Below are 57,671 nucleotides of genomic sequence, written 5' to 3'. Positions count from 1 at the left end.
TCATTTCGCTGGACTTTGAGCTTCACTGGGGGGTATTCGACCACCTCCGGCTGGACGGGCCGGGCAGGAAGTACTTCGACCGCACCCGGGAGCTGATTCCCATTACGCTGCGGCGGTTCGCCGACCACGGCGTAGCGGCAACCTGGGCCACGGTGGGTATGCTGTTCGCCCGGGACCGCGAGGACCTGCTGGCCGCCGTCCCTGACGTGCGGCCCGCTTACCGGAACGCCGCGTTGAATCCTTACGCGCTTCTCGATGGCGTGGGGCGCGACGAGTCGGAAGATCCGTATCACTACGCCCCGTCGCTCATCCAGGCCATCATCGATACCCCCCGCCAGGAGATGGCGAGCCACACCTTCTCCCACTTTTATTGCCTGGAGCGGGGGGCCACGGCGGAAAGCTTCGCCGCCGACCTGCGGGCCGCCCGTCAATTGGCCCTGGCCAACTTCGGGGTGGAGCTCACCTCCCTCGTGTATCCACGTAACCAAAGCCACTTCACGGAGGTGGCGGCGGCGGCTGGGTTCACCAGCTACCGGGGGAACCCCCCCGCCTGGTTCTGGCAGGCGGCAAACGGTGAAGACACCGGCTCCGCCCAGAAAGCCGTGCGCCTGCTCGATCACTACCTGCCGCTGAGCGGACCCTCGACCGGGCATCCGGAAGGGGGATCACCTGACCTCGCTAACCTCCCGGCCAGCCGGTTTCTCCGGCCCTACCTACCCAGACTGGACGGCTACGGAGGACAGCACCTGAAACTCCGCAGGATACTTTCCGAGATGACCGCCGCCGCCGAAACCGGCCGCACTTACCACCTTTGGTGGCATCCGCATAATTTAGCTACCGATCCGGTCAAAAATATGGCTGCCCTGGATGCCGTGCTCCGGCACTTTAGCCGTCTGCGGGAACGCCACGGTATGGAAAGCGTGACCATGCAAGAACTCAGTCATGCCCGACAGTAAACCGGGTGCCCGGGAGTTGCGGCTCCTGCGGATCACTACCGTACCCATCTCCCTGCGGTTGCTCATCACCGGGCAGGCGAAGTTTATGGCAAACCACGGGATGGAGGTGCTGCTGTGCAGCGCCGACGGCCCCGAAGTAGAACTAGTCCGGGACTACGAGAAATGCCCCCACGTGATCGTACCCTTTACGCGGGCGATAACGCCACTGCATGACCTGCGGTGCCTCCGGCAGCTGGTGGACCTGATGCGCCGCTTTCGCCCGGATATCGTGCATACTCACACCCCCAAGGCGGGGCTCCTGGGCATGCTGGCCGCCCGTATGGCGAGGGTGCCCGTTCGTATCCATACCGTGGCCGGCCTGCCCTATATGACGACTACCGGCAACCGGCGCCGCCTGCTTGTTGCCATGGAGCGGCTCACTTGCCTGGCCGCTACAAATGTCTGGCCCAACAGTCGGAGCATCCTGAATGAGCTGACGGAAAGAAAAATATGCTCCCCCGATAAACTGGAGATGATCGGCCAGGGCTCCACGAACGGGATCGATCTGGCCCAGTTTTCACCGGAATCGTTGTCCGATGAAACCCTTACCGCGGTAAAGCGGGAGATGGGCTACGATCCCGCCTGTCGGTACCTGGTGGTGGTGGGCCGTCTCGTGCGGGACAAGGGGATCATCGAAATGCTCGCGGCCTTCCGGGGCCTGTCCGGTGAGCTTCCCGATCTGCGCCTGGTACTGCTGGGCCCGCTGGAAGAAGAGCGGGCCGAAGAGACACTACCCGCGGAAACGGTGGAGGAGCTGACGGGGAACCCGGCCATCGTCCATATTCCCTGGACGGATGAGGTGCCGGCGTATTTGCACCTGGCCCACCTGCTGGTCCACCCCTCCCACCGGGAAGGCTTCCCCAATGTCCTGCTGCAGGCCGGCGCGATGGGTTGCCCTATCGTATGCTCCCGGATTCCGGGTAACGTGGACATCGTATCGGATGACGTGACCGGCTTGCTGTTTCCCGTCGGCGATGTAGGTGCGCTAACCGAAGAACTACGACGCGCTCTGACCCGTTACAGTGAGGTCCGTCTAATGGCGGATGAGCTGCTGCAGGAAATCAGGGAGCGGTACGACCGGGGCGTGATCCACCAGACGCTTTTGCGGCGCTACCGGGAATTGGCTGCCTCCGAAGAGCGGTAGCCGGTACTATCCTAACCAAAACAATTATTCCCGTATGGTCAATCGTTTGCCGACGGCAGAAAACGAATCTGACATCAAGTACCTGGACCACTTCCGCTCCGCCATTCTGGTGCGCAGAACGGAGGAGCGACTGCTGGACCTCTTTGGCGAGGGGAAACTCAACGGTACGGTGCATACGTGCGTCGGACAGGAGTTTTCCCCCGTCATGATCGTCCCGCACCTGGAAGCGGATGACTTCATCGTCTCGAATCACCGCGGCCACGGTCACTTCATTGCCCGTACGCAGGATGTGCGGGGGCTGATGGCCGAGGTTATGGGGCGGACGACCGGGGTAAGCCGGGGCATGGGCGGCAGCCAACACCTGACGGCACACCGCTACCTCTCTAACGGCATTCAGGGGGGCATGGTCCCCGTGGCGGCCGGCGTCGCCCTCTCGGATACGATCAAGGGAAATAAAAGCCTCAGTGTCGCCTTCACCGGTGACGGAACCCTGGGGGAGGGCATCCTGTACGAAACCCTTAACCTGGCGGGAATCTGGAACCTGCCGCTGCTGGTCGTAATCGAGAACAACGGCTATGCACAGTCGACCTCCTTCCGGCAGACCTTTGCGGGCTCGGTGGAGGAGCGGGTCCGGGGATTCGGGCTGGAGTACATCCACAGCTCGACCTTCGATCTGGACGATTTGGACCAGGCGAGCCGCCGGGCAGTAGAAACCGCGCGCGGCGGCCGGCCGGTGGTCCTGGAAATTGAGACGTACCGCCTGAATAGCCACAGCAAGAGCGACGATAACCGCCGGGAGGAGGAAGTGGCGGAATACCGCGGCAAAGACATGATCAACGCCTTCGCCGAAGCGCAACCCGAGGCGTACCGAGAGCTGGTCGCCGCGGCGGACCAGATCATCGACGAGGCCGTAGCAGCGGCCGAGGGTGATCCCGTACAGGAAGGTTGCCATCCGGCCTGGGACGACACACCGGCAGCCGGAGCTTCCGGATGGTCGCCCCTCTCCGAGCGTAGTGACACCCGCTTCAACGAGCTCATCTACCAGGCCCTGCAGGAGCAGTTTGCCGGCGACGAGCGCACGGTGCTGATCGGTGAGGATATCCAGGAGCGGACTGAGTTTACGGACAAAGCCTACGGGGGGGCCTTCAAGGTGACCCGCGACCTGAGTACCCTATTTCCCGACCGGGTAAGAAATACCCCCATCAGCGAGGCCGCCATCACCGGCGTGGGGACCGGTCTCGCCGTGGGCGGCATGTTGCCCGTCGTCGAGATCATGTTCGGGGACTTTATGACCCTCACGCTAGACCAGCTGTTGCAGCACGCGGCCAAGTTTCACGCCATGTACGGCGGTCGTGTCAACGTTCCCCTGATCGTCCGTACGCCCATGGGCGGCCGGCGGGGGTACGGACCTACCCACAGCCAGTCCATCGAACGCTTCTTTCTGGGTATTCCCGGGCTGAGCGTGGTGGCCCTGAACCACCGCATCGCGCCCGGAACGATTTACCGGGGGCTGTTCGAACGGAGCAACAGTCCGGTGGTCGTACTGGAAAACAAGATCCTCTACACCCGGAGCCTCAACCGCAAAACTCCGGACGGCTTCCTCCTGGAAAGCAGCGGAGGCGACCTGCCGGTGCTCCGGATGCGGCCCGAAGGCGTGGCGGCGGAGGTAACGATTCTCTGCTACGGCGGAATGCTGGAAGAGGCGGAGCGGGCCGCGGAACGCGCCTTTGACGAGCATGAAATTCTCTGTGAAGTGATTTGTCCGACGCTCCTGCACCCCTTCGATCCTGCCTCGCTGCTGGAGAGTACAGCAGTCACCGGTAAGCTGGTCGTGGCGGAAGAGGGTACTTCCTTTGCGGCCTTTGGCGCGGAGGCGATCGCCTCGGTGGTCGCGGCCGGGCCCCGCGAACTGGCCGTGAAGCGGCTCGGATTCGACGGCGTGATCCCCTGCTCGCTTCCCGGGGAGATCAAGCTGCTGCCCGGTACCGAAGCCATCGTTAATGCCGTAAAAGAACTCGCCCATGGCCGCTGATCAGTCCGTCAATGTCGTCGTCCCCAAGGAAACCGTTAGTGATGACTTCTACCGGGTCACCGAGCTGAACTTCGCCTCGGGAGACCGGGTAGCGGAAGGGGATACCATCGGAGCCCTGGAAACCTCAAAGGCCGATTTCGAGCTGGACGCGCCCGCCGACGGCTACATCCACTATATGGTCGCCGAAGGCGAGGACATTGCGGCGGGCGAGGTGTTCGCACGTATCACGCCGCAGAAGGAGATGAGCGCGCCGGACCAGCCGGCGCCCGACTCCCCGACAGGCACCGCCAACGCAGCCCCCAGGGGCAACGTACGCGTATCGGCCGCCGCCCGGGAGATGATGAAGGAGCGTGGCCTGGAAGCAAGCGACTTTCCTGGACTTTCGCTGATCACTACGCGGGACATACTGGGAAACGGGACACCAGCGGGCAGACCCCGGACCGACGTGCCCCGGGTGATGGCTTCGCCCCAGAACGCTACCTACGATGCCCAATCGGTGATCATCATCGGAGAGAAGGGGCACGCAGGGGCCTGTCTGGATCTGCTGCAGCATCAGCCCGGCCTCAGGTGCGTTGGGTTCATCGGTACGGAAGACTCCCCGTCGGAGGCGTACGGGCTGCCCATTCTCGGTACGAACGATGACCTTCCGGACCTCTTTACGAAGCACGGTATCCGGCAGGCGGTCATCGGTATCGGGGCCCTGGCCAATCCGCGGGCGCGGAGCCGGATCTACGAGATGCTGACCGGATTAGGGTTTACGGTACCGAACCTGATCCACCCCCGGGCAACCATAGAGCGGTCGGTCAGCATGGGGCAGGGCAACCAGGTTTTTGCGGGTGCGATAGTTGGCAGTAACGTCACGGTAGGTAACAACTGCATTATCAATTCCGGTGCCATCGTAAGCCACGATTGCGTACTCGACGATAATGCCCACCTGACGCCCGGCAGTACCCTGGCGGGTATGGTAAGCATCGGGAAGAACTCGGTAGTCGGCATGAACAGCAACGTATACCTGGGAGTCTCGATCGGGGCGGGGCAGCTTGTCAACAACGGAGAAAACGTCTTCAAGGACCTTGCGGACAAGTAAGCCGCCCCGCAAGCGCTATGGAGAAAGCTGATCGCGTGGCCCTGTTGGGGTACTCCGGCCACGCTTGGGTGGTCTGTGAGGCCTTGCTGGCAATCGGCCGAACGCCGGCCGGGTACTACGATCTCGAACCCAAGGAAAGCAACCCTTTTCATCTGGCTTACCTCGGCACGGACCACGATATTGAGGGCGGCGGTGGCCCGGACGTCAGCTTTTTCCCCGCAACGGGCGACAATACCCTGCGCCGTAAACTCACCCAACGCATACTTGGGCGGGGTTTATCCCTGACCGAAGCCGTAATCCATCCCGCCGCCACCGTTGTGCCTAGCGCCCGCATCGCAGCCGCCGCCCTGATAGCCGTGCGGGCCACGGTCGGAACCTTCGCGACCGTCGGGGTGAGTGCGATCATCAACACCGGTGCGCAGGTCGATCACGAGTGTTTTGTGGGTGCCTATGCCCACATAGCGCCCGGGGCGATACTGACCGGCAATGTACACGTGGGAACGGGGGCCCTGGTAGGCGCCGGTGCGGTCGTGCTGCCGGGAATTCACATCGGCGATCACGCCACCATCGGCGCCGGAGCCGTAGTTTTGCGCGACGTACCCGCGGGTGCCACCGTGTACGGCAATCCCGCAAAATCCAGAACATGATCCCCCTTTCCATCCCCCACCTGGCCGGCAACGAATGGACCTACGTCAAGGAATGCCTGGACACCGGCTGGGTATCCACGGCGGGGGCCTACGTCGGTAAATTCGAAACGGCCATCGCGGACTACACCGACAGTCGCTTCGCCATTTCCTGCATGAACGGAACGGCGGGGCTGCATACCGCCATGAACCTGCTGGGCATCGGGGCCGGGGATTACGTGCTGGCGCCGAACCTAACCTTCGTAGCCACCCTCAACGCCATTGCCTACACCAAGGCCGACCCGCTGCTGCTAGATATCGACGTTGACAGCTGGCAGCTCGATCTCGACCTGCTGGAATCTTTTCTCGCCGAGCGCACCGAAAAGCGCGACGGGGCCTGCCACCTCAGCGCGGACGGTCGCCGTATCGGAGCCATCATGCCCGTCCACGTGCTCGGCAACATGTGCGATATGGACCGGCTGCTGGCCGTGTGCGGGGAGCATAACCTCCCGATTATCGAGGACAGCACCGAGGCCCTCGGCTCGACCTGGAAGGGGCGCCACGCCGGTACTTTCGGCGTATTCGGAACCAGCAGCTTCAACGGCAACAAGATCATCACCACCGGCGGGGGCGGCATGATCTTCACTCAGGACGAAACCCTGGCCACCCGGGCCAAGCACCTGACCACTACCGCAAAGACCGATCCCCTGGATTACTTCCACGACGAAGTCGGATACAACTACCGGCTGGTGAACGTACTCGCCGCCATCGGCCTGGCCCAGATGGAGCAGCTGCCCGGCCTGATCGAGCGAAAGAAAAAAATGGATGCCTTTTACCGAGAGCAACTCAAGGGGGTAGGGGACATCACCTTTCAGCGGGTGACCGATGGCGTTGATCCCAATTGCTGGTTGTTCACCTTCCGAACCGACCGCATGCGGGAGTTGCTCACTTACCTCAATGACTGCGGCGTACAGTCGAGACCCTTCTGGACGCCGATGAACCAGCTACCGATGTACGCGGGGCTGACCTACGTCACCGAGAACCACCAGGCCAAAAAGGTGCACGAAACCGCCATCAGCATCCCCAGCTCCAGCGGGCTGACGGATCAGCAACTGCAGGAAGTGGTGGATACGATCAACGAGTTTTACAACGGGTAGAACCCAGCAAAATATAAGGGCCTGTACCAACAGGCTTCAACACCTTACCACAGGTCTTCACGGATTCCCACGGATGTGCAGCTCAGCCCTCAGGAGCAATGTTACCTTGGAAATCAGTGGATAACCGGTCTATCAGGGCCGTGTAATCTGTGGTAAAAACCGGCAAGCCCGGTAGAAACAAAACCCCATGAAACACTTCAGCCTAAACAGCTTCATCAATACCTACGTAACCGAGCGCGAGGAAAGCCTATTTACCGCTGACCTGGCCACCTACCATGACCAACTCGCGCGTGAGATCGACGGTAAGTCGGCACTCGTCATCGGCGGGGCCGGCACCATCGGGTCGAGCTTCATCCGGGCCCTGCTGCGGTTCCGGCCCGCGCGGCTGTACGTGATCGATATCAACGAGAACGGCCTTACCGAATTAACCCGGGACCTGCGCTCCGCCGCCGACCTCAACGTCCCCGATGATTACAAGCCCTACCCGATCAACTTTGGCGACCCGGTATTTGCCAAGATCATGCAAAACGAAGGCCCCTTCGACATCGTGGCCAACTTCGCGGCGCACAAGCACGTGCGCAGCGAGAAGGACCACTACTCCATCGAGGCCATGATCGACAACAACGTACTCAAGGCCAAGCAGCTGCTGGAACTGCTGCTGGCGCAGCCACCGAAGCACTTCTTCTGCGTATCCACCGACAAGGCCGCCAACCCCGTCAACGTGATGGGGGCCAGCAAGAAGCTTATGGAGGAGGTTATCCTGGCCTACTCCGACCGGCTCAAGATCAGCACCGCCCGCTTCGCGAATGTCGCCTTCTCCAACGGGAGCCTGCTGTTTGGCTTTCTGGAGCGGATGATGAAGCAGCAGCCGCTGAGCTCCCCCAATGACGTGAAGCGCTACTTCGTGAGCCCGGAGGAATCCGGCCAGCTTTGCCTCCTCGCCTGTATCCTGGGCCGCAGCGGAGAGATCTTTTTTCCCAACCTGCGCGAGGAGCAGATGCGCACGTTCTCCAGCATTGCCGAGGACTTCCTGCGGGAGTACGGCGACTACACCCCCCGGTACTGTAGTACCGAGCAGGAGGCCCGGGAAGCGGCCGCCAACCTCTCCCGGGAGGACGAAGCGTACCCGGTCTACTTCTTCGGCAGCAATACTTCCGGAGAGAAGCCCTACGAGGAGTTCTTTACCGAGGGGGAGGACATCGACCGCGACCGGTTCGCCCAGCTCGGAGTGATCCGCAACGCCGGCCGCAAGAGCGTGGAGGACATAGACGTGATGTTTGCGCGCCTGAACGCCCAATTTCGGGACACTACCATCGATAAGGCCGCTATCGTACAGTTGATGGTCGATTTCATCCCTAACTTTGTGCACCTAGAGACCGGTCGTTCCCTCGACCAGAAAATGTAGAGATGTACCCAGTTGTAAAGCGTTTTTTTGACGTTTGCTTTGCCTTTTTCGCCTTGCTGATTCTTTCCCCGCTGCTCATCCCGATCGTCATCGGCCTGAAGCTTACGGGGGAGGGGTACGTCTTTTACTTGCAGGAGCGCATCGGTTACCGCAACCGGCCCTTCAACATCTACAAGTTTGCCACGATGCTCAAGGACAGCCCTAACATGAAGGGCGGCATCATCACGACCGCCCGCGATCCCCGGATCACGCCGATGGGGGGCTTTTTACGGAGTTCGAAGATCAACGAGCTGCCGCAGTTGCTGAACGTCCTTTTCGGGACCATGAGCTTCGTGGGGCCACGGCCGGTGATGCGTAAGAGCTTCGAGCAGTACCCGACCGGGGTACAGGAGGTGATCTACAACGTCAGGCCCGGGATCACCGGCATCGGAAGCATTGTCTTCCGCGACGAGGAGCGGCTCATCACCCGCGTGCGCGACCGCGGCGACGATACCTGGGAATACTACCGGACGGTCATTTACCCGCACAAGGGCCGCGTCGAGCAGTGGTACCAGGCACACCAGTCGTTTATGGTGGACCTGAAAATTTTGTTTCTTACTGCATGGGTGATCATCCAGCCCGGTTCCGATCTCGTATATCGGGTGTTCCCGGAGGTGCCGGTATTTTCCGAGGCGGGCGTCGTACAGTGACCGCCACCCGGGAGTAGGAACTCACGTACACCATTAATCACGCACCTTGGCGGCGGGTAACATCCTCTTCATTACCAATTACTTCCCACCGCGGCCGGCGGTAGCGGGACGGCGCCTGGGGCAACTGGCCGAGTGGGCCAGGCACCGCTACGGGGCGATCTACGTCATCCGGGCCGACCGGGGGTTCAAAGGGGCCGATCCGCCCGGCCTGCACGTCACCGCCCTGCCGGCCCGGGATCTCCGCACCGTAGCCGGTGGCAGCGGCCCGGCGCAGACCCTCCCTTACGACAGCCTCCGCCGGCGCCTGTCCGGCCCCCTGCTCGATCTCCGGCAGTCCTTCCCCTTCCTCTACCTCACCGACGACGGTGGCCCGGTCTACCGCCGCGAGGCCTACCGCGAAGCGGTGCGGCTGGTACGCGAGAAACGCATTACCACCATCTTGTCCTCCTTTCGCCCCTGGAGCGATCATCTCGTAGCCCGCCGGCTCAAACGCGAATTTCCGCGGCTGCACTGGATTGCCGATTTCCGCGACATTCACGCCGATCCCATCCGCCACGACGTATGGTGGCCCGCCCTGCAACGGTGGTGGGGGCGGCGCGTGCTACGGGAGGCCGATGAGGTGTGGGGCGTATCGCGGGGACAGGTAGAGCAGCTGCGCAAGCTCTTTCCCGGCGCGACGGTGCGGCGCAACAGCATCAACGAGCTTCCGCCGGCGACAACCGCTCCCCGGACCGACCGCTTCACCATTGTTTATACGGGCAGCCTGTACGAACGACTGCACACCCTGGCCCCCCTTGTCGACAGCCTCAACGCGCTGGTCGCCGCCGGTGAGGTGGAGCCCGGAGAGGTCGAGCTGGTATACCGGGGCAAGGATGATGCCCTGTGGAAAGAGCTTACCAAGGACCTAAACCAGTACGTCCACTGCAATACGCGCGGGTACATTTCTCCCGCGGCCGCGCAAAAGCTGCAGCGGGATGCCCAGGTGCTGCTACTGCTCAGCTGGACGGGCCCCGATTACTACGGGGTACTCACCGCCAAGCTGTACGATTACCTCTCTACCGGCCGGCCGATCATGGCCATCATCAAGGGACCGGCCGATCCCGAGATCGAGGAGATACTGACGGCTACCCATACGGGCGCCAGCTTCCATGCCGGCAAGTCTCCCCGTGGCTGGCTACTGGAGTGTTACCTGGCCTGGCGGGAAGGAAACGGGAAGTTGCCGTGGTTTCCCAACCTCGACGCACTGAATCAGCTCGTGGCGGGTGAATTGACGATTGGCGAGGAAGGCCCCCGCACCGAGGCTCCATAAAAACCGGGAAGCGCCTGCTGCCAGGGGTGGGCCTTGTGGTCTACCTGCAATCTCTTTCCTGCACGTTCATTGGGCCGTACCGGCGCGTCTTGGGCGAAACGCTCAAGTGGTGCCCTCTTTATAGGTCGGCACGCCAGACTTTTCCGTTTTCAAAGATGACGATTACGCTGAAGGCGGGCAGCGAGATAGCCCTTCCAGGTCGGACTGATCCATGAAATTCTACCGCCTCAGCAGGAGAGAACCGCTGCTTTCAAACGGAAGATTACGGCAGGTGTAACGCAAACTGTACGTATATACTCCGGTAGCGGATGGCTTACCGCCCACCGTCCCGTTCCACCAACCCGTTAGTTCTTGCTCGCTGAATTGGGCGCTTTCGTGAACGAGCCCACCCCAACGATCATATATCCGCAATTCCTCGACGCGGAGGTCTCCGTAGGTGCTATAAAGTCTGAATAGGTCGTTGCTGCCATTCCCGTCGGGAGAAAATGCGTTTGGGATGTAGGTAGTTACTACGGAGAGGTCTAGGGTCCTCACCAGCGGGCAACTGGTATCCGAAACTAAGGTATCCACGTACTGGCCGGGCTGGGTATACCCGAATACCTGGTCTCCTCCGCAGATCGTATCGCTCACCGCTACCTGTTCCATTTCCCATAACGCCAACTGAAGCGTGCGAATGCTGTCGCAGCCGTCTACGGCTTGCAGGGTATCTACATACAGTCCCGGCAGCGAGTAGCCGGCATACTGTTGGCCCTGGCAGATTGTGGTATCGATCTGGGTGAAGACTGCCGGAGACTGGAGAAGAACCAGCGTGCGAACCGTATCGCAGCCCGTGTTGCTTTTTAATGTGTCCAGGTACGTGCCGGGCTGAACGTATCCTTCAAATGAATTGCCCGCACAAATACGCACCGTATCAAAGCGCTGCTGCAGGGCAGGGGGGGCCAGGCGAAGTTCCCGGATACTATCGCAGCCGATGGAAGTATGTAAGGTATCTATATATGTCCCGGGGCCGGGATACATGCGCGAGTAAACGGGGTCACAGAAACTAGCCTCCACTACGGAGTAGACGGCGGGCACCACTATCAGTTCTGTGATTCGGATGGTATCGCAGCCATCCGATATTAGGGTATCCCGGTACGTTCCGGATTCAGTGTGTCCCAGGTAATCCTCCCCTGCACAGCGCACCACGGTTTCCGTCTGGGTCGTAAAGTCTTCCACCCGCAAGGTGAGTTCTATTATGCTGTCGCAACCATACTGGTTCGAAAGTACCTTTTGGTACTGTCCGGCTTCGGTATAGCCCATATAGCTGTCACCGGAGCAAATGACTTGTTCGATAGCGGTAACATTACTTGGTTGCTCCGTTTTGCCGCTCGCAAAAAGGTATCTGATTTCTCCGTCGGTAAGCGCAGCGTTGAAGATGCACACGTCATCCAGTGTTCCCTGAAAGAATTCGGTGTTGCCAGGGCTGTCCCGCGCGATCTCAAGGGGGCCGTCCGTTTTTAGTAGTTCGGTGAAATCGAACGTATACGTGGTTACCAGTTCGTCGTTTAGGAAGATGTCAAGCTGGCCTTCCTTGAAGCGCCAGACAAAAAAGCTCCACTGATTCAGAGGCAAGCTACCCGGGGCGTTGAAGACATCCACCCGCGTCCATATTGGACTGTTCGGGCCGGTATACCGTAAATACGGAATCACGTTTTGCTCCCTATAGATTACCGAAAAGGGCGTCTTGTCCTGGCCGGGCAATGTCTTTGCTAGAATGGTCATCCAGGTATTGTTATACAGCCCGGATGGGCGGGCCCATCCACAGATGGTCACCTCACGCTCGATGGTCGCATACTGTGGCGCGTCTTCCACAATGATGTAATCGTCTTCCCCATCGAAGAAGAGTGCATTTCCGTTTACTCCCGTTGTGCAAACAGGGTTACCGAAAATGGTGCCGTGGTTGCCGTAATCGCTATTGTCCAGCGCGCTGCCTTCAAAAGGGTAATAAGCGACCAGAGAGGTGTCCAATCTGCCCTGGGCCCGTAGTGGAGAAAATAGGCCAAGACTTAAGGTGGACAGGGCCAACGTAATGTAAAGTGAGTAGGGCATATAGCTAGGCCAAAGTGGGAAACGTCGTGAAATACTTGGTGTATAACTGTGAGCTATGTATGTATGGTTTTAATAGACATTCATTTCACATTTGAATTCCTGTCGTAGCGGCTGGTGCTCTAACGACCGCTCCACGTCGTTGGTAGAAACTGTTGGAGCGTTGTTCGGCGGGCTCAGGGGCGGGGAATGCGTACGTTGTTTCTCACCATATTCGACTGTTCGTTGTTAGCACCCTTTTCAATAAAAATCATATTGTGATAAAAGTGCATAGCCACGATGTTGCGGTCGTAGTAGGTGGGGACGTAACCCGGGCGCATGAGTTCCTGATGATTGAGGGAATCGGTCAGTTGCTTGAAGTAATTCATGATGGTACCCGGTTGCTGTAAATCGTTGCTGTCGCCGCCGTAATCCGGCCAGTACGAAGTCTGCACGTCCTCAATGGCGTAGATGCCGCCCCCTTTGAGGTAAGGAAAGAGAAATTCGAAGGTAGTGATGACGTGATCGTTTAGGTGGCTGCCATCGTCGACAATTAGGTCGAGCGGACCGGTTTCCTGCACTACTTCTTCCAGAAAGTCGGTATCCACTTGGCTGCCCTGAAAAATCCGGATGCGCTTCTCCTCGAGTAACGACTTATCGTAGATATCCAGCGCGTAAATCTGGCCGCGCCAGAAGTATTCCTTCCACATCCGGAGCGAATGGCCTCCCTGATCGGGTTCGGCGTAGCCCCCGACGCCAATCTCCAACATCCGTACGGGGCGGTTGCGCAGGTGCCCGAAGTGGCGCTGGTAGTGTTGGGTATAGAAGTGGACGCCGGTCTTGTCGGTCCCGTAAATTTCGCCGATGCGGGTAAGGTTCTTACGGTTTGGTACCGAGCGCAGCTTCTGGTAGGTTCTTTTCGTACGCTGAAAGGCGTCCGGAGAAAGGCGGCGCTCCAGGATTCCCTCGATCTTGCTCTTTAACTTCATGGAGTAGTGGTACGTTCCGTGTCCCGGTACGGGGCCGGCGCGCTAAGCTAGGGCTTTTTGCCGCAGGTCGGTAAACCTCGTCCGTACCTTACCTTCGCCCCGATGAAGATTCTCTCCCTGCTTAAATCGCTGGTCCCCCGGCCGCTGAAGACCTTGCTGCGTAAGCGGCGCGAACAGCGGGAATTGCAGGCATGGAAGCAAGCCGGCGAACCGGTGCCCCCGCCGCACATCGTCAAGCAGCATACGATCACGCGCTACCGCGAGCGGTTCGGCTACACTACCCTGGTGGAAACCGGCACCTACCTAGGCGATATGGTCGAAGCGCAGCGGGAAGCGTTTGTGCGCATCTTTTCCATCGAGCTGAGTGAGGAACTGTACTTCCGGGCAGCTAAGCGCTTTCAGCGCGACGATCATGTCACTATCATCCAGGGCGATAGCAGCCGGGCCATCGGCAACCTAGTAGCCGACCTGAACCGGCCCGCCATTTTCTGGCTGGACGGCCACTACTCTGGCGGTATCACGGCCCTCGGCGATGAAGTTTCTCCCATCATGCATGAGATCGACGCTATCCTCCACTACCCGCAAGCAGGGCACGTACTTCTGATTGATGACGCACGCCTTTTCGTGGAGGGTACCGGATACCCCACCGTTGGAGCGGTGCAAGCACGGGTGGCCGCCCTGGCTCCGCACTACCAGCTGGAAATATCCGACGACTGTTTGCAGTTCTATCCGGCGTAGTGCCGCGCCGCGGTGCGTGCCTTTCCCCGATGAGCCGATTCAATTCTACACCCCGGAATCTACAGGTCCTGCATGAGTTTCCAGCGCGAGATTGTCAGTAACTTCCTCAAGGTCGGTTTGCTGAAGTATTCCAGTTTGCTGGTCACTTTCGTGGGCAGTGCCCTGGTTTCTCGGCAGCTTGATCCGGAGGAGTATGGTATCCAGGCCATCGGGGCAATCTACTACGGCGTGGTGGCGCTCTTCCTCGATGCGGGCTTCTCCCTGGCCGTCATCCGCGAGATCGACGCGCCCTCCTTTCAGCGCAGCGTCCGGCTCTTTGCTATGTGTGGCGGCGCGCTACTCGGCCTGTTACTCTTGGGGGCCGCCTTCCCGATCAGCGAGTGGTACGGCCGACCGGAACTCTTGCCGGTGCTGACACTGTACGCCGCCTGCGCGTTCCTTACGTCCATACCGATCGTTGACGAGGCCATCCTGAGCCGCCGCGAACAGTTCGGCCTCATTGCCCGCGTTTCGCTGCTAGCGACGACCCTGCAGGTGGCCCTGACCTACGGGCTAGCAATATCGGGCTTTTCATATTACGCTCTCATTTTGCCGCTCCTTACCGTGCCGCTGGTCAAGTACGCCTGCTACGCCGGGCGGGTGAAACTAGGGTGGCGGGTTGACCGGCTCCGTGTGCTGCCGCTGCGCGCGTCGTTCCGGCGCATCCGTAGCCTGATGGTAAATCTTTCCATCTTCCAGGTACTGGTGTATGTCTCCTCTAACATCGACAACCTCTACCTGAGCAAGCTGCACTCCACGGCCAATCTTGGATTGTACAACCGGGCCTACAGCTTTAACCGGCTGCCGCTCAGTATCGTAGCGGGCGTAATCTCCACCATCCAGCTGCCGATGTTTGAGCGAATTCGCGTGGAGGGCCGTAACGTCAAGGAAGAGTTCACGCAATACGTCCACGTACTCGGAGGCATTGCCTTCCCTGCCGTCGTAGTGTTCCACCTCTTCTCCTATGACCTAAGCGAACTCATCTGGGGCAGCGACTGGCGGGAGGTGGGCCGTTACCTGCACCCGCTGTCCATCCTGCTACCGATTAGTCTGATGATCAGTGCCTGCGGCAATCTTTTCATCGTATTCCGGGGGGAGCGATTGCTGGTGTACAACACTGTGGTCAGTTCCTTGGCTCAAATTATCGGCGCGTCGGTTGGCGTGCTTTACTCGATCGAGGGAATGATCGTTGGTATCATCCTCGGGTTCCTGCTTGGTACTATTCCGATCACAATGTATCTGGGGTTCTACCGCCTCTTCGGCTACACCTGGCCAGAGATCTTCCGGGTCTGGGCGTTCAATTATGCGGCTACCGTCGCCCTGCTGGTATGCTACATTGTCGGTAACCCCACCGCCACTTACGGGGTACTGCTGGTGTATAGCCTCGTGTCGGCGTACTCTATTGGCGGCTACATCAAAAGCAACTACTTTGGGTCGGACGCTTAGCATCATCGTTACCTACCAGGCCGAGGCTTGGCTGTCCACCTGCCTGGAATCCATCCGGGCACTGGGGGAGCTAATTGACACCGTGGTAGTCGACAACGCTTCGACCGATGGGACCCGTTCACTGCTGAGCGGCCAATACCGCGACCTGATTGATTATTACCACCCCCTGCGCCGTAACGTAGGTTTCGGAAGGGCTCACAACTTCGTATTTGCCCAGCCCTATGCCCGGAACTACGATCATTTCCTGCTTCTCAACCAGGATGCTGCCCTTCCCCGACCCGCCTTCGAACGGCTGCTGCAGCAGGCGGACGCGGAACCCGGTTTCGGCATTCTTAGCCCCGTACACTACCGCTCCGCAACCGAGCGGGATAGCCGCTTTGCCAGCTACTTACGGCCGGGCGATCCGGTAGTAAACGGCATCCGCGAGGTCCCCTTCGTCAATGCGGCCATCTGGCTGCTCCGGCGGGAAGTGATCGACCGCATTGGTGGCTTTAATCCGGTTTTTCCCCATTACGGAGAAGACGAAAACTTCGCGACGCGGTTAGGGCTGGCGGGCTACCGGCTCGGCGTGGTGGAAGACAGCACCGGCTACCATTACCGGCCGGCGGGGCCGGTAGTACAGCGGACCCAGCTATCACCTTACGCTTTTTGGATAGTAGGGCTGCTGCGCACCGTCAATCCCAAAAACCACCTGCTGCGGGCAGTAGTGACCACGGGATGGGATTATCTTACCCTGATCGCTCGCCTCACCACCAGCGGGAGGGTAGGGGAAGCTAAGCGGCACCTGCCGTTCTTGCTGCGCTATATCCGGGAATTGCCCCGCTACGTCAGGTACCACCAACTCATCATCCGGGAAACCGGTCTTGAAGCAGCCGATGAACCTTGAACTCGCATCCATTCTGGTGCCGGTCTACAACGCCGAAGCATACTTGCCGGCGCTCATCCAATCCGTCCGGGTCCAGAGTTATCAGCACTGGGAGCTGGTCTTCGTCGACGACCAATCGACCGACGGCGGCTTCGATTACATACGGGCTGCGGCTGCGGAGGACGACCGTATTCGGCTCTGGCAAAACGATGAAAACCGCGGACCTTCGGCCACCCTGAACCGCGCCGCGGACCTGGCGCGTGGCGACCTGCTGTTCCGCCTGGACGCCGACGACCTGATGTTGCCGGAGCGGCTGGAGCGGCAGGTACGCTTCATGGCCGACCACCCGAATGTGGGCCTACTCGGCAGCGCCTACCGAAACATAGACGATGCGGGCCAGCGGGGAAACCGGGTCGGATCGCGCATCACCTCCTCCGATGGGGTGAAGGCGAAGTTTCTTTTCGCCAACGCTATGGGACACAGTACCGTGGTGTACCGGCGGCGGGCCTTTACGGCGGTCGGGGGCTATAACCAGCGTCTGCGCGCGTCGCTGGACTACGACCTGCTGGCGCGCCTGAGCCTGGAGACGGACTGCCACCTGCTCCGCGAGGAGCTCGTGCTGTACCGGACGCACAACAGCAACATTACCAGCCAACAGCGACAGCTACAGATCCAGAACGCGGGGTCGGTGCAGGAGGCGTTGCTGCGACACTACGGCTTCAGCTTCACGGCGGAGCAGCTGGACATCCACCTGCAGATGGCGCACGGTCCGCGGGCTACCAACCGGGTGGCGTATCGCGCCTTTCTGCGACGGGCTCGAACCTGGCTGTCGCACCTGGAGGCGGAGAACAGCAGGTTAGGCGCTTTCGACCGGCGGGCCTTTGCCGAAGTAATCGCCGAGGTGCATACCCGGCTATACGCACGGGCGGCCTCACCACTGCGCCTGCGCGACTATATCACTATGTTTACTCCGAACTTCGCCTCTCTGCGCCCGCACTATCTGGTGCAGCAGGTAGCGCATACCCTCAAAAACGGCCTCTGACCAGTACGGGTCGCCGGGCTCCAACTGCTACGTATTGCTGTGGATCATAGACACCCCGGGCCAGCTCTGTAACCGGATGTGGGCCTACGCCGCCTTTGTGGGTTATGCGCTGGAGCACGGCCGGCCGCTGCGGGTGCTGTACTTCGGGGCGTACTACGACCTCTTTGCCGATCCGAATGTGCTGCCAGGCGTACACTTCCACCGCCGCCTGGAGGCGACCCACTATGCGGTGGACCGCCTCTACTACGCGGTTCGCAAATTGCCCGCCGCCTGGCACCACCGCCTTGGGGTGACCACGCTCGATGCGGGTGCCACCAACCTGTCGGCTTTGGAAGCATCCGGGGCGCCCCCCCTCGCCCTGGTGCGGTCCTGGCTGGCCCCGGTGCCCGCCTCCTACCTGCAGCTTCACCACGCGGAGATCCGGCGAGTGTTTCGGCCCCGGCAAGATATACAGGATCGCGTCGCGAACTTCATTGCCGAACTCCGGGCTTCCGCCGACGTACTGATCGGCGTCCACATGCGGCGGGGGGATTACCGCGAGTACCTGGGGGGACGCTTTTACTATGACGATACGGAGTACCTTCGGTTTATGCGGCAGGCCCGGGAACTCTTTCCGGATCAGCGTGCGACCTTTATTGTCTGCTCCAACGAGCCCGTAAATCCAGAAGCATTTCCCGGTGTGGAATGGGCTTCCCTGCCAAAAGCAAACGGGATGGAGGACCTGCACGTGTTGGCTGCGTGTGACTACCTGATCGGTCCGCCAAGTACTTATTCCATGTGGGCCTCCTACTACGGACGTAAACCGCTATGCTTTCTGACCGCCCGCACCGCCAGCCTGGGGCGGAATGACTTCGACGTTATCGTCAGTCAGGATACTTTTGCCAGTGGGAAGCGGTTAACCGTGTAACCCCCGGCTTCGCCACTTCCGCCCCTCATTGCACCTGCGCTCCGCCGCCCTATGTCCGATCCGCTATTTACCATCATCGTCTGCACTTACAACCGCGCCGATCTGCTGGGATACTGCCTGGCGTCGCTGGCTGAACAAGTGTCCTCGGATACCGCCTGGGAGCTACTAGTAATCGACAACAACAGCACGGACAACACCCGGCAAGTAACCGAGCGTTTCCTGGCCACGCAGCCCGCCATCCGCGGCCGCTGCATCACCGAAACAGAGCAGGGCCTCAGCCACGCCCGCAACCGCGGCTACCGCGAAGCGGCGGCCGACTGGGTCCTCTACCTCGACGACGACGCCAAGGCCGATGCCCACCTGCTGGCCCGTACGGCCGGACTGATCGCCACCGGGGAGTACCGGATCGTCGGCGGCGCATACTACCCCTGGTACCACTACGGCCGCCCGAAGTGGTACCAGGACCGCTACGCCAGCAACGCCCTGCCGCAGTACCGGGAGTTGAGCGTGCCCCCGGCAAATTACGTGGCTACCGGCGGGGTGATGCTGTGGGAAAAGCAACTGCTGCACGAGCTGGGGGGCTTCGACCCGCGCGTGGGGATGGTTGGCAAGCGGATCGCCTACGGGGAAGAAACCTATTTGCAGGCCAAGGCCAGAGCGCGCGGCATCACGGTGGCCTACGACCCGAAGCTGATCATTTACCACGTCGTGATGCCGCAGAAGCTGTCGGTAGACTGGTTCTTCCGGTCCTACTTCGCCGCGGGGCGCGACGCGGTGCTCGGCGGACAGGTGGGGCGGGGCTTCTTTTCGCTGACCGGGCAACTCCTGGTGGGCGGGGCAGTTATGATCAAGGATTTCCTACTGTACACCCCCCGGCTCCTGGGCCGGGAGTATTACCTTGAAAACTGGCTGATCGACGTGTTCCGCAAAACCGCCAAGCGGGTCGGGACCGTCTACACCGCCCTGCTGCATGATCGAGCTACTGACGACTAGTCCCCTTCTCCTCCTCTTTGCCGTCATGGCGATCGGCTACGGCCTGGGGGAGATCCGCATTCGCGGCTTTAAGCTGGGCGTGGCCGCGGTGCTCTTCGTAGGGCTGGGGTTCGGGGCGCTCGATCCCGGGCTCGAGGTGCCGCAGTTCATCACCTTTCTGGGACTGGCCATTTTCGTGTATACGGTGGGCCTGAGCTCCGCGCCGGCCTTCTTCGCCAGCTTCCAGCGCAACGGTTTTCGCGACATCTACTTCGCCACGGGTACGGTGGTGCTGTCGGCCCTGCTGGCCTACGGTATCGGCGAGTGGCTCGACTTCGGCGCCGCCACCACCGGCGGCCTGTACGCGGGCGCCAGTACCAACACCCCGGCCCTGGCCGGCCTGCTCGACGCCATCCAGAAAAGTGCTCCCCTGGAGCTCCAGGATGCCCTCAGCCAGGAGGCGGTGGTGGGCTATTCCCTGGCCTACCCCCTCGGCGTGCTGGGGGTGATGGTGGGCATCACGATCCTGCAGCGCGTGTACCGCATCGACTATCCGCAGGAGTTCCGCGAGCTGCAGAAGGATTACCCCATGGGGGAGAAGCTGACCAGCCGCACCTACCGCGTGGAGTCGCCCGCCCTGATCGGCAAGACGCTGCGCGACTTTCACCACGAGCACCGGTTGGGCGTCGTCTTCGGGCGCATGCTGCACGAGGGCGATACCACCCTGACCACCTGGGACAGCCGTCCGCAGGCCGGTGACCACATCGTGCTGGTAGGCCCTCCGGAAGCTATCGAGGAGGCCGCACCGCTGGTGGGCACCGCCGCCGAGGGGCAGCTCAACCACGACCGCTCGGTGTATGACGTACGGCGCATCTTCGTCTCCAACGAGGAGATCGCCGGCAAGACCATCGCTTCCCTCAACCTCTCGGAGCGTTTCAACATCCTCATCACCCGCGTACAGCGGGGCGACATGGACCTGCTGGCCGGCGGCGATACCGTGCTGGAGCTGGGCGACCGGATCCTGCTGGTGGCCCACCGCGATGACCTTCCGGAGGTATTCCGGGTATTCGGCAACAGCTACGAGGCGCTCTCGCGGGTAAATTTGCTCTCCTTCGGGCTGGGCATCACGCTGGGCTTGCTGCTGGGCATGGTCACCTTCGCCCTGCCCGGCGGGTACTCCTTCAGCCTGGGCTTTGCCGGTGGCCCCCTGATCGTGGCCCTGCTGCTGGGGCAGCTGCGCCGCACCGGGCCGATCGTATGGACGCTGCCCTACGGGGCCAACCTGACCCTGCGTCAGCTCGGCCTCATCTTCCTGCTCGCTGGCATCGGTATCCGCTCCGGGCAGACCTTCTACCAAACGCTGCAGACCGACCTGGGCCTGGCGCTGTTCCTGGCCGGTGGCCTGATCGCCCTCACCACCACCGCGGCTACCCTCGTCGTCGGGTACCGGATGCTCGGCATCCCCTTCAGTTTCCTGGGCGGCATGGTCGGCAGCCAGCCCGCCGTGCTGGAATTCGCCATCGAGCAGGCCGGCAACAAGTATCCCACGATCGGCTACACCCGCATGCTGCCGGTGGTGCTGATTGGGAAGATCCTGGCCGTACAGCTGCTCTATAACCTGCTGGGTTAACCTACCGTTGCCCTGGGTGGAGGATCAAGGGACGGGGGGACAGGGGACAGAGAGACGGGAGACGGAGGGACAAGGGACGGAGAGACGTGAGAAACCCGTAACCCGCACCCCGCCTAAAAACTCACATACTCCCCCGGATCCACTGCCCGCCCCTCGTGCCACAGTTCAAAGTGCAGGTGGGGGCCCGTACTCTGGGTACCGGTATTGCCGATAATGGCGATGGCCTCGCCGGCCTGCACGCGGTCGCCCACCTGCTTGAGCAGGGTGGAGTTGTGCTTGTAAAAGCTGATGAGGTTGTTGTCGTGCTGGATGCCGATCACGTTGCCGTTGGCGTTGCTGAATTCGGACATGAACACGATACCCGCCCGCGTCGCCTTGATGGCCGTGTGCTGGGGCGCCAAGATGTCCACGCCCGTGTGGTCGGTCGGGAGACTGAAGGCTGCGCTGATCTCCCCGTGGACGGGGGCCACCAGGTATACCTGGGCCAGCGGAACCGCGCTGCTGCCCGAGACGGGAGTCACCACCTGCTCGGTGTCGCGGCGGGCGCCCGAGCGCTGCTGCTCCATTTCGCGGCGGAGCTGGATTTCCTCTTCGGAGGGCGGCAGGGGGACCACGTCGCCGGCAACCACGATCTCCTCGCGGTCCTCGATGCTGTCGGTGGTGACCACTTGCCCGAGCATGGTGCGCTTCAGGTTGTCGATGTACAGGTTCTGGGCTTCGACTACCTGGCTCAGCTCCGCCATGTTGGCCTCGATCTCCGCCATCTCCCGGCGCTGCACCACGTCACCGTAGCCCGGCACGTAGCGCCGCAGCGGAGTCACCGCGATCAGGGCGAAGGTGATGACCGCGGCCACGAGGAATACCGTCGAGAGGGCGATATATACGTTAAGGGGGGTAAGGTTGTAAGTCGCTACTTCGTTGTAGTTGTGGGTGTCGCGGACCACGAGCTGGTATCCGTCCTGGACCTTGCTCTTGATACGGGCCCACCGGCCCTGGGGCATGCTTGATTCCTCCATGTTTCGCGTTTAGGCATTTGGCGGGCGGGGCCGCGGGTGCGGGGGAGAATCCCACGGAGCGGGGGGGAAGGGTACCGGCTCCCACACTTTACGGTACCTTGCGCGCGTTTGCTTCGGGTAGTGCCGGCAAAGATAGGGGAGGATCCGGCGACAAACACTAAAGCATAAGATTTGAGACTAACGCAGCTCTTCCTGATTCTATTGGCTCTGCAGGTCCTGCTTTCCGCCTGCTCGTCCACGAAGCGGCGGGAGGACCAGGGCATCGTAGCCAAGGCCTGGCACAATACAAACGCCCACTTCAACGGCTACTTCAACGCCCGCGAGATTATGGACGAGAGCCTGCTGGCCCTCGACGCGCAGTTCGTTGATAACTATAATCAGCGCCTGGAGATGTTTCCTTTCCTGGCCGTCGACAACCCCGGCAGCGTGGCCGGTGAGCTCGACCGCGCGATCGAGAAGGTAGCCATCGTGGTAAAGAAGCATCCCTTCAGCAACTGGACCGACGACAGCTACCTGCTGGTGGGACAGGCCCAGCTGCTCAAGCAGGATTACGAAAGCGCCGAGCGAACCCTGGATTTCGCCGTCACCGAGTTCCGGCCCCGCCCCAAGCGCGGCAAGTCCGGCAACGAATCCGAGGCCGGCGAGGAAGAATTCGAAAGCCGCCGCGAAGTGGCGACCAGCGAGACACAATCCCGCCGCGACCGCCTCAAGGCCCGCCGCGACGCCCAGCGCGAGCGGCAGCGCACCATCCGCCAACGCGAAAAGGAACGCAAGGCCGCACAGAAGCAGCGCGAGCGCGAACGCAAGGCCAAGATCCGCGCCCGCAAGAAGGGAATCCGCCTGCCCACCGGTACGCCCGGCCAGGACACCTCCGCCCTCGCCGGGCTGGAGAACGAGCCCGAGCCGGTGGCTGCCGATTCCCTGCAACTCGAGGAAGGGCCCATCGGCATGATCTCCATCTTCAGCAACCGCGGCGCCGGCGATACCGGTAGCGGCGAGTACGGATCCCGCCCGGGCAGCTACCTGATCAAGCACCGCCCCGCCCACCAGGAAATTCGGCTGTGGCTGGCCTGGACGCTCATCAAGCGCGACAACTTCGACCGCGCCCAGATCATTCTGGACGACCTGCGTAACGACCGCGGCACCTTCGCTGACGTACGCCGGAAAGCCATCGCCGTACAGGCCTACCTCTACCTGGAGCAGGACCGCCTCGAAGAGGCCATCCCCTTCCTGGAGGCCGCCGCCGAGGTCGCCGAGGAGCGCAACGAGCAAGCCCGCTACTACTACATCGCCGGCCAGCTCTACAAAGAGCTCAACCAGCCGGGCTCCGCCGCCGACGCTTTTCGGGCCGTAGTGGCCGCCAAGCCCGCCTACGAACTCGAGCTTGGCGCGCGCATCAACATGGCACAGTCCGCCTACCGCGGCGGCAGTGGCAGCCCGGCCGATGCCCTGAGCCAGCTGGAGCGAATGGTCAAGGAAGAGAAGAACCTGGAGTACGAAAGCCAGATCCTCTACGCCATGGCGGGCATTGCCCTCAGCAGCGGCGACCAGGAAGCCGGTTCAGGCTACTTACGCCGTGCCCTGGACAGCCCTTACGGCGGCAGCAATACCCGGGTAGAAGCCTACCAATTGCTTGGCGACCTGGCCTACGACGGGGAAGACTACCTCACCGCCAGCCGGTACTACGATTCCACCCTGCAGGTGATGAACCAGACCGACCTGCGCTATCCCGGTATTGCCGACCGCCGCGGACGGCTGACCGGGGTGGCCACCAACCTGGAAGCCATCACCGTCAAGGACAGCCTGCTTCGTATCGGCCTGTTGCCCGAGGAGGAGCGGCGCAGCTGGGCCGAGGAAGTGTTCGAGCTGCAGCGCGCCACCAACTCGGCCGCCAACTTCAGTACGCCCGTCACCCGGGGCAGCTTGCCGGTATCCAACGCCGCCACGGGAATCACCGTGGCCGGTACCGGCGGGGGCACCGCCTTTTGGGGCTACGACAACCAGTCCATCCGCCGCGGCCGCCGCGATTTCTCCCGCCGCTGGGGCGACCGCCCCCTCGAAGACAACTGGCGCCGCAGCAACCGCACCGATGCAAACCTCTTTACCGACGCCGGTGATGCCGGCGTAGCCGATCCCGCGGCGGCCGACCGCACGCTCATCACCGAGGACGAGATCGGCCGTATCCTGGCCGACGTGCCTACCGACGAGGAAGCACAGACCGCCACCCGTAACGAACTCGCCCAGGCCTACTTCACCCTCGGCCGCGAACTCCGCGATCGCGTCGGTAACGGACCCCGTGCCATCGAGGCCTTCGAAACGCTGGACGAGCGATTCCCCGGAAGCCCCTACGAATCCGAAAGCTGGTACTACCTCTACCTGCTGCATACCGAGGCGGGCAACGCCCAGCGCGCGCGCACTTATGCCACCCGCCTGGCCGATACATACGCTGATACGAAGTACGCCCGCCTGGCCAACGACCCCAACTACGTCAATCAGTTGGCCAGTGAACAGTCCACCCGCGACCGCGCCTACGAATCTGCGTACGCCGCCTTCGAACGGCGCGACTACCCCGGAAGCCGCGCCCAGATATCCAATGCCCTCGGCAGCCTGCCCGGCGACCACCCCCTGCGGGCCCGCTACGATCTTCTCAACGCCATGGTCGCCGGTAAGCTGGAAGGGCGCGCCGCCTACGTGAGCGGGCTGCAACAGGTCATCAATAAGTACGATAATACCCCCGAGCAGACCCGCGCCCGCGAAATCTTGCGGTTGCTTGGCGAAACCGGGGCCCGCATACCCGGGCAGCCGGGCACGGCCGATGCCGCCGGCACCGCTTTTCAGGCCACGCCGGACGAAATCCACTACGTCCTGATCGTTTTTGAAAACACCGACGTACGGCTGAACGACCTGAAGGTGGAGCTCGAGGATTTCAATCAGAAATTCAATAAACTCGATCGCCTGCGGTCCACGCCCATTTATATCGGCCGCGACAACGAAACGCCCATGCTCGTCATGCGGCGGTTCCGCAACGGCAAGGAAGCCATGGACTACTACAAGAATACCCAGCAGAACAGCCAGGAATTTCTGGCCCGCAGCGGCGAAGGGTTTCAGGTATTGCCGGTCTCGCAGACCAATTACCGAGAAATTCTCAAGGCCCGTTCCGTTGCTGGCTATCCGGAGTGGTTCCGCAACAACTACAACTGACCCTCGCCGCTAGCGGGTGATGGTCCAGCTGCGGTGCAGGTTCTTCTTGCGAAAGTCAGGGGGCAGGGTCTGTCGGGTTGTTTCGGTGGCTTGTCCGGCGATCTCCTCCGTCGCCAGGTTGAATTTTCGGTAGTTGGTGCTGAACAGCAGCTTCCCCCCCGGCGTCAATCGCTCCAGGCTCTGATTGATGAGGCCGACGTGGTCGCGCTGGGTGTCCAGCACGTCCGTCATCATTTTGGAATTGGAAAAGGTAGGCGGGTCGAGGACGATCAGGTCGTACCGCTCCCCGACCGGCTCCCGTAGCCACTGCAGGGCATCGGCCCGGATGAATCCGTAGCGGTCCGGATCCAGGCCATTGGCCGCGAAGTTGCGCCGGCCCCAGTCCAGGTAGGTGTTGCTGAGGTCGAGATTATCCACCCGGGAGGCCCCGCCGGTGGCGGCGTACACCCCGAAGGAACAGGTATAGGCGAAGAGATTGAGGACTCGCTTCTCCGCCGCGGCCTCTCCGACCTGCCGCCGCGCCTCCCGGTGGTCGAGGAACAGTCCGGTATCCAGGTAGTCGGTCAGATTCACCAGTAGCCTGCGGCCGTACTCCTCCACCGCAAATTCCTGCTGTTGTTCGGCCAGCTTCTCGTACTGCTTCTTTCCCGCCTGCCGTTGCCGCAGTTTGAAGTGTACCCGTTCGCGTGCTACTTCGAGGGTGTCCGCGATGACGTCCCGGTATTCCTCCACCCGTGTATCCGCGGCGTCGCGGGCGTAGACGGCCACGTAGAGGCGGTCTGCGTAGCGGTCGACGGTCAGGGGCACCTCGTCGAGGTCGGCGTCGTAGATCCGGTAGGCTTCCAGGCCCTGCCGGCGGGCCCACTTACCGTAGTGGCGCGCCATTTTGCGCAGGCGGTTACGGAAGGCTTCGTAGGTGGGGGACATAAAGCGGGGCGTTTACCAGTCGATGCCCTTTCGCAGCAGGCTAAGGGTGTCGGCTTCCCGGGAGCCGGGCTCCGCGCGGTAGTCGTAGGTCCAGCCGGCCACCGGCGGCAGGCTCATCAGGATGCTTTCGGTGCGGCCGTTGGTGGTAAGTCCGAACTTGGTGCCACGGTCCCAGACCAGGTTGAACTCCACGTAACGCCCCCGGCGGAGCTCCTGCCAGCGGCGTTCCTCCTCGGTAAAGGGCGCATCCCGGTTGAGGGAGAGCAGGTGCAGGTAGGTAGGCGCGAAGGTTTCCCCGACGCCGGCGGTAAAGGCAAAGAGATCCGCCTTGTCCTTGCCCTCTGTGGCGGGCTCCAGGCGGTCGAAGAAGATGCCGCCGACCCCGCGGGTCTCCTCCCGGTGCGGCAGGTAGAAGTACTCGTCGGCCCACTGCTTGAAGCGGGGGTAATAGGCTGGATCAAAGCGGTCGCAGGTGTCGCGCAGTTGCTGGTGAAACCATGCAGCCTGTTCCCGGTCGATGTAGTGGGGCGTGAGGTCGATGCCCCCGCCGAACCAGAACCGCCCGCCGTCGAGTTCGAAGTAGCGCACGTTCATGTGGATGATCGGTACGTGCACGTTTCGCGGGTGCAGGACGATACTCACCCCCGTGGCGTAGAAGCCCGTTTCGCCGGCATCGACGTGCAGGCTGGCCGCCGCCGCGGGAGAGAGCTCACCGTGTACGGCGCTGAAGTTGACGCCCCCCTTCTCGATGGCCCGCCCCTCCAGGACACGGGCGAACCCACCACCGCCGCCGGGGCGTTCCCATTCGTCCTCCACGAAGGCCGCGCCATCCGCATCCGCGAGTTGCTGACAAATGTCGGCCTGCAGGCCGCGGAAGTAATCGGTAATTTCGTTGCGTTCGGCCATCAGGAGTGGAGGTCGGCGCGGGCGGCGGCCACGGTGGCCTTGGCGCTGCCGGCGTATACGGCGCTGTCCGTCAGCACGACGGGTCGCTTGAGAAAGGTATATTCTTCCAGGATGAGCCGCCGGTAGTCGTCTTCCGTCAGCTCGCGCTCGGCCAGGCCGGCGGATTGGTATTTGCGGGCGCGGCGGTTGAAGAGGGGGGCGTAACCACCCGCGAGGGCAGCCATACGGTCCAGGTCTTCGGGCGTGACGTGGGTTTTCTTGATGTCGATCTGCTCGACGTGTGGCGGGGGATCCAGTTCGCCGAGGAGGCGCCGGCAGGTAGAGCAGGTACCGAGGTGAAATAGCTTGGCCATGCCGCAAAGCTACGCAACGCCCCGCCATTCCGTCGTGAAGCGCCCGAAAGCGTCCCGGGCGGAGGCGGTGGCCCGCTCGATCTCCTCCTCGGTAAAGGTGGCCTGGCGCAGGTAGGCCAGAAAGGACCGCCATTGCTGGAGGCCCCAGTCCGCCTGGTCGCGGTAAAAGGAGAACGGAGCGGCCGATGCAAGGGCCGGATTATCCTGCAGTTTGCGGTAGATCAGGCTTCCGCCGAGACTGGAGCCCTCCAGGACGTAAATAATACCGATGACAGTTGCCCGGTCGACCTTTTCGGGGGGTGGCGCGCCCGCAGGTGCGGGGAATCGCCGGCGGTACGCATACTCACCGGCCGCGAAGTCGGCAACGGACGGTTCCAGCAGCGCGTGGCTGCGGCGTTGCCACTCGAGGATCCGCCGGTATTCGGGTAGGGAAAGCGACCCGTCCATGATCCGGTCGCCCAGCGTGGCGCTCTCCAGCCGTTGGTGGTCCTCCGCGGTGGCTGCGCGCAGGGCATCGAGTATCGGAAGGGCGGACTTCATACGGGAACGTGGTTGTACCAGACCCAGAACGAGACGATGGATTCCACCAGGGCACTCAGGTCCTGGTACCGGTCGGGCTTGACCAGGTAAGCGTTGACGTGGTTCAGGTAAGCCCGCTGCTTATCCCGTTCCTCCGCCGAAGCGCTGAGGATGATGACGGGCAGTTGCGTCAGCTCGGGCGTACTGCGAATGTATTCCAGCAGGTCTAGGCCCGAAAGTCCTGGCATCTTGATGTCGAGGATCACCAGGTTCGGCAAGGCCCAGTTGTTCTCTACGCAATCCATCAGATATTCCCGCGCCAGCATCCCGTTCTCACGGTGTTCCAGCCGCAGGTTGGGATCTACTTTTTTTAGGCTGCGGACGAAAAAGATAACGTCGGATGGGTTGTCCTCGGCATACAGCAGGTAGTCGCCTTCCTGAACATCGCCGGGCGACCGCTGCGCAACGGACTCGTGTGATCGGGGTGGGGTGCTTGTAGCCATTATTGCGGCGTATCGGGGCTTAGGTAGAAGTTGAACGTAATCCCCAGCCGGTCATCGGTCACGTACACGCTGCCATTGTGCCGTTGTACGATTCGGTCGACGATGGCAAGGCCTACCCCCGTTCCCTCAGTGTCCGTGCGGGTAGACAGACGGCTGAACATCTCGAATATGGTCTGGGTGTATTCCTCCGGTATCGCCGGTCCGGTATTGCTCACGTAGTACACCACGGGCTTAGTATCCGTGGCGGGGCGTGCACCTACCTCCAGCTTGATGATCCCTTCGGCATTCGGCTCCGCGTATTTGAAGGCATTGGAGATCAGATTGAGGTACAATTGCCGCAGCAATCGCCGATCGGCCCGGATGGTAGGGATATCCGGCTGGATCTTCAGGTCCAGACCTTCCGTATCGGGATAGACGGCCCGCATTTCGGAGATGATCTCGCCCGCCAGCGGAGAAACTTCCACCTCTTCGATCTTCAATCCTCCGCTACCTACGCGGCTCAGTTCCAGAATGTCGGTAATGAAGCTATTCATCTGCTCCACCCCCCGGTGGATCCGCTGAATGATGACCTGAGCGTCTTCGTCGAGTTTCGACCCATAGTCTTCGGCCAGAATTTCGGTGTACCCGTTGATGGCGCGCAGGGGCGCCCGCAGATCGTGGGAAACCGTGTAGCTAAAGGTTTCCAGGTCCTCCAGCGCTTTTTTCAGTTGCTCGTTGGCCTGTTTTACCTCCGAGTAGCGCTGCATCATGCTGTTGATGATGGTCGTACGGAGGGACATGGCAAGGTCGATCTCTTCCTTCGTCCAGGGGGCACTGCATCCCTCTACCGTCTCCACATAGCGGGCGAAGCTGGTGCGGGGGCCAAGCCGGCGCGTGCCGTCTTCCGCGACGACAACTTGTTTTTCCGGCTTGCCGCCCCACGTGATCGTTTGCGACAGGCCGGGGCGGAACCAGGCCACGTAGTCGGTAAGTTCCGGGTTCAGGAAGATGATGAGGACACCGGCGGCATCGTCACAATGATCCATGAAGGGATCAAAATCGTTGCCCACATTGTCGTGGTGGAAAACCAGTCCGCTTTCGGGATCCTTGCGATCCGCTATCTGTCCGATGAGTTCCTTGATATCCTTTTGGGGCGGTGCGTACCGGTACTCCTCAAACCGGTCCTCAAACTTGATGGCAGCTCCACTGACGCCCTCGAAAAGGTTTAGGATATTATGGCTTCCGTGGGTGAGCCCTTCGAATATATCCCGGGTCTTCGTGATCATCTCGCCGACGGCCAGGCGGGCAAGGTTACGGGTCAGGTTTTCCTGGCGGTACCGGTTGGCCGACTGCAGACTGAGGTGACCGCTGAATATCTGCCCGACGAAGAGAAGCATGTTGCGGATACTCGCGTCGACAAACCGCGGCGAGTAGTGGTGCATGGCGAACAGCCCCCACAGTTTACCTTCCATCACGATGGCCACACTCAGTGAGTTGTTCACGCCCATGTACCCCAGGTACTCCAGGTGAACCGGCGAAACGCCGCGGCAACCCGCCGGAGATAAGTCCAGCGGATCCTCCCCGACCTCCCCGCTGGCGCGCAACCGGGCCGGCGGAGCGGAGACATTGCTAATCAGGCGGATCCGGTTCTTCAGGTATAGCTCACGTGCCTGGGGCGGGATATCGGTATGGGGGTACCGTAGGCCCTCGTAAGGTTCCAGCCCTTCGCCGTGGGCTTCGGCGATGACCTCGCCGTTGAACTGTTTGTCGAAGCGGTAGATCATGACCCGGTCGTACCCCGTCACCTGCCGTAGCACCGCCGCGGTTTCCGCGAAGAGGTTATCGTACTCCCGCAGCCGTTGGATTTTGTTGATCGCCCGGGAAAGCATCTGCTGATACCGCGACGCGTGGAGGAACTGGGATGCACCTTCCACCTCAATGAGGAGGTTGTTTTCAGAACGATTGATGATCACGTTCTTGAGCACCCGGTCCGATCCGACACTGAAGAAGGCCTGAATGGGATTGAGGGTTTCAAAACCGTCTTCTCGGTTAAGTCCGACCGGGATCTGAGCGGTGACTTCAAAGCTGAAAACCTCCTGTACCGGCCGGTCGAGTATGTCTTTCCACCGCTTGCCGATTACCTCCACCGTATTCTCGCTGGCGTACCGGACCTTCATCGTTTCCAACTCGACTACCACGAGGCACGCGTAGGCTTGGACCATCTGAATGAAGCGCAACGGTTCTTTGTCGCAGTTCTCCAGGTCAACGGTCATGGGATAGCTGTCCCGTATGTTCCTAGCTACGGGATCTTGTTTTACATGCATACGCTGGGTTATATAGCGTGGCTTCGCCGCGTTCAAGTAAAACGGAAAACAGCAGGGATGTTTCTCACCTTCCGTCAAAAAGACGTCAGGGAGGTGACCCGCTCCGTTGTCAAGAGGTAGGGAAGTAACCGCGCCGGCTAGCTGGAAATGGGGCGGAGGCGATTAGTTTTGATCCAGAAATAGTTGATGCTACCGACCAGTTCCCGAAGGTCCTGAAAGCGACTGGGCTTGACCAGGTAGCCGTTCGCTCCGCAGTCGTAGGCCCGGGCGATGTCCTGGGGCTCGTCGCTGCTGGACATCATAATGATGGGCATATCCTTGGTCCGGGGATCACTCTTCAGCTTTTCCAACAGCTCCAGGCCGTTCATTCCCGGCATCTTGATGTCCAGGATAGCCAGGCGGGGCATACACGAAGCCTTTGAGCAATCTTCCAGCCCCTTCAGAGCTTCCGCGCCGTTTTTGCACCACACCAGTTCAGGGGGAGAGTCCAGGCGACTCAGTGCACGCTGGAAAAATTCAGCGTCGGTCGTATCGTCTTCGGCAAGTAGGATTTGATTGATGTACATGGTGTGAGGAGTGGAAAACCGGGGAAGTACCGCGCCGTGAGAGTCGGACGCCTTTTTTTATAACGTAGTGTAAACACAGAATTTAACCATTGGTTTGCAAGCTGGCTGCTCAATGCGGTCGGGTGTAGAACAATACGGTGGTTCCGCTACCCGGTTCGCTTTCGATCCGTACCTCACCGCCGTGGCGGGTAATTATCCGGCGCACGATAGCCAGACCGACGCCGTTGCCCGCGTACTCATCCTGTCTGACGAGCCGGTTGAACATACCGAACACCCGCTCCCGGTGCGCGGCGGCGATGCCGATACCGTTGTCGGAGATGAAAAATTCGCCCGGCTCGTTACCGTGTCCCGCCCGGAAGCCCACGCGAATGTGCTGTGTCTCCCGGCCGACGCTGTATTTGATTGCGTTCGAGAGCAGCTGATGAAATACGGTCGTGAGCTGGGCAAAGTCACCCTTGATCGGTGGAAGGTCCTCGGCTACCTCTAACTTCACATTGGACCCGGGTGGTTCGGGCAAGTTGCGCAATCCGCTGGCTACCAATTGCCGCACGCTGCAGGATCCGATCGATAGCGTGGCGCGGCCTACACGGCTCAGCTCAAGAATATCCGCGATATACTGATTCATCCGCACCGCATTTTGCTGGATGGTATGGATCAGCGCCTTGCCCTGCTTGTCGATCCTGGTCCCATAGTCCTCAATGAAAATCTCGGCGAAACCATCGATGCCGCGGAGCGGAGCGCGGAGGTCGTGACTGACGGTGTAGCTGAACGACTGCATCTCATCGTAGGCTAGCTGGAGCTGATGATTGACCCGGCTCAGCTGACTATACTTGTCCATCACTACGTCACGCACGTAGGATTGCAGGTCACGGGCGGCATCCACGTCGGAGTCCATCCAGGGGCGCGCGCAGCCGTAGCGCGTCTCCACCGTCGGGGTAAAGCGGGCACCTTTGGGGTCGGGTTGCTGCATGTGCCGGCTACCGTACGTCACTTCCTGAACTATCTCGGGTCGAAACCATACGATCCACTCGGTGCGGTTGGCATTTAGAGGGGCAAGCAGTACGCCGGCGGCCGTATCACGTAACTCGCTTCCTTCGGAATACACGGATTCCAGGCAGTGCTGGTGGTAGATTTCCCGCCCCTTAATTTTTTTCTCGGCCCACTCGAGCAACCGGCTCACCGCAGACGCAGGGGGGGTGGAGCCGATCCTGACCAACTGGCCCTCCAACAGGATAGCCGCACCGGCGGTATTCGGAATCACGTCCAGCAGGGAGGGATCGGAATAGTGCAACCCGTCCAGCAGGCTATTTGCCGCGGCGATGTTCTCGCGGAGGCGGGCGTGGATATAATCTGCGGCCACCAGCTTTCGGTGCGCCTGGTTGAACGCCCGGTAGGTGAGCGCCTGACTGGTCAGGTTGCCAACCAGGTGGACAAAGGTGCGCAACTGGTAGTCCAGGAAGAGGGGACGTCGTGCGTGCGCGAACACTATTCCCCAAAGTTTATCCTGGTTGTACAGGGCGAGGCTCAGGGTAGTGGTAATCGACAATTCGCGCATGAAACGGCGCAGGGCAGGGTAGGGCAGCCGGCACCCGAGCCGTCGGGCGATAGTGTACTCGAAGCCTTCCACGTCGCCCATCATCTCGCTGACCGGCGGATCTACCCGGATGGCTTGGAGTACGGCCTCATTTTCGTAGGCGCGGCGCGCCTCGTCGGCGAAATCCTCCTGCCGGTAGTGGAGGCCACGCATGCCGGGAAAGGTGCCGTTGTTGAATTCCGCGCTCACGACGCCCGTACCTTCGGGATGCAGCTCGTAGGCTATCACGCGGTCGAACATCAGCAGGTGCCCCAGCTTCTCACAGACCACCTGCAGCAACTGGGGCGTATCGACGGAAGTACGGATGGCGTCGTTCACATCGCGTAAGCCTACCTCGGTAACCAGTTGCTGCTCGGGTGGGGAGCGCGCCTCGATTTCCAGCACGATCCCGCCAGTCTGGAAGTAGGGAATGCACTGCCGCTCGCCCCAGTCTACGGGTCCTTCGGAGCCCAGCGGGAAAGGCATCGGTGTGCGGCGGGGGTCGGAAAGCCGGATGCGCTCCAGGGCCCACGCCGAGAAAAGTTGATCGGCGGCCCGACCGGGCAACGCACCTGCGTCCCCGCCGGTAATGTCTGCCACGTTTGCACTCGCCGCCCGCACGCGGAGGGCGGTGTCGAGTACAACAACGTAGCTGCCGGGTTGTATACGGGGGTCGAGGGGCATGGGGCAATTCGAAGCCGGATCGCCTGGCAGGACATATCTGGCTTGCTACTAAAGCGTATACGTCTGGGGACTTGTTTATGGCCGCAGACAAAATGGGAGTGAATCTAAACCAGATCCGGAATCTGAACCTATACTACGTATGCAACCCAACGAGCGTCTGCTGCGGCACCCCGGCCTGACCCCCCTCTGGAAAAGCGCGGAACGGGAACACCGGGCCCAGCAGCTTACCGCCGTAGGCCTGGTCACGGTTGGCCTGCTGGTAGCCGTCCTGGCCCTGCGCTATAGCATATGGCTGCCCTTCGCCGGCGCGCTGGCCGCTACCCTGGGGGCCTTCTGGCTGCTGCGCCTGCTCGGTCGCCAACCCGCCGCCGCGCTGCAGCGCGACCTGCGGGATCACCCCGAGCGGATCGTGTGGGTTTATGGCATGGTCACCGAGCGTATGCCTTTCGGACTGAACCTTATGCGCAGTGGGGTGCTCTACCTTTACGAAGACGATGGGACCGTGCACGACTTTAGTCTGCGGGCAGAGCACCTGCTGCTGGTGACCAAAACCCTTAACCGCCTGCTGCCCCGGGCTGAATTCGGCTACAGCGAAGACCGCGAACGCAAGTACCGTGGCGAGCTGACGCCCCAACACCGTAACCGATGGCCACTTTCTGGGAAAAAATAACCGCGCTCTTCGACAGCGCCGAGAACAGCAGCCCGACGGAGCCGGCCGTGCACGAACTGATCGAGCGTGACGCCGAGGAACTGGAGCAGTACGACCGCTGGAAGCGAACCCTGGCGCGCCGTCGCCTATTCGACTGGCTGAACGACCAGTATGCCCTGTTTCGTTCCGATCGCGCTACCGATCACGCCATCAGCTTCCTTGACACGCCCAGTAGCAAGGGGTTCGTTATCCACTTCAATGAGACGCAGTACTCGCGGGAGGAGATCACCCACTTCTTTCACTACCTGAAGGAGCGGATGTTGCAACTCAACTACCGCACCCAGATCAGCGACCGGCGCGTATTCAGCCGCGACAGCTGGGTGGAAACCCAGGAGCGCCACTACCTGAAACCCCGGACCCGGCACCAGCGGCAGGCCGGCCCCCCGGGGCGTGGAGAGCTGGACCAGAAGTTCGGAAACATCACCGTGGAACTGGAATTACGCAACGACGAGCCGTGGAACCTGCGTCTGCGCGCTACTACTTACCAGGACGCCCTATACAACGAGCCGGAGACCTTTCGCGCCCTCATGGTAGCCATCGCCGGAACACCGGATTAGGGAGTCACGTTGTTTAAGGTATGAAACCTTTACTCCCCCTGTTGCTCCTGCTCGCGCTGCCCGTCGCGACGGCGGCTCAGAGCCTAAACGAGTTCCGCTGGAAATCGCGGCTCGTCATTCTCTTTACGCCCGCCGTCGATGATCCGCTATTTCTGCAGCAGCGGGCCCTGCTCGGCGAGGCCAACGATGCGCTGCGGGAGCGCCGGGTGACCATCCTTATGGTCACGCCCGAGGGAGATCACTCGAATTCCACCTTGTTCCTGGGGGAAAGTGCGTCGGAATACTTCTATGAGCAATTCAGCGCCCAGCCCTACCAATTCGAGCTTTCGCTGGTCGGGCTCGACGGGGAAGAAAAGTACCGGGCCAAAAACGAAGTGACTCCGGTGTCGGTACTGACGGAAATGATCGACGCAATGCCCATGCGCCAGCGGCGATTGAAGCAGGGCCTGGGTAATAAATCCAGCATCAATGCAAAGGAACCGGCACCAGGAGTTCCGGATGGCCGTAACAACCGCCGGTAAGCGTACCGCAAGTCAGGGCAGGAAGGTTTTGATCTCCGCGACTTTGGGGCGCCAGTAGGACGAAGCGAGTATGTTTTCCCGGATCACGCCCCGGCTGCTGGTCGGATGGATGACCCAGAGTTCCCCCGGGGCCGCGGACACGATCATGGATACATGAAAGACCGGCTGGTTCGGCCCCCGCCGAAAGAATACGAGGTCTCCGGGGCGGGCCTGCCGCGCATCGATCTCCTTTCCCTGGCGGGCCTGATCACGCGACACCCGGTGAATGCTGATCCCCTGGTCGTCGTACAGGTACTTGACGAAGCCGGAACAGTCGAAGCCTTCCCGCGGGGTATTGCCCCCGTATTTATAGCGCAACCCCAGGTATTTCTCCGCGTGGGACACCAAGGTGTTGCGAATGACGCCGGCCGACCCCGCGGCGGGCGGGGGGACTCGCTCCCCGGTGGATTCGCGCCGCGGCGGGCGGGCCGCTGTCGGACGCGTGCGGGTCCGCGGCGTGTTGTTGGCGGTAGACGTGCGCGACGGATTCCGTACGTCCGTCACCGGGCGGAACGAATTGCAGCTACTGAGCGCGAGTGCAAAGAAGAAAACGAAGAGAGTAGGCAGTTTCAAGCGATAGTGTTCTGCTGGGGAAACGTCGGGTGCGGGGATTTTAGTTTAGCTTTCCGCCCGTGACGTCCCGATTACGTGCCCTGCGCGACCACCTCCTGTCCTTTTACCTCGGCGACCGCTTTTTCGGTGGTCTGGCCGTGATCGCTACGGCGTCCGCCCTCGGTTTCTGGTTTCCGCCCCTGTTCCCCGTGGCGGTCGCGTGCCTCTGTTTTCTAGTAGGGGCCGCGGGCTACGACGGGTGGCAACTGGCCACGGTAGCCGACCTCCTCACGGTCCACCGGAAAGCCCCTCCCGTCTTTTCCCTCGGGGATGCCCTCGATGCCCGGATCCTGGTGCGCAACTCCAGCGCCGCCGTCCTTCACCTGACCATCTTCGACGAGCTGCCGGTCCAACTGCAGGAGCGCAACCACCGCCTGCAGGGGCCGGCCGCGCCCCGCAGCGAGGTCACCTTCCGCTACCCCCTGCGGCCCACGAGCCGCGGGGTGTATGCCTTCGGCGATGTCAACGTGTTCGTCCGGACACGGTGGCGACTGCTCGAGCGGCGGCTGCGGGTACCGCAGGCCGAAGAGGTCGCCGTACACCCCAGCCTGCGTAATTTAAGTCAGGCCACCCGCCTCGGTCCCAGTCAGGCCGCGGTGGGGGGGCAGCGGCGGCCCAGACCGGTGACCCGTAGCTACGAATTCGATCAGATAAAGGAATACGTGCGCGGCGACGACTTGCGTACCGTGAACTGGAAGGCGACCGCCCGCCGGGGGGAAGTGATGGTGAACACCTACGAGGTCGAACGGGCCCAGCGCATCTACAGCCTTATCGATAAGGGGCGTACCATGCTCATGCCGTTTGGGGGGCTCAGCCTGCTCGACCACGCCATAAACGCCACCCTGGCCCTGACGCGGGTAACCTTGCAAAAGGGCGACCGCGCCGGCCTGCTCACCTTTTCGGACAAGCTCGGTGACCTGTTACCCGCGGACAACAAGCCCGATCAGTTCCGCCGGATGCTGCAAACCCTCTACCGCCAGCGCGAGCGGGAGGGGGAAAGCGACTACGATCTGCTGTACTACGCAACGCGACGGTTCCTGCCCGCACGCAGCCTTCTCCTGCTGTTCACCAACTTCGAAAGTACCTACGCCCTCGACCGCGTGATGCCCGTACTCCGGCGGGTGGGGCGGCACCACGCCCTGGTGGTGGTCCTCTTCGAAAATACCGAGATCGCGGATCTGCTGGAGGGGGATACTCCGGACCTCGCCAGCGTCTACCGCAAGAGTATGGCCCGCCGCTACCTGCAGGAGCGGCAGCTGATGGCCCTGCAGCTGCGCCGCAACGGCATCAAGGTGATCCTGGTACGTCCGGAGGAGCTGACCGGTGCCGTGATCGACAAGTACCTCGAACTGAAGGGACACGGGTTCTAGTAGAGGCCGGGGAAGAACACGTCCTCGTAGTGATCCAGCGTGAAGTCTGCCGCAGATCGGTAATGGATCGCGATCAGGTCAAAGCGTATTTCCCAGTCGTGGCCGACCTCCGCCGTGTAGGCCGCCGCCGCGCGGCTGATGCGCCGGCGCTGATCGGGACGATAGAAGATGCTCGGATGGCCGAAAGCGACCGAGGTCCGAGTCTTGACCTCCACGAAGACCAAAATCGCTCCCTGGCGGGCGATGATGTCGATCTCCGTGCGGCGGTAGCGGTAATTCGTCGCCTCGACCAGGTAGCCACGGTCGGTAAGGTGCTGACGGGCGAGGGCTTCGCCCCGGTTTCCGGTCTTCTTCCGGTCGGTCATGTGCCAAAGCTAGGACTTGTCGGACGATGCGGGCGCGGATTGGCGGCGCGCGCCGTTATCTTTAGGCCGCCAAACCCCGTGCCCCATGCGTTATGCCTTCCTGCTACTTTTTGCCCTGTTCCTGTCTACCAGCCTGCTCCGTGCCCAGACGCGTGAGGACGATGCGCGGGACGACCTCAACTACGGCAATGCAAAGCGCGCCGTGGAGGGCACGGGCGGCGACATCTGGTACGGAGCCGGTGCCACGATCGGATTCTCGGCCAGCAACTACAGCAGCAACTTTCGCATCGGCGTTTCGCCCATGGTCGGCTATAAGTTCAACAACATCTTTAGTGCGGGACCCCGGGTGAGCCTCATCTACAACCGCTTCACTCTGGAGCCGGACCTCAAGGACAACTCCTTCACCTGGTCGGCCGGGGTTTTTACGCGGGCAAAGATTTACCGCGGCTTTTTCGCCCACGCTGAGTACAGCCTGGTCAGCGAGAAAACCTTTGGCTACCTCACCAACTCTCAGGGCAATGTCAGCCTGGAAGTCCTGCGGCGGACGCGGCCCATTCTTTTTCTCGGCGGCGGCATCAGTCAGGGCGGCGGCCCCGGGGCGGGCGGCTTCGAATTCCTCGTCCTCTTCCGGATGATCTCCGAGAAGTACCTGAACGACGCGCCCTACGAAATCCGCTCCGGCTTCAACTATAACTTCTAGCACGAAAAAAGCCCCGTCACGTAGCACGTGACGGGGCTTTTTTAATCGATGAGTAGCGGACTACTTTTTGTTGCTGCTCAGGAGGTAGCCGAAGTTGTTGCGGAAACCGGCCACCTTGGTGGGGTTCCACTTACCCTGTTGTACCTGGGAGATCACGTGATTAACGATCTCGCTGACGCTTACGTCCGCGGGGTTCTCGCCGCTGGCGAGCCGGGCCTGGTAGATCTTACCGATCTCGGCGGTCATGAAACCGCTGAGGGCTGCCTGGGTGGCACCGCCGATAAGGAACTTCAGGGGGCTGAAGGCGCGGGCCAGGCTGGTGGCCACTCCGGTGATGAGGCGGCTACCCAGGGAGGTAATACCGGTGGTGATGGTCATACGGATCATCTGGTCGTCGACGTCATAATCGTACAGATCGGCCAAATCCTTGATCATTTTTACCTGGATCGCCGTCATGGCAATGACGTCAAGTCCGAAACTCGGGATCAGACCCGCGGCCGTTCCATAGAGCGCGTACCGGCGGATGATGCTGTCGGCCTGGTCGGCTTTGCCATCGGGGCCGTTCTTGGCGGGAAGATTCTGGCCAGATGCCTGCACGGAGGTTTGGGTGGCGGGAGTGGGGGTAGTAGATTCGGTGGTTGCCATGATAGCGGTATGTTTTGTTGTTTTTCGGTATCTATACAACCCGGCCCAACGCGGTAGATGTTCGTTATTCCACCCATTTTAGGGTCTTACTCCCCGTACTGGTCCAGCAGGAGCGAAGCGAGCTCCTCGCTGTTGATGGTTATGGTACCGGCAGCTTCGTCCACGTGCACCTGACCGTTCCGGAAGTGATCCTTCGTGCAGCTCAGGCTGATGCCGCCAACACCGGCGCGCAGGTAGAAGCGATTACGCAGGGCTTTATTGTCGACGCGGAAGCCCTCTTCCAGGTCACTTCCATTCTCGTTCAGCATATCCTGCAGCGGCTTTTCGTTGCCGTAGAAGTGCTCGTCGAAATCCTGCACCCGTATCGTATGCTGGGGGGCCTTCGCCGCGTACTTGACCAGCGCCTTCTCGAAGTCGCCCTCATTCATCGCGAAGCCGGTTTCCCGGTCCTTGGGTACGGGCAGTTCCTCCACCAGTTCGAGGAAGCTCTGCGTCAGTTCCCCGCTGGTTTCCGGCCGGTCGATACCTACCCAGTCCGTAAAGTACTGACTGATGCTGCTCTGCGTACGGGCGTGGCGGATCATCTGCACGTTGCGACCGTTGCCGGCCAGCAGCCGCGCCGCCATGGCCATGTTCTGGACGTCAAGGTAGGCGGTAGACTGCAGCCGGAGACGGTCGTGCTCCTCGTCGTCGACAAAGACCAGCCCCTCCGTATTGCGTACCATATATATACCCAGCATCCGCTGCTCGTCCATGGTGTAGTCGGCGAACAGCAGGTAGCCACCCTTGGCGCCGGTCACCCCCTGCAGACTGTCCTTCAGGACGGCCATCGCGTTCTGGCTGAAGGCCAGGAAGGGATTGCGGGTACGCCCCTCGTCGAGCCAGTTCTGGTAATAGGCGGGAAACAGGCCCTCATCGGGCGCCAGCAGGTAGCCCTGCAGGATATCGGATTTGCGCTCGAAGAGCATATCCAGCCGCCCGATCAGGTCGACGGCCTGCTCGGTGATCGGCAGGGCTTCCTGACTGAGCAACAGGTCGGCTTCGGCCATTTCCGGCTGCTTCTTTAGTTCGTGTACGACGGCGTGGTGAACGATTAACTGATCCATGCGGGCAAGGTAGTGCAGTATTTTAGTTCGGTCGCCGTATTGCGGCACCTTCGGGGCCTCCCTGCCAACGCAACCGGAAAGCGACTGGGGTGTTATTCTTTCTGTATTAAATGTACCTACAACTATAACGCCATGAAAACCGTCTATCACCCCGCCGCTTCCCGCGGTCACGCCAACCACGGCTGGCTGAATACCCACCATACCTTCAGTTTCGCGAGTTATTATGATCCCCAGCGGATGCAGTTCGGAGCTCTTCGCGTACTCAACGACGACGAGGTGGTCGCCGGGCGCGGCTTCGGCAGTCACCCGCACGATAATATGGAGATCATCTCCCTGCCACTAGAGGGCGACCTCGAGCACCGCGACAGCATGGGCAACACCACCGTCATCCGGGAGGGCGACATCCAGGTGATGAGCGCCGGTACCGGTGTGGTACATTCCGAAAAGAACAAGAACCTGGATCGCGCGGTCAAATTCCTCCAGATCTGGGTATTCCCGAAAGAGCGCGGCGTCGAGCCCCGCTACGACCAAATTCATCTCGACGCCGGGGCGGAGCGGGGCCGCTGGCAGGTGGTGGCCGCCCCCGAGCCCCGCGACGGGGCCGTATGGTTGCACCAGGATGCCTACTTCAGCATTACGCGAGCGGAGCGCGGACAGGCACTGGACTACCCCCTGCACCAATCCGGCCACGGCGTCTACCTCTTCGTGCTGGAAGGTAGCGCGGAGGTCGACGGGCATTCCCTGGGCCGCCGGGACGGACTGGGCATCACCGAAACGGAAACGTTCCGGCTGGTGGCCGGGGCGGAGGGGGCGCGCGTCCTGGCTATGGAGGTGCCGATGACCGTCGGCTGATTTAGCGGCTGGGGGAAGTGGCATCACCCGCGAAGGTGACGATACGCACGTCGGTGGCCCCGGCCGGTAACCATACCGTACGGCTGCGCTGACTCAGGTAGCCACTGCCGTAATACACCTCGGTGAGCGTTGGCCGGCCGTCGAGGGTGTACGTCACCCGTTGCGCGTCGGCGGGTACCCGGACCGCCCGGGGCGCTTCTCCCGTAAGGACGAAAGCCCGGGTGCTGCCCTGGTTTTCGGCGGCCACGAGGGTCGGGAGCCCCCCGACGTTGACGACGGTGAGGCTGCGTCCGTTGCCGGGAACGAAAAAGTCGTGTTCGGCGGCCTCGGTGAAGGTGTGGCGCTCCGGATCGAAGGTGAGGACGAGTCCGTTAAGGCCGTCCAGCATCCCCATACCCGTCTCCGTGCCGAAGTCGTTACCAATGGCCACGAGGTCGGGATAGCCATCGGCATTGACGTCGATGGGCTGCATCCCGAAGATCGGGGCCACCTGTGCCGACCTCGGAAGCGAATGAGCGGTAAAATTGCCGTCTCCGCGATTCTCCAGCCAGGCCGACCGCAGGTAGTTGGCGCGCAGGGCGGTTACTTCGGCGGCGGGGAAGTTGGCGAGGATCTCCTCCATCGTAGCCCTTCCGAAGGCCTCGTGCCGTGGGTAGATACGCTTCAGGGCGATGATCTGCTTTTCGGAGTCGTTACGCTGATTGTGCGGGAATTCCTGGTACGTGCCGTCCTCGGCAAGGGCGTAGTCGGCCACCAGGAGGTCGTACCCGCCGTTGCCGTCGAAATCCCCCCCGTACAGGCCCACGTAGTCGCTTCCGCTGCCCCCATACAGGTTATTCTGACCGAAGTTTCCGCAGACGTAATCCAGGTCGCCGTCGCCATCGAAGTCCGCGGCCACCACGCTGTTCCACCACCCCACGTAACTGCCGAAGGCCTCCGGCGTGGCGTCGTGCAGCTCGCCGTCCCGGTTCTCGTAGAGGCGGGGCGACATGCCCTGGCCAACCACGATCAGGTCCACCCAGCCGTCGTTGTTGTAGTCGGTCCAGAGGGCGTCGGTGACCAGGCCGAAGGCGGAGAACTCGGGCGCGGACGTAGGTGCGAAGTGTCCCCGTCCGTCATTGTAGAGCAGGTAGCTGTCCACGGGTGCGGGAAACCGGCCGGGATGCAGGCGCCCCCCGACGAAGAGGTCCAGGTCGCCGTCGCGGTCGACGTCCGCCGCACGTACGCAGGAGCCGCTCGACCGTAGGTTCGGCAGCGCGTCCGGGGCCGGGCTGAAGGTGCCACGGCCGTCGTTGAGCAGGAGTCGGTCGATCAGTTCCGGGCGGTCGATCGAGTACTCGCTGCCACCACTCACCAGGTAAAGGTCATCGTCTCCATCACCGTCGGCGTCAAAGAAAAGAGCCCCGAGCTCCTCGGCGTCCGCCCGGTCTTCCGGGAAGGGTACCCGTTCGAAGGCGGGTTGCCCGTCGGCGCCGGTCGTTTGCAGCAGTAGTTCGCCGGAGAAGAAATGGGAACCGCTGCGGTAGAGATCGTCGCGGCCGTCGCCGTCGACGTCTCCGACGGCCAGTCCGGGCCCGTACTCCGAGAGCTTGTGGGGGAGCAGCGGCTGCACGTTGAAGTCAATGAACAGGCTGTCCCGGTGGCGGGGTAGGGCCGTGAGAAGGTCCGGCGCGGCCCGCAGGCCTGGGCTGGCGGACCGTGCGACCTCCGTGGCGGGCACCGGCTGCCCGTCCGTCTTGCCCAGCGTGATCCGCTGGTCCAGGCTGATGTTCTTATACAGGTAGCGCGAGCCGTCGGGCCAGTCGATCCGCACGTCCAGTACCGAATCCGAGGCCGAAAATCCGAAGTGCAGTACATCGGCTACGCTGGACAGGAAGCCGCGTACGGGCTGCTGGTAAGCGGTCTGCTCCCCGCGGCGGGAACGAACGGTTACGCGTGCCCCGATGGCCTGGGTGTTGAGCCCCTCGCCGGTGAGGCGGACCTGCAACCAGCGGGTGGAATCGGCCCCCCGCCCGGTGGAGATCAGGTCGTTGCGAAAGAGGAAGCAGCTGTCGTTGATGTTATTCACGACGTAGTCGAGGTCGCCGTCGTTGTCGAGGTCGGCATAGGCGGCACCGTTGCTGAAGGAGGGGTAGTCAAAACCCCACTCCGCGATGCGTTTGGTGAAGCGGGGGATGGGGGCCCCGTCGTTTTCGTAGGCGTAGTTGGGTATCTTGACCGAGGGGATTTGCGCCAGACGGGTCTCGCGGCTGGCCAGCCGCGAGACCTGCACGTTGTAGTCCATAAAGTCGCGGTCGGTAACGTCGCGCGGGAAGCCGTTGGTGATGAGCAGGTCGCGGTCGCCGTCGTTATCCACGTCGGCCGCCAGGGGACTCCAGCTCCAGTCGGTAGCGGACACTCCGGCCAGCATGCCGATCTCGGTAAGTACGAATCCACCGTCGGCGCGCGCGCGGTTGAGTTGCAGCGCGTTACGGGAAAACTGCGGCAGGTAGCCGAAGCGGTCGTTGTTCAGGTAGGCGTTGTAGTTGTTGGGGGCCATCATGGCCTTGCGCCGGAGGTTATTTTCGGGAAACATATCGACGGTGAACACGTCGTCCCGGCCATCGCCATTGAGGTCGGCCACGTCGTTGCCCATGGCCGAGTAGCTGCTGTGCTTGAGTACCTCGCCGGCGCGGTCGGTGAAGGTGCCATCCTGGTTATTGATCCAGAGCAGGTCGTTGCTGACGTAGTCGTTGGTCACGTAGATGTCCGGCCAGCCGTCGGCGTTGATGTCACAGACCGTGACGCCGAGGCCGTAACCTTCCTTCAGGATGCCGGCCTCTCGGGTCACGTCGGTGAAGCGCGGCAACCCTTCGGCGGCGAGGCCGTCGTTGCGGTAAAGCCGGTCGTTTTTGCGGCCCGTGCCGTCGGTGATCTTGGGCAGGTAGCGGTTGGGGAGCGCGCGGTCGTCCATTTCATTGACCAGCACGTAGAGGTCGAGGTCGCCGTCGCGGTCGTAGTCGAAGAATACGGACTGGGTACTGTGGGTGGTGTCGGCGATGCCGCAGATCGCGGCGACCTCCCGGAAGCGCGGTACGGCGGGGCCGCCGCCGGCCGCCGGAGAGGAGCCTTCGTTGAGGTAGAGTAGGTTGGCCCGGCGCTGCCCGGGCGTGTAGACCGTCGCGTTGACGTAGATATCGGGCCGGCCATCCCCGTTGACATCCGCTACCGTCACCCCACTGCACCAGCGTCCGCGCCCGCTCACGCCGGCGGTTTCCGTCACGTCGGTGAAGCGGAGATCGCCGAGGTTGAGGAAGAGCCGGTTCTCGGCCGTATTGCCGGAGAAGTAAAGATCGGTAAGCCCGTCGTCGTTGAAATCGGCGGCCCCGACGCCGCCGCCGTTGTAGACGTATTCGAAGTCTAGAATGTTAAACGTGTCGTTTTCAGTGATCCGATTTGCGAAAGTGAGGCCGCTTTTTTGGGTCGGAATACGTTCGAACAGCGTGGGTGCTTCGGCGTCTCCACAGGACAAAACAAGAACCAGTGCGCCAGAAATAAGCGTTAGAGGAAATTTCATATCTGTAATTAAACCGGGCGCAAGATAACGTTGCGTAGTGCGGCAGGTGCAAGACAATGCCGTACATCGTCGGGCAAACGTGGAATTTTCCCCTCTCCTTATCTTCTAATTATTCGGTATGTTAGCGGCGTGTTAGAAATATCTGGTTAATGTTAACTAGCACTCGATCAACAAAAATTGCCTCACTTACTTAATCTCGATCATGAAACAATTATTGAGCCTGTTGATGGCGCTGCTGTGCTCAGCCGCCATCTACGGGCAAACCACGGTGACCGGAACCATTACAGATCCGGACGGATTTCCGCTGGTGGGAGCTACCGTTCTAGCCAAGGGTACCTCGGCCGGTACCGTCGCGGACCTGGACGGTAACTACAGCCTCACGGTTCCGGAAAACGTAGTAGACCTCATCTATTCCTTTACGGGCTACGAAACCCAGACCATCACCCTGAGCGGGCAGACGGTCGTGGACGTGGTCATGACGGAGGGTGTAGCCCTGGACGAAATCGTCGTTACCGGTTACGCCGTAACCAGCAAGCGGCAGACCACCGGTGCCATCTCCACGGTCAGCACGGAGGAGCTTACCGCTATCCCCTCGGGTAACGTCGAGCAGCAGCTGCAGGGCCGCGCGGCCGGTGTAACGGTCATCACCAACGGCCAGCCGGGAACCCAGTCCATCATTCGCGTCCGCGGCTTCGGTTCGTTCGGCGGCAACAACCCGCTCTACGTGGTGGACGGTGTACCGCAGACCAATATCGACTTCCTGTCCCCGGACGACATCCAGAACACCAGTATCCTAAAGGATGCTGCATCCGCCTCGATCTACGGAGCGCGTGCTGCCAACGGGGTGGTTGTCATCCAGACCAAGCGGGGCAGCGCCGAGCCCTCTCCGCTGCGGGTAAGCTATAACGGCCTGGTCGGCTTTACCGATCCCGGTAGCGGCAACCCCATCCTCAGCCCCGAGCAGGACGCCCTGAAAACCTGGGAGGCCATCCGCAACACCGCTGCCGCCAACGGTACCGATCCGGTGTTCGACCACCCGCAGTACGGCAAGGGCAATTCGCCCGTGGTACCCGACTACATTCTGGTCGGCGGTATCGGCGGCGTCTCCGGCGAAATCGACCTCGAAGAACAGCGGAACCAGTACAACATCGACCCGAATGCGGGTCCGCTGTACCAGGTCGTTCGCGCGAACCGGGAGGGAACCGACTGGTACGACGAGATTACCCGCCGGGCCATGGTCAACCGCCATACGGTCGGCTTTACCGGTTCGACGGAATCCGCTCGTTACTACGTCAGCCTGGGCGCCCAGATCCAGGAAGGTATTCTGCTCAACAACTCCTACGAGCGGTACACCGCGCGGATGAATACCGAGTTCGACCTCGGCAGCCGCCTGCGCTTCGGGCAAAACCTGCAATTTACCCACCGCAAGACCCTGGGCCTTACCGGCGGCGGGGGAGGTGCCGGCAGCGCGAACGAGGAAAACCAGATCCTCTCCGCCTTCCGCCTCAACCCGCTGATCCCCGTCCGTGACGTCTTCGGCGGCTACGCCGGTACCCGGGCGCCCGGCTTCGGTAACCCCCGCAACCCCGTCGCCGAACGGGAAGGACTGGCCAACAATCAGAACTTCGACAACATCGCCTTCGGCAACCTGTACCTGGAGTTCGATCCTATTGAATCCCTCACCCTCCGCAGCAGCTTCGGCGGCCGCTACACGGGCTACAACGGTCGCGCTTACGGCCGCTCCACCTACGAGAACGCCGAAAACATCGGTAGCTTCTCCTACAACGAATTCCAGGGGTACAGCACCGACTGGATTTGGACCAACACGGCTACCTACGCCACCGAGTTCTCCGGCGGACATAATCTCAATGTTCTGTTGGGTGTAGAGGCTCTCGAGATCGGCAAGAACCGCAACAGCAACGGCTCGGGCATCAACCCCTTCAGTGAGAGCCCCGACTTCGTGTCGCTCAATAACGTCAGCAGCCGCGTGGTCACTTCGGACTTCAGCAACGGCAGCCGCTTTTACTCGGTCTTTGGCCAGCTGAATTACAACTGGAACGACCGCTACTACCTCACCGGTGTACTGCGGCGCGACGGTTCGAGCCGCTTCGGTGCCGACAGCCGCTACGGAACCTTCCCCGCCATCTCCGCCGCCTGGCGCGTGACCGCCGAGCCCTTCATGCAGAACCAGACGCTCTTTACCGACCTGAAGATCCGCGGTGGATGGGGGCAGATGGGTAACTCGAACAACGTCTCCGGTGACAACCGCTTCTCGCTCTACGGCACGTCGCTGGGTGCTTCGAGCTACGACATCGGCGGCACCAACTCGTCGGCCATCGCCGGCTTCTACCGCAGCCGTATCGGAACGGAGGCCGCCCGCTGGGAAACCTCCGTTACTTCCAACGTAGGTTTTGACGCTACCCTGGCCGGTGGCAACTTCGACATCATCGTCGACCTGTGGCGCAAGCAGACCAACGACCTGCTGGTACAGCTGGCCGTGCCCAACGTACTCGGCCCATCCGCCACGCCGCCGTCGGTCAACATCGGCAGCATGCTGAATGAGGGCATCGACGCCCAGTTCATCTACCGGACCAAGATCGGTTCCGACTTCAGTATCGAGGCTACCATCAACGGTGCCCTGCTGCACAACGAGATCACCAAGTTTACCGACGACGTAGACTTCTTTGATACCAACGTAGCCAGCCCCCGGATCAACGGTACCATCGTGCGCAACCAGGTTGGCCAGCCGCTGTCCAGCTTCTTCGGTTACAAGGTTACCGGACTCTTCCAGAGCGCCGCGGAAGTGGCGAACGCTCCCACCCAGGAAGGTGCCGCTCCCGGCCGCTTCCGCTACGAGGATAACAACAGCCGCAACGATGCCGGAGAACTCACGGGTGTACCCGACGGGATCATCGACGAGGCCGACCGTACATTCCTCGGTAGCGCCGTACCGGACTTTACCGGTGGCTTCAACCTGCGCCTCAACTACAAAGGCGTCGACCTGACGACCTTCTTCTACACCGCACTCGGCGGCGAAGTCTACAACTACTCTAAGTGGTTCACGGATTTCTACGGCACCTTCGTAGGCGCCGCGGTTTCGACGCGCGTGCTGGACAGCTGGACGCCCCAGAACCCCAACACCGACGTACCGATCTACGAGAACGTCTCCAACTTCAGCACCTCTACGCAGTCGAACAGCTACTACGTGGAGAGTGCCGACTACCTGCGTCTGCAGAACATCGCGCTGGGCTACACCTTCCCCGACGAGCTGTTCAACGGCGCGCTGACCAACTTCCGCGTTTCCCTGGCCGCGAACAACCTGTTCACCATCTCCGGATACGATGGCCTGGACCCCGCCGTAGGCGGTGCCGCCGATACCCTGTTCGGCGTCGACCTGGGTAACTACCCGGTCACGCGGGGCTACAACTTCAGCGTAAGCCTCGGATTTTAATTAGTGAGTATCGGGCACCCATCGACCAAGATGCGGTGGGTGCCCGGTGCGTCACGAACACATTACAACAACAACATCATGCAGACCAAACAACGTCTCACGTATCTATTTGTCGCCCTTTCGGCGTTCGGGTTGGCTTTTCACAGCTGTTCCGACAATTTTCTAGAAGTGGCCCCGACGGGCTCCCTGAACGAGTCGGTCCTGAGCAGCCGCGCCGGTATCGACGGGCTCCTGCTGGGCGCCTACTCCCAGTTGGGCGGCCGGGGCAACTACTTTTCCGGTGCTTCCAACTGGACCAACGGCTCTATCCAGGGCGGTGATGCCAACAAGGGTACGGAAACCGGTGACTTTACCGATATTAATCAGGTCGTCGAGTACCAGCTTACCCCCACCTCCCGGGTCCCTTCCGACCGCTGGAACGGTCTCTTTGAGGGCGTTGCACGCTCCAACGCGGCGATCTCCATCGCTCAGGGCTCCGAAGATCCCAACGTTAGCGAGGAATTCCGCACCGGCGCGATCGCCGAAGGCCGGTTCCTGCGGGGACTGTACTACTTCCAGTTGAAAATTTCCTTCGACAAGGCGCCCTTCATCACGGAGAACATGACCTCCGAAGAGGCCGTCACCACCCCGTCGTCCGGTCTCTGGCCGGAAATCGAGGCTGACTTCAAATTTGCCTACGACAACCTGCCGGCTATTCAGGACCAGGCCGGACGCGCTAATAAGACCGCCGCCGCCGCCCTCCTCGGCAAGACGTACCTTTTCCAGAAGAAGTACCCCGAGGCCAAGAACCTGTTTGACTGGGTGGTCGAAAACGGACAGACCGCCAACGGACAGGCCGTCGGTCTGATGGAAAACTACCCTGACCTGTTCAATGCCGCCTTCGACAACAACAAGGAGTCGATCTTCGCGATCCAGGCAGCCGCGAACACGGGTACGGTCAACAACGCGAACCCTGACTTTGTACTCAACTTTCCCAACAACACCGGCTCCAGCGGACCTGGCGGTTGCTGTGGATTCTTCCAGCCCAGTTTCGACCTGGTCAACTCCTTCCGCACCGAAGACGGTAAGCCCATCTTCGACGAGGGGTACCGCAGCGCCGATAACGAGATCGTTTCCGACTTCGGCCTTGCCTCCGCCGATCCCTACTCGATCGACGACAAGCCGGTGGATCCCCGCCTCGACCACTCGGTAGGCCGTCGGGGTATTCCCTACCTGGACTGGGGCCCCTTCCCCGGCCGCAACTGGATCCGCGACCAGGGCCACGGTGGTCCTTACGCTCCCAAGAAGTTCATCTACTACGCATCGCAGGAGAACACTTTCTCCGATGGTACGAGCTGGACCCGTGGTTACCCGGCCGTGAACTACATCGTCGTCCGCTACGCCGACGTGCTGCTTATGCTGGCCGAAACCGAGATCGAACTGGGTGACCTCGACCGGGCCAAGGACCTGATCAACATGGTCCGCGAACGTGCCGCTAATTCCGTACTGGAAGATTCTCCCGCCAACTACGAAATCTCTACCTACGACGACCTGGGCAGCCAGGATAACGCCCGTAAGATCGTGCAATTCGAAAGAAAGCTGGAACTCTCCGGTGAGGGCCACCGCTTCTTCGATCTGCGTCGCTGGGGCCGTTTGGAAAGCTTCATCCCCGGTTACATCAACTACGAGAAGCAGTACCTCCCCGTCCAGTTCGGCGGCGCGGTCTTTACCTCCCCCCAGGATCTCTACTACCCGATCCCCCAGGGACAGATCGACCTGCAGGGACTTGATGTACTCGGACAGAACCCCGGCTACTAGTAGTCTACGGGTTAACCGCTACCGCGAGTGGCCAGGATTCTACGGAGTCCTGGCCACTTTCATTGTATGTGGTCGGGTAGGAGCCGTTTTCCAGGTGCACACGTACCGACGGCTGGCCTGAGGGGGCAGGCTTACGGTGCGCCCGGCGACTCCGCCAGGAACCTGGTCGCCGGGAAGAACCCACTCGGCGTCTACCGCAGGATCACCAGCTTCTCGAGGTCCCCATTGATGACGTTGGTTCCGTCGCCGATCAGCCGTACCTGGTAGAGGTAGACCCCCCGCGCCAGCGGATCGCCGTAGTCATCGAGACCGTCCCAGCGAATGCAGTCGTCCTGCCGCACCGAGCCATCACTGACGGCGAAGGGGGCCTCAAGGGTCTTCACGAGCCGCCCGTTCACGGTATAGATCTGGATGAGGGCGTCCACTTCCTGACCCACCAGCGTATGGTCGAACTGGAAGCAAGTAGAGGTGGTAAAAGGGTTGGGGTAGTTCAGAACGTGGGTCAGTGCGTTACCCGAGCTGTTGGCCACGATAAAGTCGGTGGTGGAAACGGCGCTGTTGTTGGCAACGTCCCAGGCCCGTACCGTAAGGGTATGGCGGCCGGGCTCGAGGTCGAACAGGGGGTAGCGGACCTTGCCGCTGCGGAAGTTATCCACGTCCGCTTCGTAGTAGTCGTTGAGTACGATCGGGTTTCGGGAGTCTTCGTCCAGTACGGCTTCAAGATCGTGGCCGATGCTGTTGCCCGTAACGTTGATGCCCAGGTCATCAGAGAGGTGCAGCAACAGGACGGGGTCCGGATCGACCTGTGACCCCGGCACGAAGTCGGTATCGTCGAGGAAGATGTCCACTACCGGCCCCTCGTCGTTGCCGTTGCTCGCATCGCCCGTACCGCCGATGATCAGGCGGTCGTAGTAGCCGGCTGCGTCGGTGCGGGCCGACCGGTCGGCCGCGTAGTAGCTGATCTTGGCCTGGCCGAAATCGTAGTCGATGTCACTGGGAACCACGAATTCGAAGCTGAACTTCCCGTTGGTGACGGTTGCCCGGCCCCGAAAAACGATGTTGCGCTGCACATCGATCTCCAGCAGGGGGCTGTCGCTGTCCTGCTGAAGGGTAGGCACCGTTTGCTCCTTATCGAAGATGGTGGGATAGACCTCGCCATTGAAGGTGCTCAGCAGGTTGCCACTGACGTCGACGATCTCACCGCTGACGCGCATTTGCTGCAGTGCCCGCACCGTATCGGAGCGGGTAAGGTCCACGGGTAAACTGTCGATGCCGGTGGTGCGTACCGCGTGCTGCGGGAAGGCGATTACCGTAGCCGGATCGCCCAGCAGGGTGTACTTCCTGGCGTTCTCGGTGTCGCCCGACAGGAAAGATCCCCGGTCGATCGGCGTGGTTTCGTTCTTGGCGATGCGGATGATGTCGCCCAGGCTACGCCACTCGCCGCCGGGGCGGTCGAGCATGGCCTGAACGGTATTGTTGGTGAGCTCGTAATTCCGGGTGGCGAACACCGGGCGCGTCGTGGTCATGAGCGCGATCACGCCCCCGCGTGGGGTAAGCAGGGCCTCCTCTCCGGCGCTGACGAAGCTGGCGTCGTCGTAGTTACTGAAGGTACAGGTGGCGGTAATGAAGACCGGCGGCTGAATGGGGTCCGGCGAACCGGCGGGGCGGGTCCAGTTACGGATCTGGGGAATGGTCAGCACCCGCTCCTGGGCCCAGCCGCGCGGTCCCCCGTGGCCGAGGTACGTGACGGCCAGGGCGCCGCGGAAGACGGCACGGTCCAGTCCCTCGGTGATATCGGGGAAGCGGTCGCCGGCCGAGAGGCTTTGCTGGGGAAACAGGTCAAAGTAGAGCTTGTCAAAATTCAGGTCGGGTTTACGGCTCTGTACGGCGTCCGCTACCCGGTTGACGTCGATGGTGTGCTTGCCGCCGTCCTCATCGTCGCCGACGAACACCATGCGCGTACGCCAGTCGCCGAAGGCGGAGGGGTCGGTATCGTAGCGGACAAGCTTGTCCACCACGGGGCCGGCCTCGTCGGCGGATTTGATGGGCAGTCGGCCTACGGCGATGCTCAAGTCCGGGGCCAGCGGCTGGTTGTCCACGGCGGGCGTCATGATGCCGAAGAAGTCGTCGGCGGGGAAGCTTTTGACCTGGGTGAAGGCCCCGTCGTGTTGGAAGGTGGGGATGAAGTTGGTGCCGAGCCCGTAAATGTCGCGGTGGTCGAAGCTCCCGTCGCCGAACAGCAGGAGGTACCGCAGGTCGGCGTCCCGCTCGTAGACCATGCGAACGAAGTTGCGGATGGCACCGACGTCGTCGCGGCCTCCGCTGAATTCGTTGTAGACTTCCTGGGTGGATGCTACCCGCACCGTGTAGCCATTGTGTGCCCGACGATGCTCGGCGAGGACCTCGGCCTGGGCGCGAAAATCCGGGTGGGTCACGATGATCATGTCTGCCGCGTCGATCGCGTGAAGGTTCTGGTTGGCCACCGGACCTACGGCCCGCGGCGTCAGCAGTTCGCTATTGGACCGAAACGCGACGTACTCGTATAGCGAGCCGGCGGCCGGGGCGGTAAACGTACCTGCGTTCAGGGAAGCCGCGCGAACGTCCTGGCCGTCGATGCGCCACACGCGGGCGTCGGCGGGGGGGCTGGCCAACCGGAAGGTCACGGCCGCCGCTTCGTCGGTTTCGGTATCGCGGAAGGTAAACTGGTTCTGCCCCCCGAAGGACAGGCGGCGGCGGCCACGGATCTCGATCCAGTCGAGCCACGCCTCGCTCTGGTTAGCGCCGGCGGGGATAGGGTAGGAGACCCGTACGTTCACCCGGTCGCCGCTGGCCGGAGCGGTGCCCACCAGCTCGGTGGGGATGGCGGCCGAGCGCTGCTCTTCCGCGCCGAAGATCACCGCCGGGGCGGGCGTGCTCCTGATTTCGTTGTTATTTACTTCTACGGAAAAGGTGCTCCGGGCCTCCGAGCGGAGCGCCATCCGGGCGCGGACCCGGAGCGGCCGGTCGGTCAGCAGGTCGGGGAAGGTGACCAGGTTGGGGTAATTGCGCTCGCGGGAAATCTTGAAAAACTCGCCGAACCACGACTGGCCGGAGCCGTGGCTGTTGCCCCCCAGTTCGTGGAGGATATTGTAGCGGTCCTCTTCGAAGCGGAAGAGGACGTCGTAGCTGTTCGTCTCCGTGCCCGCACTGGCGGTAGGCAGATCGGAAACGCGGCGGCCACGGCCGGGGGTCCCCACCTGGAGGTAGTAGTAGTTTTCGGTGGCGTAGATGTTCTTTGTATACCGGAAGCGGTCACCCGTGGCGTCATACCTCCGGCTGTCGGGCCCGTCTCCGTACAGCAGGATGTAATCGCCCCCGTCGAAGCTGCCGTCTCCTTCCCCCTCGATCTGGATCGCCTGCTCGTAGAGGTCGTCGGGGGGCATGTCGTTCACGGTTTCCGGCAGCATGCCGCCTGGCTGGCCGAACACCTTTATGTCGCGGGGGTCAACGCCGGTCAGATCCACCTTGAGCTGGTCGGTCAGGTACGAGCGGGTAAGTTTGTACATGCCGGAGGTAGGTACCGCAAAACGGTATACCGAGCCGCTGGCCAGGACGGAAGTACCGGCGAAATCGGAGCGTCCCCGGCCCGCGACGAGGGCCGCGGCGTCGGGGACCAGTCGGAAGGTAAGGGCGGTAAGGCGGCGCAAACCGGAAGCGTCGCGGATAAGCGCGGGACCGCTGACCTTGCCCAGCCATCCGTCCGGTTGTCGGCTGGCGGCGTAAGCGAAGGAGAATTCTTCCGCGGGTGCCGCGTCGAAGGCGGCAGGTGCCGTGAAGGGCTCGCTCTCCAGCCCGAGGACCTCCACGCGCATGGCGGTGCCGGAGGGTACCGAAAAGGCATGCACGAACGCCGGGAGTTCACCGGACTTCTCCGCACCTGCGGGCCCCGCCGCTTCCCCCGCCAGCCGGTACGACAGCACCACGCGCCGCTCGCCCTCCCACTCGATCAGCGTCGGTTCCCCCCATTCGACCAGTAGCCGGTACGTTGCCTGAGCCGAAAGTGAGGTGTAAAATAAGAGGCAAAGCAGGGGGAGCAGGGGCTTCAGCATAGAACGGCATTAGGGCCTGAAATTAAGATACAGTACCGGTCGGGAAACGTTGTCTGGCGCGGGCAGATTGCCGTTGTGCGGGGGGCGGCTGTCGGAAAGGCGACCGCCCGGCGTACCGATTTGGAAAGCGACACCGCAGCGATTAGCTTTAGGCATGCCCCGATCCTTCGTCCTGCCGCTACTGCTTTTGCTGCTCTGTTGCTGCCCCGGGGCCGGCGGCGCGCAGGATGCGGTGTTTAGCCAGTTCTACGCCTCGCCCCTCCAGCTGAATCCCGCCTTCACGGGGGTAAGCGCGGCCCCGCGAATCACCCTGAATTACCGCAGCCAGCATACGAGCTATCCGAGTGCGTACACCACCTTTGCCGCTAGCTTCGAGCAGCCGGTGAATAATTCACCCTCCAGCTTTGGCTTCCGGATGCTGACCGATAGTCAACTAGAAGGCTTATATAAGAACAGTCAGTTCGCCATCGTCTACGCCTACGATGTACGGGTCAGCAAGGAGTTGCACGCCCGCATCGGGCTCAGCGGGGGACTGCTCAGCAGCAGCATTGATTTCGGCGGACTGGTATTCGGCGACATTATAGATCCCCTTACCGGGGCCGGCGGCGTAACGGAGGAACAGTTGGCGGGAATTTCCAAGACGTCGGCGGACCTGGGTGCCGGCGTGCTCTTTTACGCCAAGAACCTTTACGGGGGGTTCAGCATCGAGCACCTCAACCGGCCCGATGAGGGGTTGCTCGCCCTCGACAATAACCTTTATGCCGGGCGGCCCCAGCGCTTCAGTCTGCATACCGGCGCCCAGTTCGACCTCAAGCGGTATAGCAACCCGCGGCGGCCGGCCTACGTAACTCCTAATCTGCTCTTCACCAGCCAGGCCAGCTTTCAGCAGCTGAACCTCGGGGCCTACTTCGGCTACGGACTGTTTTCTGTCGGGGGGTGGTACCGCCACGCTTTCGGGAACCCGGACGGCTTTATCGCCGCGGTAACGTTCCGGGAGGATATCCTCCGGATCGGCCTGAGCTACGACAGCGTTATATCGGGTTTGCGCAACGTTCCCGGTGGCCTGGGCGCCACCTTCGAACTGAGCTTTGCCATTGACTTCGGCAACAGCGCGGAGCTGCAGCGGCGGCGGCACGCCGATCGCTACAACGACTGCCTAGGCATGTTTCGGTAGCAACCTTTAAAACAAATTGGGAGAAATGGCATGCGCGCCTTACATTTGGGGCCATCGCTGACCGCTTGGCGTATGCGCAATAAAAAAGCGCCAACCGAAATGCGGTTGGCGCTGTCGTTATAATTTCGCTTAAACCGGTTAGCTGACACGAGGCTAGTTATGTCAACCACTCCTTTGATGAAATTAGAACCCCACATTCAGGGTTGCGAATTATAACTAAAGAGACACTATGAACAAACACAATTTCATAAAACTCAAGAATTAGATCTTCGTAGAAAGTTAGTTTTAGGTGTTTTCCCGTTTTCGATAGTACAAATATACAGGGGCAACTGAAGGAAAAACAAGCAAAAACGCCTGTTTTGCAGCACTAAAAAGCCCCTTCTGTTTTAGCTTAGTTTTTTCAATGTGTTGATTTACTGTATATTAGAGGCACCGAAATAGTTCCAAAACCCTTAATTTCGGAATGTCCTCATGGAAGATATAAGAGAGCTTTTAGAGGTAGCCCCCACGAAAAAAGTGGGCAAGCTGCTCAAAATCAGCCAAGCGAAGGGCAAACAGTCCATGATTGCCGAGCTACATGCCCTTGTACGCAAGGGAGATCTCACCGAAGAAGAGATCGTAACCAAACTATACGGTGAGGAAGCGACCAGCAGCCATCCCGCCTACCGGGCGCTGAAGAGCCGCCTGCGGGATCTCATCACTACGGCCATCATGGACGATGATGTGTACTCCGCCAACTACCGTACCTACGATAATGCCCAGGTAAACGGTTACCGCCAGCTTAATCTCATCAGCCTGCTGCTGACGCGACGGGCCTGGCAGAGTGTGAAGTACCTGGCCCATCTTACTCTCCGCCGGGTACAGGACTACGAGATCCTGCCCATCAATAGTAGGCTGACTTCGATCCTGGCGGGCCTGTATCTGGGGGTTGGCTTCGATGAGAAGCAATTTCTGAAGTACCAGGCCCTCGCCGATCACTACGCCGAGGCCGAGCGGGTACTTAATAAGGTTTCCAGCTACTACCGGGAAATGCGGCGCATGATCTATGCGCACAAGTTGCTACCGAACGAAATTGGCGAGGAGGTATCCGGGTACGTAGCGGAATGCGAGCCACTGGTGAAGCAGTACCCCACCGTGTCGGCTATGCAGGCCACCTTCTTCATCATGAAGGTGCACAGCCTGACCCTGCTGGGCGATTACCCGGAGGCCATTCAGACGGCCAACGAGGCGGAAACCGTACTGCGTAACTGTAAGGGAGCCGGTAACCAGTCCCTGAGCCTAATGGCGCTTACCCGCGTGGAGTGCTCGGTCAAGCTGCGGGATTTCAAGGAAGGGTACCTGCAGGTGAAGCGGGCCAAGGCGATGATTGCCGAAGGCTCCATCAACCACCTGAAGCTTTCCGAATACGCGATAACGCTGGGACTGCAGACCGGCAACTTCGACTACGCCTACGAGCAACTTGCGGTGGTCGACCGTCGTGCGCTCAAGCGGCTGCTGAAGCAACAGCACGTCGAATACTGGCTTATCCTGGAGGCTTACATTAATATTCTGATCCTGGCCGGAAGAATTGATCCGGACCAAATGAAGGGTAAGCTTCCGGATTTCAAACTGTTCAAGTTCGTGAATAACGTCCCCTCGTACTCGAAGGACAAGCAGGGCATGAATATCCAGATCCTGATATTACAGGTTCTCTACTTGCTGATCAACGATCAGTACGGGCGCATCATTGACCGGACGGACGCGCTCATACGCTACGGCAGCCGGTACCTGATGAATAACGAGAACCTAAGGAACAACTGCTTCTTTAAGCTGTTGCTTACCGCCGAAAAGTCAAACTTCCACCGGGCGGCAACGTTGCGGAAGTCGCAAAAAACGTACCAGAAGATGGTCAGCCCGCAGGCGAAGCTTCTGGGTCGGGCCAACAGCACCGAAATAGTTCGGTATGAAACCCTGTGGGAGATCGTCCTGGAAAACCTGGAGACCAGTAGCCCCGACGGAAGAAAGCTGCGGGTGAGGGGCAAATAGGGGCAGCTGCGGCGGGGAAAGGATCGGCCCTCGGGCGATTAGAAAATGATATCCTCTACCATAGTGAAATCGGGTTGCGGGCCGGCAAGGGTCCTAGGTGAATAATGAAGGTGATCTCGATAAGGCGTAAGTGCCGGGCGTGGTGAGTTCTAAAAGGGGTGCGGGGAGGCTAAAATTGTGCCTACTGCCTATTTTACAGAACGTTACACGTATCGGATTATGTTGTGGGTGGGGCGGAATTAAGCACTTCTCGCCCGGTACAGGTAATTCCTGACGTTCGCTGCGGACTAGGCGCGGGTGATGATGTCCTCGACGACGATGTTGTTGGAGGCTACCTCGGCGCTGCGGGTGATGATGTCCTCGACGACGATGTTGTTGGAGGCTACCTCGGCGCTGCGGGTGATGATGTCCTCGACGACG

General features: G+C 61.3%; 44 protein-coding genes (1 of these 44 running past the window's edge). 27 read left to right on the top strand and 17 right to left on the bottom strand.

Annotation, left to right across the window (positions count from 1 at the left end):
* The 9 genes from DQG19_RS18705 to DQG19_RS18665 all read left to right on the top strand — a co-directional run.
* On the top strand, nucleotides 1-956 hold the 3' portion of the coding sequence (locus DQG19_RS18705; protein WP_116127829.1) for a polysaccharide deacetylase family protein. It extends 34 nt beyond the left edge of the window; only the last 956 of its 990 coding nucleotides appear in the window; its start codon lies off the left edge, out of view; the stop codon is at nucleotides 954-956.
* Nucleotides 943-2,139 carry a glycosyltransferase family 4 protein gene (locus DQG19_RS18700; protein ID WP_116127828.1) on the top strand — a complete coding sequence of 399 codons (1,197 nt, stop codon included), beginning with the start codon at nucleotides 943-945 and terminating at the stop codon, nucleotides 2,137-2,139. The genes DQG19_RS18705 and DQG19_RS18700 overlap by 14 nt, the downstream gene beginning before the upstream one ends.
* A gap of 34 nt (nucleotides 2,140-2,173) precedes the next feature.
* On the top strand, nucleotides 2,174-4,171 hold the full coding sequence (locus DQG19_RS18695) for a dehydrogenase E1 component subunit alpha/beta (protein WP_116127827.1): 1,998 nt from the start codon (nucleotides 2,174-2,176) through the stop codon (nucleotides 4,169-4,171).
* Nucleotides 4,161-5,258, top strand: coding sequence for a NeuD/PglB/VioB family sugar acetyltransferase (locus tag DQG19_RS18690; RefSeq protein WP_116127826.1), 1,098 nt, complete (start codon nucleotides 4,161-4,163; stop codon nucleotides 5,256-5,258). The genes DQG19_RS18695 and DQG19_RS18690 overlap by 11 nt, the downstream gene beginning before the upstream one ends.
* 17 nt (nucleotides 5,259-5,275) lie before the next feature.
* The gene (locus DQG19_RS18685; protein WP_116127825.1) at nucleotides 5,276-5,905 is read left to right on the top strand and encodes a NeuD/PglB/VioB family sugar acetyltransferase; all 630 of its coding nucleotides are present in this window, start codon (nucleotides 5,276-5,278) and stop codon (nucleotides 5,903-5,905) included.
* Nucleotides 5,902-7,038 (top strand): LegC family aminotransferase, encoded by a 1,137-nt coding sequence (locus DQG19_RS18680; RefSeq protein ID WP_116127824.1) that lies wholly within the window; start codon nucleotides 5,902-5,904, stop codon nucleotides 7,036-7,038. Before DQG19_RS18685 ends, DQG19_RS18680 begins: the two co-directional genes overlap by 4 nt.
* Nucleotides 7,039-7,225: 187 nt before the next feature.
* The gene (locus tag DQG19_RS18675) at nucleotides 7,226-8,443 is read left to right on the top strand and encodes a polysaccharide biosynthesis protein (RefSeq protein ID WP_116127823.1); all 1,218 of its coding nucleotides are present in this window, start codon (nucleotides 7,226-7,228) and stop codon (nucleotides 8,441-8,443) included.
* Between the two features lie 2 nt (nucleotides 8,444-8,445).
* A complete protein-coding gene (locus DQG19_RS18670; protein ID WP_116127822.1) occupies nucleotides 8,446-9,132 on the top strand; it encodes a sugar transferase in 687 nt (228 codons plus the stop codon).
* A 46-nt stretch (nucleotides 9,133-9,178) separates the two neighbouring features.
* A complete protein-coding gene (locus DQG19_RS18665) occupies nucleotides 9,179-10,441 on the top strand; it encodes a hypothetical protein (protein ID WP_116127821.1) in 1,263 nt (420 codons plus the stop codon).
* Nucleotides 10,442-10,660: 219 nt separating this feature from the next.
* Here DQG19_RS18665 and DQG19_RS18660 read toward each other — a convergent pair whose 3' ends face one another.
* Both DQG19_RS18660 and DQG19_RS18655 read right to left on the bottom strand, forming a co-directional pair.
* Nucleotides 10,661-12,529, bottom strand: coding sequence for a LamG-like jellyroll fold domain-containing protein (locus DQG19_RS18660; protein WP_116127820.1), 1,869 nt, complete (start codon nucleotides 12,527-12,529; stop codon nucleotides 10,661-10,663).
* Nucleotides 12,530-12,702: 173 nt separating this feature from the next.
* The gene (locus DQG19_RS18655) at nucleotides 12,703-13,494 is read right to left on the bottom strand and encodes a class I SAM-dependent methyltransferase (protein ID WP_116127819.1); all 792 of its coding nucleotides are present in this window, start codon (nucleotides 13,492-13,494) and stop codon (nucleotides 12,703-12,705) included.
* 102 nt (nucleotides 13,495-13,596) lie between these two features.
* On the opposite strand from DQG19_RS18655, the gene DQG19_RS18650 reads away from it, so the two are divergent.
* From DQG19_RS18650 to DQG19_RS18620, 7 genes are all read left to right on the top strand, one after another.
* Nucleotides 13,597-14,232 carry a hypothetical protein gene (locus DQG19_RS18650; protein ID WP_116127818.1) on the top strand — a complete coding sequence of 212 codons (636 nt, stop codon included), beginning with the start codon at nucleotides 13,597-13,599 and terminating at the stop codon, nucleotides 14,230-14,232.
* Between the two features lie 72 nt (nucleotides 14,233-14,304).
* The gene (locus DQG19_RS18645; RefSeq protein ID WP_116127817.1) at nucleotides 14,305-15,717 is read left to right on the top strand and encodes an oligosaccharide flippase family protein; all 1,413 of its coding nucleotides are present in this window, start codon (nucleotides 14,305-14,307) and stop codon (nucleotides 15,715-15,717) included.
* Nucleotides 15,701-16,603 (top strand): glycosyltransferase, encoded by a 903-nt coding sequence (locus DQG19_RS18640; protein ID WP_157974600.1) that lies wholly within the window; start codon nucleotides 15,701-15,703, stop codon nucleotides 16,601-16,603. Before DQG19_RS18645 ends, DQG19_RS18640 begins: the two co-directional genes overlap by 17 nt.
* Nucleotides 16,593-17,624, top strand: coding sequence for a glycosyltransferase family 2 protein (locus DQG19_RS18635; protein WP_116127815.1), 1,032 nt, complete (start codon nucleotides 16,593-16,595; stop codon nucleotides 17,622-17,624). Before DQG19_RS18640 ends, DQG19_RS18635 begins: the two co-directional genes overlap by 11 nt.
* A 34-nt stretch (nucleotides 17,625-17,658) precedes the next feature.
* A complete protein-coding gene (locus DQG19_RS18630; protein WP_116127814.1) occupies nucleotides 17,659-18,531 on the top strand; it encodes an alpha-1,2-fucosyltransferase in 873 nt (290 codons plus the stop codon).
* Between the two features lie 51 nt (nucleotides 18,532-18,582).
* Nucleotides 18,583-19,524 carry a glycosyltransferase family 2 protein gene (locus DQG19_RS18625; RefSeq protein ID WP_116127813.1) on the top strand — a complete coding sequence of 314 codons (942 nt, stop codon included), beginning with the start codon at nucleotides 18,583-18,585 and terminating at the stop codon, nucleotides 19,522-19,524.
* The gene (locus DQG19_RS18620; protein ID WP_116127812.1) at nucleotides 19,502-21,133 is read left to right on the top strand and encodes an aspartate:alanine exchanger family transporter; all 1,632 of its coding nucleotides are present in this window, start codon (nucleotides 19,502-19,504) and stop codon (nucleotides 21,131-21,133) included. Before DQG19_RS18625 ends, DQG19_RS18620 begins: the two co-directional genes overlap by 23 nt.
* 113 nt (nucleotides 21,134-21,246) lie before the next feature.
* Here the strand turns inward: DQG19_RS18620 and DQG19_RS18615 are convergent, their stop codons facing one another.
* Nucleotides 21,247-22,149 carry a M23 family metallopeptidase gene (locus tag DQG19_RS18615; RefSeq protein ID WP_116127811.1) on the bottom strand — a complete coding sequence of 301 codons (903 nt, stop codon included), beginning with the start codon at nucleotides 22,147-22,149 and terminating at the stop codon, nucleotides 21,247-21,249.
* A gap of 171 nt (nucleotides 22,150-22,320) precedes the next feature.
* On the opposite strand from DQG19_RS18615, the gene DQG19_RS18610 reads away from it, so the two are divergent.
* Nucleotides 22,321-25,350 carry a tetratricopeptide repeat protein gene (locus tag DQG19_RS18610; RefSeq protein WP_157974599.1) on the top strand — a complete coding sequence of 1,010 codons (3,030 nt, stop codon included), beginning with the start codon at nucleotides 22,321-22,323 and terminating at the stop codon, nucleotides 25,348-25,350.
* Between the two features lie 9 nt (nucleotides 25,351-25,359).
* Here the strand turns inward: DQG19_RS18610 and DQG19_RS18605 are convergent, their stop codons facing one another.
* The 8 genes from DQG19_RS18605 to DQG19_RS18570 all read right to left on the bottom strand — a co-directional run bounded on the left by DQG19_RS18605 (nucleotide 25,360) and on the right by DQG19_RS18570 (nucleotide 33,684).
* Nucleotides 25,360-26,277, bottom strand: coding sequence for a class I SAM-dependent methyltransferase (locus tag DQG19_RS18605; RefSeq protein ID WP_116127809.1), 918 nt, complete (start codon nucleotides 26,275-26,277; stop codon nucleotides 25,360-25,362).
* A gap of 12 nt (nucleotides 26,278-26,289) precedes the next feature.
* Nucleotides 26,290-27,183, bottom strand: coding sequence for an oxygen-dependent coproporphyrinogen oxidase (hemF, locus tag DQG19_RS18600; protein WP_116127808.1), 894 nt, complete (start codon nucleotides 27,181-27,183; stop codon nucleotides 26,290-26,292).
* Nucleotides 27,183-27,536 (bottom strand): arsenate reductase family protein, encoded by a 354-nt coding sequence (locus DQG19_RS18595; protein WP_116127807.1) that lies wholly within the window; start codon nucleotides 27,534-27,536, stop codon nucleotides 27,183-27,185. The genes hemF and DQG19_RS18595 overlap by 1 nt, the downstream gene beginning before the upstream one ends.
* Nucleotides 27,537-27,545: 9 nt before the next feature.
* Nucleotides 27,546-28,076 (bottom strand): biliverdin-producing heme oxygenase, encoded by a 531-nt coding sequence (locus DQG19_RS18590; RefSeq protein ID WP_116127806.1) that lies wholly within the window; start codon nucleotides 28,074-28,076, stop codon nucleotides 27,546-27,548.
* Nucleotides 28,073-28,558 (bottom strand): response regulator, encoded by a 486-nt coding sequence (locus DQG19_RS18585; protein WP_116127805.1) that lies wholly within the window; start codon nucleotides 28,556-28,558, stop codon nucleotides 28,073-28,075. Before DQG19_RS18585 ends, DQG19_RS18590 begins: the two co-directional genes overlap by 4 nt.
* The gene (locus DQG19_RS18580; protein ID WP_198661804.1) at nucleotides 28,558-30,810 is read right to left on the bottom strand and encodes an ATP-binding protein; all 2,253 of its coding nucleotides are present in this window, start codon (nucleotides 30,808-30,810) and stop codon (nucleotides 28,558-28,560) included. Before DQG19_RS18580 ends, DQG19_RS18585 begins: the two co-directional genes overlap by 1 nt.
* Nucleotides 30,811-30,998: 188 nt before the next feature.
* Complete coding sequence (locus DQG19_RS18575) at nucleotides 30,999-31,427, bottom strand: response regulator (RefSeq protein WP_116127803.1); 429 nt, start codon at nucleotides 31,425-31,427, stop codon at nucleotides 30,999-31,001.
* Between the two features lie 109 nt (nucleotides 31,428-31,536).
* Nucleotides 31,537-33,684 carry an ATP-binding protein gene (locus DQG19_RS18570; protein WP_116127802.1) on the bottom strand — a complete coding sequence of 716 codons (2,148 nt, stop codon included), beginning with the start codon at nucleotides 33,682-33,684 and terminating at the stop codon, nucleotides 31,537-31,539.
* Between the two features lie 139 nt (nucleotides 33,685-33,823).
* Between DQG19_RS18570 and DQG19_RS18565 the strand changes: the two genes are divergently transcribed.
* Genes DQG19_RS18565 through DQG19_RS18555 form a run of 3 tightly spaced genes read left to right on the top strand, consistent with a single transcriptional unit; the run spans nucleotide 33,824 to nucleotide 35,471 of the window.
* Nucleotides 33,824-34,354 carry a hypothetical protein gene (locus tag DQG19_RS18565; protein WP_116127801.1) on the top strand — a complete coding sequence of 177 codons (531 nt, stop codon included), beginning with the start codon at nucleotides 33,824-33,826 and terminating at the stop codon, nucleotides 34,352-34,354.
* Complete coding sequence (locus DQG19_RS18560; protein WP_116127800.1) at nucleotides 34,330-34,950, top strand: hypothetical protein; 621 nt, start codon at nucleotides 34,330-34,332, stop codon at nucleotides 34,948-34,950. Before DQG19_RS18565 ends, DQG19_RS18560 begins: the two co-directional genes overlap by 25 nt.
* A gap of 20 nt (nucleotides 34,951-34,970) precedes the next feature.
* The gene (locus DQG19_RS18555) at nucleotides 34,971-35,471 is read left to right on the top strand and encodes a DUF4174 domain-containing protein (RefSeq protein WP_116127799.1); all 501 of its coding nucleotides are present in this window, start codon (nucleotides 34,971-34,973) and stop codon (nucleotides 35,469-35,471) included.
* Nucleotides 35,472-35,483: 12 nt separating this feature from the next.
* Here the strand turns inward: DQG19_RS18555 and DQG19_RS18550 are convergent, their stop codons facing one another.
* Entirely contained in the window at nucleotides 35,484-36,083 is a 600-nt protein-coding gene (locus DQG19_RS18550) for a C40 family peptidase (protein WP_157974598.1), read from the bottom strand.
* Nucleotides 36,084-36,142: 59 nt separating this feature from the next.
* Here DQG19_RS18550 and DQG19_RS18545 point away from each other — a divergent pair, with 59 nt between their 5' ends.
* Complete coding sequence (locus DQG19_RS18545; protein WP_116127797.1) at nucleotides 36,143-37,492, top strand: DUF58 domain-containing protein; 1,350 nt, start codon at nucleotides 36,143-36,145, stop codon at nucleotides 37,490-37,492.
* Here DQG19_RS18545 and DQG19_RS18540 read toward each other — a convergent pair.
* Entirely contained in the window at nucleotides 37,489-37,857 is a 369-nt protein-coding gene (locus tag DQG19_RS18540; RefSeq protein WP_116127796.1) for a YraN family protein, read from the bottom strand. The two genes, DQG19_RS18545 and DQG19_RS18540, sit on opposite strands and share 4 nt — an antisense overlap.
* An 85-nt stretch (nucleotides 37,858-37,942) precedes the next feature.
* Here DQG19_RS18540 and DQG19_RS18535 point away from each other — a divergent pair, with 85 nt between their 5' ends.
* The gene (locus DQG19_RS18535; RefSeq protein WP_116127795.1) at nucleotides 37,943-38,557 is read left to right on the top strand and encodes a hypothetical protein; all 615 of its coding nucleotides are present in this window, start codon (nucleotides 37,943-37,945) and stop codon (nucleotides 38,555-38,557) included.
* Between the two features lie 60 nt (nucleotides 38,558-38,617).
* Here DQG19_RS18535 and DQG19_RS18530 read toward each other — a convergent pair whose 3' ends face one another.
* Together DQG19_RS18530 and DQG19_RS18525 are read right to left on the bottom strand one after the other, a co-directional pair.
* The gene (locus DQG19_RS18530; protein WP_116127794.1) at nucleotides 38,618-39,202 is read right to left on the bottom strand and encodes a DUF697 domain-containing protein; all 585 of its coding nucleotides are present in this window, start codon (nucleotides 39,200-39,202) and stop codon (nucleotides 38,618-38,620) included.
* A gap of 86 nt (nucleotides 39,203-39,288) precedes the next feature.
* Complete coding sequence (locus tag DQG19_RS18525; RefSeq protein WP_157974597.1) at nucleotides 39,289-40,308, bottom strand: nucleoid-associated protein; 1,020 nt, start codon at nucleotides 40,306-40,308, stop codon at nucleotides 39,289-39,291.
* 132 nt (nucleotides 40,309-40,440) lie between these two features.
* On the opposite strand from DQG19_RS18525, the gene DQG19_RS18520 reads away from it, so the two are divergent.
* A complete protein-coding gene (locus DQG19_RS18520; RefSeq protein ID WP_116127792.1) occupies nucleotides 40,441-41,160 on the top strand; it encodes a pirin family protein in 720 nt (239 codons plus the stop codon).
* Between the two features lies 1 nt (nucleotide 41,161).
* Here DQG19_RS18520 and DQG19_RS18515 read toward each other — a convergent pair whose 3' ends face one another.
* Nucleotides 41,162-44,716 carry a VCBS repeat-containing protein gene (locus DQG19_RS18515; RefSeq protein WP_116127791.1) on the bottom strand — a complete coding sequence of 1,185 codons (3,555 nt, stop codon included), beginning with the start codon at nucleotides 44,714-44,716 and terminating at the stop codon, nucleotides 41,162-41,164.
* Nucleotides 44,717-44,918: 202 nt separating this feature from the next.
* On the opposite strand from DQG19_RS18515, the gene DQG19_RS18510 reads away from it, so the two are divergent.
* Nucleotides 44,919-48,167, top strand: coding sequence for a SusC/RagA family TonB-linked outer membrane protein (locus DQG19_RS18510; RefSeq protein ID WP_116127790.1), 3,249 nt, complete (start codon nucleotides 44,919-44,921; stop codon nucleotides 48,165-48,167).
* Between the two features lie 78 nt (nucleotides 48,168-48,245).
* A complete protein-coding gene (locus tag DQG19_RS18505) occupies nucleotides 48,246-49,964 on the top strand; it encodes a RagB/SusD family nutrient uptake outer membrane protein (RefSeq protein ID WP_116127884.1) in 1,719 nt (572 codons plus the stop codon).
* 191 nt (nucleotides 49,965-50,155) lie between these two features.
* Here the strand turns inward: DQG19_RS18505 and porU are convergent, their stop codons facing one another.
* Nucleotides 50,156-54,052 (bottom strand): type IX secretion system sortase PorU, encoded by a 3,897-nt coding sequence (gene porU / locus DQG19_RS18500; RefSeq protein ID WP_116127789.1) that lies wholly within the window; start codon nucleotides 54,050-54,052, stop codon nucleotides 50,156-50,158.
* 154 nt (nucleotides 54,053-54,206) lie between these two features.
* Here porU and DQG19_RS18495 point away from each other — a divergent pair, with 154 nt between their 5' ends.
* Both DQG19_RS18495 and DQG19_RS18490 read left to right on the top strand, forming a co-directional pair.
* Nucleotides 54,207-55,226 (top strand): PorP/SprF family type IX secretion system membrane protein, encoded by a 1,020-nt coding sequence (locus DQG19_RS18495; RefSeq protein WP_116127788.1) that lies wholly within the window; start codon nucleotides 54,207-54,209, stop codon nucleotides 55,224-55,226.
* Nucleotides 55,227-55,697: 471 nt separating this feature from the next.
* A complete protein-coding gene (locus DQG19_RS18490) occupies nucleotides 55,698-57,251 on the top strand; it encodes a hypothetical protein (RefSeq protein WP_116127787.1) in 1,554 nt (517 codons plus the stop codon).
* The last annotated feature ends 420 nt before the right edge of the window (nucleotides 57,252-57,671 follow it).

The sequence above is a fragment of the Lewinella sp. IMCC34183 genome, assembly GCF_003390915.1.
Taxonomy (GTDB): Bacteria; Bacteroidota; Bacteroidia; order Chitinophagales; family Saprospiraceae; genus Neolewinella.
This window is presented reverse-complemented; position numbering and strand designations above follow the sequence as displayed.

Bases quoted from the DNA above. Each gene is read 5' to 3' on its own strand.
- DQG19_RS18700 (WP_116127828.1), top strand. From the start codon at position 943: ATGCCCGACAGTAAACCGGGTGCCCGGGAGTTGCGGCTCCTGCGGATC.
- DQG19_RS18695 (WP_116127827.1), top strand. From the start codon at position 2,174: ATGGTCAATCGTTTGCCGACGGCAGAAAACGAATCTGACATCAAGTAC.
- DQG19_RS18690 (WP_116127826.1), top strand. From the start codon at position 4,161: ATGGCCGCTGATCAGTCCGTCAATGTCGTCGTCCCCAAGGAAACCGTT.
- DQG19_RS18685 (WP_116127825.1), top strand. From the start codon at position 5,276: ATGGAGAAAGCTGATCGCGTGGCCCTGTTGGGGTACTCCGGCCACGCT.
- DQG19_RS18680 (WP_116127824.1), top strand. From the start codon at position 5,902: ATGATCCCCCTTTCCATCCCCCACCTGGCCGGCAACGAATGGACCTAC.
- DQG19_RS18675 (WP_116127823.1), top strand. From the start codon at position 7,226: ATGAAACACTTCAGCCTAAACAGCTTCATCAATACCTACGTAACCGAG.
- DQG19_RS18670 (WP_116127822.1), top strand. From the start codon at position 8,446: ATGTACCCAGTTGTAAAGCGTTTTTTTGACGTTTGCTTTGCCTTTTTC.
- DQG19_RS18660 (WP_116127820.1), bottom strand. From the start codon at position 12,529: ATGCCCTACTCACTTTACATTACGTTGGCCCTGTCCACCTTAAGTCTT.
- DQG19_RS18655 (WP_116127819.1), bottom strand. From the start codon at position 13,494: ATGAAGTTAAAGAGCAAGATCGAGGGAATCCTGGAGCGCCGCCTTTCT.
- DQG19_RS18650 (WP_116127818.1), top strand. From the start codon at position 13,597: ATGAAGATTCTCTCCCTGCTTAAATCGCTGGTCCCCCGGCCGCTGAAG.
- DQG19_RS18645 (WP_116127817.1), top strand. From the start codon at position 14,305: ATGAGTTTCCAGCGCGAGATTGTCAGTAACTTCCTCAAGGTCGGTTTG.
- DQG19_RS18635 (WP_116127815.1), top strand. From the start codon at position 16,593: ATGAACCTTGAACTCGCATCCATTCTGGTGCCGGTCTACAACGCCGAA.
- DQG19_RS18625 (WP_116127813.1), top strand. From the start codon at position 18,583: ATGTCCGATCCGCTATTTACCATCATCGTCTGCACTTACAACCGCGCC.
- DQG19_RS18620 (WP_116127812.1), top strand. From the start codon at position 19,502: ATGATCGAGCTACTGACGACTAGTCCCCTTCTCCTCCTCTTTGCCGTC.
- DQG19_RS18615 (WP_116127811.1), bottom strand. From the start codon at position 22,149: ATGGAGGAATCAAGCATGCCCCAGGGCCGGTGGGCCCGTATCAAGAGC.
- DQG19_RS18605 (WP_116127809.1), bottom strand. From the start codon at position 26,277: ATGTCCCCCACCTACGAAGCCTTCCGTAACCGCCTGCGCAAAATGGCG.
- hemF (WP_116127808.1), bottom strand. From the start codon at position 27,183: ATGGCCGAACGCAACGAAATTACCGATTACTTCCGCGGCCTGCAGGCC.
- DQG19_RS18595 (WP_116127807.1), bottom strand. From the start codon at position 27,536: ATGGCCAAGCTATTTCACCTCGGTACCTGCTCTACCTGCCGGCGCCTC.
- DQG19_RS18590 (WP_116127806.1), bottom strand. From the start codon at position 28,076: ATGAAGTCCGCCCTTCCGATACTCGATGCCCTGCGCGCAGCCACCGCG.
- DQG19_RS18585 (WP_116127805.1), bottom strand. From the start codon at position 28,558: ATGGCTACAAGCACCCCACCCCGATCACACGAGTCCGTTGCGCAGCGG.
- DQG19_RS18580 (WP_198661804.1), bottom strand. From the start codon at position 30,810: ATGACCGTTGACCTGGAGAACTGCGACAAAGAACCGTTGCGCTTCATT.
- DQG19_RS18575 (WP_116127803.1), bottom strand. From the start codon at position 31,427: ATGTACATCAATCAAATCCTACTTGCCGAAGACGATACGACCGACGCT.
- DQG19_RS18570 (WP_116127802.1), bottom strand. From the start codon at position 33,684: ATGCCCCTCGACCCCCGTATACAACCCGGCAGCTACGTTGTTGTACTC.
- DQG19_RS18565 (WP_116127801.1), top strand. From the start codon at position 33,824: ATGCAACCCAACGAGCGTCTGCTGCGGCACCCCGGCCTGACCCCCCTC.
- DQG19_RS18560 (WP_116127800.1), top strand. From the start codon at position 34,330: ATGGCCACTTTCTGGGAAAAAATAACCGCGCTCTTCGACAGCGCCGAG.
- DQG19_RS18555 (WP_116127799.1), top strand. From the start codon at position 34,971: ATGAAACCTTTACTCCCCCTGTTGCTCCTGCTCGCGCTGCCCGTCGCG.
- DQG19_RS18540 (WP_116127796.1), bottom strand. From the start codon at position 37,857: ATGACCGACCGGAAGAAGACCGGAAACCGGGGCGAAGCCCTCGCCCGT.
- DQG19_RS18535 (WP_116127795.1), top strand. From the start codon at position 37,943: ATGCGTTATGCCTTCCTGCTACTTTTTGCCCTGTTCCTGTCTACCAGC.
- DQG19_RS18530 (WP_116127794.1), bottom strand. From the start codon at position 39,202: ATGGCAACCACCGAATCTACTACCCCCACTCCCGCCACCCAAACCTCC.
- DQG19_RS18525 (WP_157974597.1), bottom strand. From the start codon at position 40,308: ATGGATCAGTTAATCGTTCACCACGCCGTCGTACACGAACTAAAGAAG.
- DQG19_RS18520 (WP_116127792.1), top strand. From the start codon at position 40,441: ATGAAAACCGTCTATCACCCCGCCGCTTCCCGCGGTCACGCCAACCAC.
- DQG19_RS18515 (WP_116127791.1), bottom strand. From the start codon at position 44,716: ATGAAATTTCCTCTAACGCTTATTTCTGGCGCACTGGTTCTTGTTTTG.
- DQG19_RS18510 (WP_116127790.1), top strand. From the start codon at position 44,919: ATGAAACAATTATTGAGCCTGTTGATGGCGCTGCTGTGCTCAGCCGCC.
- DQG19_RS18505 (WP_116127884.1), top strand. From the start codon at position 48,246: ATGCAGACCAAACAACGTCTCACGTATCTATTTGTCGCCCTTTCGGCG.
- porU (WP_116127789.1), bottom strand. From the start codon at position 54,052: ATGCTGAAGCCCCTGCTCCCCCTGCTTTGCCTCTTATTTTACACCTCA.
- DQG19_RS18495 (WP_116127788.1), top strand. From the start codon at position 54,207: ATGCCCCGATCCTTCGTCCTGCCGCTACTGCTTTTGCTGCTCTGTTGC.
- DQG19_RS18490 (WP_116127787.1), top strand. From the start codon at position 55,698: ATGGAAGATATAAGAGAGCTTTTAGAGGTAGCCCCCACGAAAAAAGTG.